This window comes from Frondihabitans sp. 4ASC-45 (assembly GCF_049472575.1).
Lineage (GTDB): Bacteria > Actinomycetota > Actinomycetes > Actinomycetales > Microbacteriaceae > Frondihabitans.
In genome coordinates, this window is sequence record NZ_JBCEBN010000001.1 from 341,250 (window position 1) to 398,325 (window position 57,076).

At 65.2% G+C, this 57,076-nt stretch carries 54 protein-coding genes and 1 pseudogene (1 of these 55 running past the window's edge); 26 read left to right on the plus strand and 29 right to left on the minus strand.

Annotation, left to right across the window (positions count from 1 at the left end):
- The 3 genes from VH571_RS01525 to VH571_RS01535 form a co-directional block, all read left to right on the plus strand.
- Window positions 1–1,370: the 3' portion of a flavin monoamine oxidase family protein gene (locus tag VH571_RS01525; RefSeq protein WP_423263371.1), read on the plus strand. 52 nt of this gene lie to the left of the window's left edge; the window shows 1,370 of its 1,422 coding nt (coding positions 53–1,422); the start codon falls outside the window, past its left edge; its stop codon occupies window positions 1,368–1,370.
- Between the two features lie 118 nt (window positions 1,371–1,488).
- The gene (locus tag VH571_RS01530) at window positions 1,489–3,060 is read left to right on the plus strand and encodes an APC family permease (RefSeq protein WP_423262990.1); all 1,572 of its coding nucleotides are present in this window, start codon (window positions 1,489–1,491) and stop codon (window positions 3,058–3,060) included.
- A 53-nt stretch (window positions 3,061–3,113) separates the two neighbouring features.
- Entirely contained in the window at window positions 3,114–3,839 is a 726-nt protein-coding gene (locus VH571_RS01535; protein WP_423262991.1) for an MBL fold metallo-hydrolase, read from the plus strand.
- A 37-nt stretch (window positions 3,840–3,876) separates the two neighbouring features.
- Here VH571_RS01535 and VH571_RS01540 read toward each other — a convergent pair whose 3' ends face one another.
- The 7 genes from VH571_RS01540 to VH571_RS01570 form a co-directional block, all read right to left on the minus strand.
- Window positions 3,877–4,485, minus strand: coding sequence for a TetR family transcriptional regulator (locus VH571_RS01540; protein WP_423262992.1), 609 nt, complete (start codon window positions 4,483–4,485; stop codon window positions 3,877–3,879).
- A 52-nt stretch (window positions 4,486–4,537) separates the two neighbouring features.
- The gene (locus VH571_RS01545; RefSeq protein WP_423262993.1) at window positions 4,538–5,428 is read right to left on the minus strand and encodes a VOC family protein; all 891 of its coding nucleotides are present in this window, start codon (window positions 5,426–5,428) and stop codon (window positions 4,538–4,540) included.
- A 117-nt stretch (window positions 5,429–5,545) separates the two neighbouring features.
- Window positions 5,546–6,097, minus strand: coding sequence for a hypothetical protein (locus VH571_RS01550; protein ID WP_423262994.1), 552 nt, complete (start codon window positions 6,095–6,097; stop codon window positions 5,546–5,548).
- Window positions 6,098–6,147: 50 nt separating this feature from the next.
- A complete protein-coding gene (locus tag VH571_RS01555) occupies window positions 6,148–7,950 on the minus strand; it encodes a DUF4012 domain-containing protein (protein WP_423262995.1) in 1,803 nt (600 codons plus the stop codon).
- Between the two features lie 51 nt (window positions 7,951–8,001).
- Window positions 8,002–8,973 (minus strand): GDP-L-fucose synthase family protein, encoded by a 972-nt coding sequence (locus VH571_RS01560; RefSeq protein ID WP_423262996.1) that lies wholly within the window; start codon window positions 8,971–8,973, stop codon window positions 8,002–8,004.
- Window positions 8,970–10,001, minus strand: a complete 1,032-nt coding sequence (gene gmd / locus VH571_RS01565) for a GDP-mannose 4,6-dehydratase (protein WP_423262997.1) — start codon at window positions 9,999–10,001, stop codon at window positions 8,970–8,972. The genes VH571_RS01560 and gmd overlap by 4 nt, the downstream gene beginning before the upstream one ends.
- A 76-nt stretch (window positions 10,002–10,077) precedes the next feature.
- A complete protein-coding gene (locus VH571_RS01570; RefSeq protein ID WP_423262998.1) occupies window positions 10,078–11,331 on the minus strand; it encodes a glycosyltransferase family 4 protein in 1,254 nt (417 codons plus the stop codon).
- 49 nt (window positions 11,332–11,380) lie between these two features.
- Between VH571_RS01570 and VH571_RS01575 the strand changes: the two genes are divergently transcribed.
- A complete protein-coding gene (locus VH571_RS01575) occupies window positions 11,381–11,971 on the plus strand; it encodes an acetyltransferase (protein ID WP_423262999.1) in 591 nt (196 codons plus the stop codon).
- 67 nt (window positions 11,972–12,038) lie between these two features.
- Entirely contained in the window at window positions 12,039–14,282 is a 2,244-nt protein-coding gene (locus VH571_RS01580; protein WP_423263000.1) for a glycosyltransferase, read from the plus strand.
- 32 nt (window positions 14,283–14,314) lie between these two features.
- Here the strand turns inward: VH571_RS01580 and VH571_RS01585 are convergent, their stop codons facing one another.
- The 11 genes and pseudogenes from VH571_RS01585 to VH571_RS01635 all read right to left on the minus strand — a co-directional run bounded on the left by VH571_RS01585 (window position 14,315) and on the right by VH571_RS01635 (window position 25,243).
- Entirely contained in the window at window positions 14,315–14,662 is a 348-nt protein-coding gene (locus VH571_RS01585) for an acyltransferase (RefSeq protein ID WP_423263001.1), read from the minus strand.
- A gap of 319 nt (window positions 14,663–14,981) precedes the next feature.
- Window positions 14,982–16,307 carry a hypothetical protein gene (locus VH571_RS01590; RefSeq protein WP_423263002.1) on the minus strand — a complete coding sequence of 442 codons (1,326 nt, stop codon included), beginning with the start codon at window positions 16,305–16,307 and terminating at the stop codon, window positions 14,982–14,984.
- 93 nt (window positions 16,308–16,400) lie between these two features.
- Window positions 16,401–17,486, minus strand: a complete 1,086-nt coding sequence (locus VH571_RS01595) for a hypothetical protein (protein WP_423263003.1) — start codon at window positions 17,484–17,486, stop codon at window positions 16,401–16,403.
- The gene (locus VH571_RS01600) at window positions 17,483–17,998 is read right to left on the minus strand and encodes a glycosyltransferase (RefSeq protein WP_423263372.1); all 516 of its coding nucleotides are present in this window, start codon (window positions 17,996–17,998) and stop codon (window positions 17,483–17,485) included. Before VH571_RS01600 ends, VH571_RS01595 begins: the two co-directional genes overlap by 4 nt.
- Window positions 17,999–18,061: 63 nt before the next feature.
- A pseudogene (locus VH571_RS01605) lies at window positions 18,062–18,502 on the minus strand (glycosyltransferase); the annotation flags it as partial.
- The gene (locus VH571_RS01610) at window positions 18,499–19,749 is read right to left on the minus strand and encodes a lipopolysaccharide biosynthesis protein (RefSeq protein ID WP_423263373.1); all 1,251 of its coding nucleotides are present in this window, start codon (window positions 19,747–19,749) and stop codon (window positions 18,499–18,501) included. The pseudogene VH571_RS01605 and the gene VH571_RS01610, both read right to left, overlap by 4 nt.
- Window positions 19,746–20,780 (minus strand): hypothetical protein, encoded by a 1,035-nt coding sequence (locus VH571_RS01615; RefSeq protein WP_423263004.1) that lies wholly within the window; start codon window positions 20,778–20,780, stop codon window positions 19,746–19,748. The genes VH571_RS01610 and VH571_RS01615 overlap by 4 nt, the downstream gene beginning before the upstream one ends.
- 29 nt (window positions 20,781–20,809) lie before the next feature.
- Entirely contained in the window at window positions 20,810–22,273 is a 1,464-nt protein-coding gene (locus VH571_RS01620; protein ID WP_423263005.1) for a sugar transferase, read from the minus strand.
- Entirely contained in the window at window positions 22,267–23,235 is a 969-nt protein-coding gene (locus tag VH571_RS01625) for a hypothetical protein (RefSeq protein WP_423263006.1), read from the minus strand. Before VH571_RS01625 ends, VH571_RS01620 begins: the two co-directional genes overlap by 7 nt.
- Window positions 23,232–23,810, minus strand: a complete 579-nt coding sequence (locus VH571_RS01630; RefSeq protein ID WP_055960196.1) for a low molecular weight phosphatase family protein — start codon at window positions 23,808–23,810, stop codon at window positions 23,232–23,234. Before VH571_RS01630 ends, VH571_RS01625 begins: the two co-directional genes overlap by 4 nt.
- Window positions 23,807–25,243 (minus strand): polysaccharide biosynthesis tyrosine autokinase, encoded by a 1,437-nt coding sequence (locus VH571_RS01635; protein WP_423263007.1) that lies wholly within the window; start codon window positions 25,241–25,243, stop codon window positions 23,807–23,809. Before VH571_RS01635 ends, VH571_RS01630 begins: the two co-directional genes overlap by 4 nt.
- A 116-nt stretch (window positions 25,244–25,359) precedes the next feature.
- Between VH571_RS01635 and VH571_RS01640 the strand changes: the two genes are divergently transcribed.
- The 5 genes from VH571_RS01640 (at window position 25,360) to VH571_RS01660 (ending at window position 31,504) form a co-directional block, all read left to right on the plus strand.
- The gene (locus tag VH571_RS01640; RefSeq protein ID WP_423263008.1) at window positions 25,360–26,094 is read left to right on the plus strand and encodes a type II CAAX prenyl endopeptidase Rce1 family protein; all 735 of its coding nucleotides are present in this window, start codon (window positions 25,360–25,362) and stop codon (window positions 26,092–26,094) included.
- Window positions 26,095–26,219: 125 nt separating this feature from the next.
- Complete coding sequence (locus tag VH571_RS01645; RefSeq protein ID WP_055960206.1) at window positions 26,220–27,086, plus strand: aldo/keto reductase; 867 nt, start codon at window positions 26,220–26,222, stop codon at window positions 27,084–27,086.
- Window positions 27,087–27,195: 109 nt separating this feature from the next.
- Window positions 27,196–27,981 (plus strand): hypothetical protein, encoded by a 786-nt coding sequence (locus VH571_RS01650; RefSeq protein WP_123941481.1) that lies wholly within the window; start codon window positions 27,196–27,198, stop codon window positions 27,979–27,981.
- 158 nt (window positions 27,982–28,139) lie between these two features.
- Window positions 28,140–28,997: an HAD family hydrolase gene (locus VH571_RS01655; RefSeq protein WP_423263009.1), complete on the plus strand. Its 858-nt coding sequence runs from the start codon at window positions 28,140–28,142 to the stop codon at window positions 28,995–28,997.
- On the plus strand, window positions 28,994–31,504 hold the full coding sequence (locus VH571_RS01660; protein ID WP_423263010.1) for a glycoside hydrolase family 65 protein: 2,511 nt from the start codon (window positions 28,994–28,996) through the stop codon (window positions 31,502–31,504). The genes VH571_RS01655 and VH571_RS01660 overlap by 4 nt, the downstream gene beginning before the upstream one ends.
- Window positions 31,505–31,651: 147 nt before the next feature.
- Here VH571_RS01660 and VH571_RS01665 read toward each other — a convergent pair whose 3' ends face one another.
- Entirely contained in the window at window positions 31,652–32,221 is a 570-nt protein-coding gene (locus VH571_RS01665; protein ID WP_423263011.1) for a TetR family transcriptional regulator, read from the minus strand.
- Window positions 32,222–32,333: 112 nt separating this feature from the next.
- Here VH571_RS01665 and VH571_RS01670 point away from each other — a divergent pair, with 112 nt between their 5' ends.
- A complete protein-coding gene (locus VH571_RS01670; protein ID WP_423263012.1) occupies window positions 32,334–33,230 on the plus strand; it encodes an SDR family oxidoreductase in 897 nt (298 codons plus the stop codon).
- Between the two features lie 205 nt (window positions 33,231–33,435).
- On the opposite strand, the gene VH571_RS01675 is transcribed toward VH571_RS01670, so the two are convergent.
- A complete protein-coding gene (locus VH571_RS01675) occupies window positions 33,436–34,689 on the minus strand; it encodes a GAF domain-containing protein (protein WP_423263013.1) in 1,254 nt (417 codons plus the stop codon).
- Window positions 34,690–34,850: 161 nt separating this feature from the next.
- Entirely contained in the window at window positions 34,851–35,147 is a 297-nt protein-coding gene (locus VH571_RS01680; RefSeq protein WP_123941471.1) for a putative quinol monooxygenase, read from the minus strand.
- Between the two features lie 86 nt (window positions 35,148–35,233).
- Between VH571_RS01680 and VH571_RS01685 the strand changes: the two genes are divergently transcribed.
- From VH571_RS01685 to VH571_RS01695, 3 genes are all read left to right on the plus strand, one after another.
- On the plus strand, window positions 35,234–35,503 hold the full coding sequence (locus VH571_RS01685) for a hypothetical protein (RefSeq protein WP_423263014.1): 270 nt from the start codon (window positions 35,234–35,236) through the stop codon (window positions 35,501–35,503).
- Window positions 35,500–35,886, plus strand: coding sequence for a type II toxin-antitoxin system VapC family toxin (locus VH571_RS01690; RefSeq protein ID WP_423263015.1), 387 nt, complete (start codon window positions 35,500–35,502; stop codon window positions 35,884–35,886). The genes VH571_RS01685 and VH571_RS01690 overlap by 4 nt, the downstream gene beginning before the upstream one ends.
- Window positions 35,887–36,071: 185 nt before the next feature.
- Window positions 36,072–36,290, plus strand: a complete 219-nt coding sequence (locus tag VH571_RS01695; protein WP_423263016.1) for a hypothetical protein — start codon at window positions 36,072–36,074, stop codon at window positions 36,288–36,290.
- Between the two features lie 105 nt (window positions 36,291–36,395).
- Here VH571_RS01695 and VH571_RS01700 read toward each other — a convergent pair whose 3' ends face one another.
- Entirely contained in the window at window positions 36,396–37,085 is a 690-nt protein-coding gene (locus VH571_RS01700; protein WP_194601605.1) for a transglycosylase family protein, read from the minus strand.
- Between the two features lie 285 nt (window positions 37,086–37,370).
- On the opposite strand from VH571_RS01700, the gene VH571_RS01705 reads away from it, so the two are divergent.
- Both VH571_RS01705 and VH571_RS01710 read left to right on the plus strand, forming a co-directional pair.
- Window positions 37,371–38,057 (plus strand): NADPH-dependent F420 reductase, encoded by a 687-nt coding sequence (locus VH571_RS01705; RefSeq protein ID WP_423263374.1) that lies wholly within the window; start codon window positions 37,371–37,373, stop codon window positions 38,055–38,057.
- A 1,230-nt stretch (window positions 38,058–39,287) separates the two neighbouring features.
- Window positions 39,288–39,959 (plus strand): hypothetical protein, encoded by a 672-nt coding sequence (locus tag VH571_RS01710; protein ID WP_423263017.1) that lies wholly within the window; start codon window positions 39,288–39,290, stop codon window positions 39,957–39,959.
- A gap of 129 nt (window positions 39,960–40,088) precedes the next feature.
- On the opposite strand, the gene VH571_RS01715 is transcribed toward VH571_RS01710, so the two are convergent.
- Complete coding sequence (locus tag VH571_RS01715; protein ID WP_423263018.1) at window positions 40,089–40,676, minus strand: DUF1349 domain-containing protein; 588 nt, start codon at window positions 40,674–40,676, stop codon at window positions 40,089–40,091.
- A gap of 141 nt (window positions 40,677–40,817) precedes the next feature.
- Here VH571_RS01715 and VH571_RS01720 point away from each other — a divergent pair, with 141 nt between their 5' ends.
- The 4 genes from VH571_RS01720 (at window position 40,818) to VH571_RS01735 (ending at window position 46,016) form a co-directional block, all read left to right on the plus strand.
- Window positions 40,818–42,659, plus strand: a complete 1,842-nt coding sequence (locus tag VH571_RS01720; protein ID WP_423263019.1) for a phosphatase PAP2 family protein — start codon at window positions 40,818–40,820, stop codon at window positions 42,657–42,659.
- Window positions 42,660–42,757: 98 nt separating this feature from the next.
- Window positions 42,758–43,453: a helix-turn-helix transcriptional regulator gene (locus VH571_RS01725; RefSeq protein WP_423263020.1), complete on the plus strand. Its 696-nt coding sequence runs from the start codon at window positions 42,758–42,760 to the stop codon at window positions 43,451–43,453.
- 96 nt (window positions 43,454–43,549) lie between these two features.
- Complete coding sequence (locus VH571_RS01730) at window positions 43,550–43,924, plus strand: VOC family protein (RefSeq protein ID WP_423263021.1); 375 nt, start codon at window positions 43,550–43,552, stop codon at window positions 43,922–43,924.
- A gap of 304 nt (window positions 43,925–44,228) precedes the next feature.
- Window positions 44,229–46,016 carry an LPXTG cell wall anchor domain-containing protein gene (locus VH571_RS01735; protein ID WP_423263022.1) on the plus strand — a complete coding sequence of 596 codons (1,788 nt, stop codon included), beginning with the start codon at window positions 44,229–44,231 and terminating at the stop codon, window positions 46,014–46,016.
- Window positions 46,017–46,133: 117 nt separating this feature from the next.
- Here VH571_RS01735 and VH571_RS01740 read toward each other — a convergent pair whose 3' ends face one another.
- Window positions 46,134–47,381, minus strand: a complete 1,248-nt coding sequence (locus tag VH571_RS01740; protein ID WP_423263023.1) for an MFS transporter — start codon at window positions 47,379–47,381, stop codon at window positions 46,134–46,136.
- 89 nt (window positions 47,382–47,470) lie between these two features.
- Window positions 47,471–48,352, minus strand: coding sequence for an endonuclease/exonuclease/phosphatase family protein (locus VH571_RS01745; protein WP_423263024.1), 882 nt, complete (start codon window positions 48,350–48,352; stop codon window positions 47,471–47,473).
- Window positions 48,353–48,991: 639 nt separating this feature from the next.
- Between VH571_RS01745 and VH571_RS01750 the strand changes: the two genes are divergently transcribed.
- A complete protein-coding gene (locus VH571_RS01750; protein WP_423263025.1) occupies window positions 48,992–49,516 on the plus strand; it encodes a DinB family protein in 525 nt (174 codons plus the stop codon).
- A gap of 133 nt (window positions 49,517–49,649) precedes the next feature.
- Here VH571_RS01750 and VH571_RS01755 read toward each other — a convergent pair whose 3' ends face one another.
- A complete protein-coding gene (locus VH571_RS01755; protein ID WP_423263026.1) occupies window positions 49,650–50,930 on the minus strand; it encodes an FAD-dependent monooxygenase in 1,281 nt (426 codons plus the stop codon).
- 76 nt (window positions 50,931–51,006) lie between these two features.
- Here VH571_RS01755 and VH571_RS01760 point away from each other — a divergent pair, with 76 nt between their 5' ends.
- The 5 genes from VH571_RS01760 to VH571_RS01780 all read left to right on the plus strand — a co-directional run bounded on the left by VH571_RS01760 (window position 51,007) and on the right by VH571_RS01780 (window position 55,133).
- Window positions 51,007–51,600, plus strand: coding sequence for a TetR family transcriptional regulator (locus VH571_RS01760; protein ID WP_423263027.1), 594 nt, complete (start codon window positions 51,007–51,009; stop codon window positions 51,598–51,600).
- 118 nt (window positions 51,601–51,718) lie between these two features.
- The gene (locus tag VH571_RS01765) at window positions 51,719–52,615 is read left to right on the plus strand and encodes an arginase family protein (protein ID WP_423263028.1); all 897 of its coding nucleotides are present in this window, start codon (window positions 51,719–51,721) and stop codon (window positions 52,613–52,615) included.
- A 552-nt stretch (window positions 52,616–53,167) separates the two neighbouring features.
- Window positions 53,168–53,665: a GNAT family N-acetyltransferase gene (locus VH571_RS01770; protein WP_423263029.1), complete on the plus strand. Its 498-nt coding sequence runs from the start codon at window positions 53,168–53,170 to the stop codon at window positions 53,663–53,665.
- 59 nt (window positions 53,666–53,724) lie between these two features.
- A complete protein-coding gene (locus VH571_RS01775) occupies window positions 53,725–54,378 on the plus strand; it encodes an RNA polymerase sigma factor (RefSeq protein ID WP_423263030.1) in 654 nt (217 codons plus the stop codon).
- Entirely contained in the window at window positions 54,375–55,133 is a 759-nt protein-coding gene (locus VH571_RS01780) for a hypothetical protein (protein ID WP_423263031.1), read from the plus strand. The genes VH571_RS01775 and VH571_RS01780 overlap by 4 nt, the downstream gene beginning before the upstream one ends.
- Before the next feature lie 71 nt (window positions 55,134–55,204).
- On the opposite strand, the gene VH571_RS01785 is transcribed toward VH571_RS01780, so the two are convergent.
- The 3 genes from VH571_RS01785 to VH571_RS01795 all read right to left on the minus strand — a co-directional run bounded on the left by VH571_RS01785 (window position 55,205) and on the right by VH571_RS01795 (window position 56,979).
- The gene (locus VH571_RS01785) at window positions 55,205–55,753 is read right to left on the minus strand and encodes a GNAT family N-acetyltransferase (protein WP_423263032.1); all 549 of its coding nucleotides are present in this window, start codon (window positions 55,751–55,753) and stop codon (window positions 55,205–55,207) included.
- 116 nt (window positions 55,754–55,869) lie between these two features.
- On the minus strand, window positions 55,870–56,400 hold the full coding sequence (locus VH571_RS01790; RefSeq protein WP_423263033.1) for a VanZ family protein: 531 nt from the start codon (window positions 56,398–56,400) through the stop codon (window positions 55,870–55,872).
- A 222-nt stretch (window positions 56,401–56,622) separates the two neighbouring features.
- A complete protein-coding gene (locus VH571_RS01795) occupies window positions 56,623–56,979 on the minus strand; it encodes a hypothetical protein (protein WP_423263034.1) in 357 nt (118 codons plus the stop codon).
- Between the last annotated feature and the right edge of the window lie 97 nt (window positions 56,980–57,076).

Below are 57,076 nucleotides of genomic sequence, written 5' to 3' on the forward strand. Positions count from 1 at the left end.
CCATCACCACCGACGTCGTCGTCATCGGCGCCGGCGCAACCGGCCTCACCGCAGCGGCCGACCTCGTCAAGGCGGGGCACTCCGTCATCGTGCTCGAGGCCCGCGACCGCGTGGGCGGACGGCTCTGGACCAACAGCATCGAAGGCCAGATGTACGAGATCGGCGGGCAATGGGTCTCACCCGACCAGACCGCGCTGATCGCCACCCTCGACGAGCTCGGCCTCGAGACGTACTCCCGCTACCGCGAGGGCGAGAGCGTCTACATCGGCCGCGATGGCGAGGCCAAGCGCTTCACCGGCGACATCTTTCCCGGGTCGGAGTCGACCGAGAGCGAGATCGTCCGACTGATCGAGCTGCTCGACCGCCTGGTGGCCGAGACCGACCCCGACGCGCCGTGGACTCACCCCGACGCCGAAGCGCTCGACCGGGTGTCGTTCAAGGAGTGGCTCGCCGCGCAGTCGACCGACGAAGAGGCCCGCGACAACATCGCGCTCTTCATCGCCGACGCCATGCTGACCAAGCCGGCCCACGCGTTCTCCACCCTGCAAGCCCTGCTCATGGCGGCGAGCGCCGGCAGCTTCTCCAACCTCGTCGACGCCGACTTCATCCTCGACAAGCGCGTCGTCGGAGGCCTGCAGAGTGTGCCCGTGGCCCTCGCCGCATCGCTCGGCGATCGCGTGCACCTGAATCAGCCGGTGCAGACGCTCGAGTGGAGCGACTCCGGCGTCGTCGCGACCACCGACGACCTCCGTGTCGAGGCCAAGCGGGCACTGGTCGCCGTGCCGCCGAACCTCTACGGTCGCATCGACTACGTGCCGGCGCTTCCCCGTCGCCGCAATCAGATGCACCAGCACCTCTCACTCGGCCTTGTCATCAAGGTGCACGCCACCTACGAGACACCGTTCTGGCGTGACGCCGACCTGTCGGGCACCGCGTTCAGCCCTTACCAGCTGGTGCACGAGGCCTACGACAACAGCAACCACGGCGAGACCCGCGGCACGCTGGTCGGGTTCGTGTCGGATGAAAAGGCGGATCGCGCGCTCGAGCTCGACCCCGAGGAGCGCCGGGCGCGGATCCTCGACTCTCTCGCCGCGTACTTCGGCCCCGAAGCCCGCAACCCGAGCGTCTACTACGAGAGCGACTGGGCGGCCGAAGAATGGACCCAGGGCGCCTACGCCACGAGCTTCGACCTCGGCGGCCTGACGCGCTACGGCGCCCATCAGCTCACCCCCGTCGGCCCGATCCGGTTCGGATCGAGCGACCTGGCCGGCCTCGGCTACCAGCACGTCGACGGGGCGATCCGGGTCGGTCACCGACTCGCGACGGAGGTCGTCAGCGACCTCGGCGCCGAAGTGGTCGCCGCCCCCTAACCCCCTTCAGCCCGCCCCACCCTCCCGAACACAACTTCATATCCGCTCCCGCACCATTCTCTGCCGCTGTACATCTCTGCCCTGCTCCATCCACTCTCTTGAAAGAGGCTCGGCACCCATGGCACTCGACTACGACACCCCCTCCCAGATAGCCCCCGCGGCCACCGAGAGCAGCAAGCTGAAACGGCACTTCGGTCGCTTCGACATCCTGTTCTTCTTGATCTGCACCATCGTCGGCGTCGACACGATCGCGGCCGTCGCCGCGTCGGGCGGCGAGGCATTCACCTGGATGGTGATCTTGGCGGTGCTGTTCTTCGTGCCGCAGGCGCTGCTCTTCTCCGAACTCGGCACCGCCTTTCCGCAGGAGGGCGGCCCCTACCTCTGGACGAGAATGGCGTTCGGCCACCTCGTGGGGGCCATCAACAACGTGCTCTACTGGACCACCAACCCGGTGTGGCTCGGCGGCACTCTCGCAGCCGTCGCGGCACTGGCGATTCAGGAGTTCTTCCTCGGCGGCGGCGGCCAGTCGACCCCGGTCTTCTACCTGATCACGATTCCCTTCATCTGGGTGGCCGTGCTCGCCGCGGTGCTGTCGTTCCGAATCGGCAAGTGGATCACGACGGTCGGCGCGTTCGCCCGCTTCGTGCTCATCGGCGGGTTCGTCGTCTCGGTGATCATCTTCGGCGTACAGAACGGCGTCCAGGGCCTCGGCGCGGGCAGCTTCGTGCCCACGGCCGGCGGCTTCGTCGCTCTGGTCGGCGTGCTGCTGTTCAACTACGTCGGTTTCGAGCTGCCGAACAGCGCCGGTGAAGAGATGAAAGACTCCACCCGCGACGTGCCGTTCGCCATCGCCCGGTCGGCGCTGTTCTCCTTCTTGCTCTACGCGGTGCCGATCCTCGGAATCTTGCTGGTGCTCCCGGTCAGTCAGGTCGGCGGCCTCGAGGGTTTCGTCGACGCGATCAAGTCGGTGTTCACCGTCTACGGCGGTCAGACCACGAGCGACGGAGTCGTGCTGTCGGGCATGGGTGCGACTCTCGGCGGCGTCGCGGGTGCCCTCGTGGTGCTCTGCGTGCTGACCTCCGGCGTGACCTGGATCATGGGATCCGACCGGGCCCTCGCCGTCTCGGGCTACGACGGCGCCGCGCCCCGGTTCCTCGGCGTGATCAACGCCAAGCTCGGCACGCCCGTGCGCGTCAACATCTTCAGCGGCATCGTCTCGACCATCGTGCTGGTGCTCGCCAACACGATCGCCGACGGCAGTGCCTCGAAGTTCTTCTTCGCTGTGCTCGGTGTGACCATCTCGACGACGCTGATCAGCTACCTGCTGATCTTCCCGGCGCTCTGGAAGCTCCGTAAAAGCCACCCCGACACCCCGCGGCCCTACCGGATGCCGTTCCACAAGCCGCTGACGGTGCTGCTCATGGTGATCCTGGCGTTCGCCGTCATCCAGCTCATGGCGCCCGGCTTTGGTTTCGACTGGTTCGGCGAGGGCTTCAGGCCCGACGGCTGGGGGCCCTCCGAGGGCGGTCTCTACCTCCTCACCGAGCTGCTCCCCGTGGTCGCCTTTATCGTGCTGGGCGTCGTCTTCTGGGCCCTCGGCACCAAGACCCGCCGCGAGAACGCCACCCTGCAGCACGAGCTCGACGACCTCTCGGCCCGTTCCACGCCGGAAGGGCCGAAGTTCCACTGACCTCCGCATCATTCGGCCCCCGCGGCGACCCGTTCATCGAGGTCGCCGCGGGGGTGCTGGTCGCCACCAGCCGCCGCGACTCGACCACCACCACCGTGGTGGTCGGGTCGAACGGCCGTGATTGCCTCCTCATCGACCCCGCCTGGGAGGTCGACGAGCTCGCCTCGATCGCCGATGCCCTCACCAGCCGGGGGCTGACCGTCACGGCCGGGTTCTCGACCCACGCGCACTTCGACCACCTCCTCTGGCACCCGGGGTTCGGCGACGCCCCGCGCTGGGCATCCGCCGAGACCGCGAGACGGGCGCGCGACGACAGACCCGCGATCCTGGCCGAGCTCGGGGCGTGGCCCACCGAACTGCTTCCGCTCGTCGGCGCGGTGACGGCAGCACCGGGCGACCGCCTGCCCTGGCGAGGCGTCGACGTGCAGCTGATCGAACACGACGCCCACGTGCCGGGGCATACCGCGGTCTGGGTGCCGAGCCGTGGGATCCTCGTCGTCGGAGACATGCTCAGCGACATCGAGCCGCCCCTGCCGTTCGAGCCCGACGCACCGACCAGCCCACCGGCCGACCCACTCGCCGACTACGCCGCAGGCCTCACCGCGCTCGAACCGTTCGCCCGGAGAGCCGCGATCGTGATCCCGGGCCACGGCACGCCCGGCAAGGATCCCACGGCTCGCCTCGACCGCGACCGTCACCACATCGAGGCGCTCCGGTCGGGCCGCGATCCTCACGCCGATCGACTGCCGCCGGCCCCGGCGACCAGCGCGCCGGCCTAGCGCACAGCCGCCCCACCGCCCCACCGGCCAGCCGCCTCTAAGCGACGCGCGCGAGCGCTCCCTCGTCGGCCCCGAGGTACACGAGCCGCTGCCGGATCGACGCCATCACGATGTCGGTGAACCGCTCGCGCTCGTCGAGGGTGTCGGTCACGTACCGCAGCCCGACGAACAGCCCGACGAGCACGGTGGCCTCGCGGTGCGTGTCGACGCCGATCGTGATCTGCCCGAGGGCGGCCGCGCGGCGAAGGTTGTCAGAAATTCGGGCGACCCAGCCGACGTAGGCGCGCGGGGCGTTCGGGTCGGTGAGCTTGTGCTCGTTGACGATGCGGAGGCTGGCTCGGGCCAGTGGGTTGGTCGCGAACTGCCGGGCGACGTACGCCGTCGACTGGACGATGTCGGCGAGGGGCCCGTCGGGCGAGGGATCGGTGCCAAAGAAGGTGCCCTGCGGAAAAGCTTCGGCGACGACACTCGCGGCGATCTCGGCCTTGGTGGCGAAGTGGTAGCTGACGAGGCTCTTCGCTACTCCAGCCCGGGTCGCGATCGAACCGTACGACGTGGCCTCGTAGCCGCGATCTTCGAACTCGGCGCCCGCGGCCTCGAGAATTCGAGCGACCGTGGCTGCGCGCTGTTCCTCCCGGATGCCCATTGCGGCATGCTAGCCGCCGCACCCCTGAAACGCACCCGGGCCGAGCCGTTGGTCAGCTTTTGGCCGACACCTGAATGCGATTGGCCCACGGGTCGTCGAAACTCAGGATCCGCCCGTCGTCTGCCGTTGCCACACCGAAGTGGGCGAGGCGCTCCCCGAGACTTCCGATCTCGTCGTCGCTCGGCACTTCGATGCGCACGAGGCCCAACCCCAGTGCCAGCTGCCGTCGACCTGCACCGGCTGACTGCCAGGTGTTCATCGCCATGTGGTGGTGGTACTTGCCGGCGCTGACGAAGAGGGCCTGCGCGCCGAACTCGGTGGTCGTCTCGAAGCCGAGCTGGTCGACGTAGAACTGCCGCGCACTGGCGACGTCACCGACGCTGAGGTGCACGTGCCCGACGGTCGCGGCCCGGGTCGGCGCTGCAGCCAGATCGTGCTCGCTGAGGTGCTCCTGCAGAAAGGCGTTCGGGTCGAGGGCGAGGGTCGCCATGTCGATCTGGCCGTGGGTCCAGCTCCAGGCCGTTCGGTCGCGATCCCAATACAGCTCGATGCCGTTGCCCTCGGGGTCGGTGAAGTAGAACGCCTTGCTGACGAGGTGGTCGGCGCTGCCGGTGAACGAGCGCGGGAAGCGGCTGGCGACCGAGTAGACGGCGGACGCGAGGTCGGCCTCGGTCTCGAAGAGGATGGCCGTGTGGAACAGCCCGGCGTCTCGGGGCCCCGCGTGCTTCAGCTCGGGTGCGTGCTCGAGGATCACGATGATCGTGGCACCGCGGCCGAGGATGCTGCGTGCAGGCGCCCCCGCCGTCGCGGGCTCTTGCGCCAGCACGCTGAGCGTCACGGCGTCGCGGTAGTAGGCGGTCATGCCGTCGAGGTCGGCCACCCGCAGAGTGACCGCGCCCATGCTGGTGTCGGGGGCGAGGAGATCAGCAGAGGTCGAGGACATGTCACCGACTCTAGCAGGCAATGGTTGTAGCGACAACTGATTCACCCACGGCACACGCCTAGCGGACACGACAAAGGCCCCGGTCGAAACCGGGGCCTTTGAAGAGCTGCTGTCGAGTTACGCGTTGGCGCGCTGACGACGAACGAGCGTGAGGACGAGCATGAGCGCGATACCGAGCATGACTGCTCCGGCGGCGGCCCAGATCATCAGCATTGAGCCGTTCGAACCGGTGAAGGCGAGGGCGCCCGTCGGGTCGGCGACGGTGGATCCGCCGGCAGCGGCAGCATCGACGGGAGCGACCGTGATGGCGGCGGTTGCGACGTTGCCCGAGGTCTGGCCGGTGGCGGTGACCGAGTAGGAGCCGGTGGCGCCGGCGGGGAGCTTCACGTTCAGCGCGGTGGCGCCCGAGGCGTCGGCCTGCTTCGTGATGCTGGCGGTGGCGGTGGCCGCGCTGAGCGTGGCGAGTCCGCTACCGGTGACCGAGAACGAGACAGTCTCGCTCGGCGTGAACGAGCCAGCGGCGAAGCCGGTGACGACGGTTCCACCCGGAGCGGCGGCGCCGCTGACCGAGATGTTGCTGGTGGGCACGTAGCCGGCAGCGTTAGCGGCGGCCGGAACTGCGAAGACGCCGACTACAACGAGCAGCGCGGCAGCAATAAGCTTTTTCAAAATAATCCCCTGATGTGATCGAAGCCGCGCGGTTGGTAAGTGCAGCATCCTCAGCTTACGAGGGAGTTACAGGTAATCAAGATTTGTTTTGTTTCCAAAACATTAACTCCGGGTGTCTGCGTGATGGACGGAATTACCGTCGCATTCTTCGGCCCGATGTACTGGAGACGCCAAGTCGTTGATTTTCCGGGCTTTACGAGGGTCTCGAACTGGCTCACGGGGTACCCGGAGTCGGCAGCGGTATGGAGCGATCGCGTCTTTCCGTCTTGTATAACACCGGTGAAGACTCCTGTTTTGGGGGCGTATATCGAGACCGTCGTTTGCACGTTTCCGGGTGCTACGCCGAAGTCCCCTCCCCCGGTGACGTATTCCGGAAGACTCGTGGCGGCGTCGGCCGGAGCGTTATTCGTCAGCGTGACGTCGACGACGTAGTTCGGGCGCCCGTCTTTGCGGCAGGTGACCTGCCCGATGCTGACCTGCGTCGAGAGGTAATAATCCATCTTCGCGCCCGTCGAATCGTTGAGGTAGATGCCGAAAGCCGGCCTTGTCTTGGATCCTCGGGGCAGTTCGCCCGACAGGGCCGTCTTCGAGATGGTCTTCTGCTGCGCTTTGTCGTCGCTCCAGACCAGGATCCGCCCCTCGTCGCCCGCCCTCGCCAGAGCCGTCAGCATCAGCTTCGGGTCGAAGTCGCCCGAGGCGACCTTTGCGAAGATCGCGCCGGCTGCGGCTTTGAAGTAGGTGTCTTGCACCGCAGGATCCGGGTACTTGGCGTACGAATCCGAGAGCAGCGAGGTGACGACGTTGCTGCTCGTGAGAATGTCGCCGTTCGGCAGCGTGACATCTCCGGTCGCCGTGAGCAGGTAGCCGAGGGCGACCGGGTCGATCGAGATGACTCCGTCGACGGTGGCGCCGTAGCGCTTCTTCCACAGCTGCTGGGCGATCTCGCCGGTGAGCGGGAAGCGGGGCGTGAGGTTGACGTCTTGCAAGAAGCGGCCGGTGATCGAGCCGTAGATGCCTTCGGTCTCGAGCGGCAGGTCGATGACGGGCTTCGCCAGCTCGGGGAAGTCTGCCGACGACGCCTGCTTCTGCAACGCGAGGCGGCCCTTCTTCGCCGTCACGAGTGCGACGGCACTCGGCACGCCGCCGGTCGACCGCAGCTCGGCGTTGTTCTGGAAGAGGAGGAGGTACTTCTTGGGCGCGCTCTGCCCCATCATGTCGGGCAACAGGGTGACGGCCTGGTCGGCGGTCTCAGCCGCGCTGCTCGCCTTGGCGAGCACCGACGTGAGCTGGTCGACTGCGGTGTCGACCTGGCCGACCGTTCCGGTGGTGTCGACGGAGCGGGCACGCTCGAGGTTCGTCTGCAGCGACGCAGTCGCGGAGGCGATCGTCGGTTGAGCCTTGACGAGCGGTTCGAGGTCGACGGCTCCGTCGACGGGCTTGAACTGGGCGACGTTGACCGTGCCGAGCACTCCGGCGATCGGTTCGATCGCGTCGGTGCTGACATCGGCGAGGATCCCGGAGACCTCTCTCACTGCCGTCAGGTTGGGGCCGACCAGAGGCACGACCTCAGCTCCCCGCCAGATCGGATCGGCGGTCAGTCGTCTCGCGTCGCTCGTCTCGGCGGCCAGCTCGGCGGCACTCGCCTGCGCGGCCTTGGCATCACCTCTCGTCACGTCGCTCTGCACCTGAGTTGCGAGCGCAACGGCCTTCTCGAGGTGGTTCTTCGCCAGCACGCCGCGCACGCCGACCCACACCACGCAGGCGACCAACAGCACCACAATCAGCAGGATCACCCAGCGGACGATGTGTCGCTGCGGTCGAACGCGAACGTCGCCGGCTTCCCCGAGTGCCATGCGCTCATTCAAACATGTGTCGTTCTCGCGAACGCGACGGTGTGTGTTTCATCACTCCCGAATCGAGTCGACGTGCTCTCGATACCAGTCGATCGTCGAGCGAAGCCCGGCCTCCAGATCGATCGCGGCCGTCCACCCCGCCTCACCGAGCTTGGAGACGTCGAGCAGCTTCTGCGGTGTTCCGTCCGGCTTGGTCGTATCCCACTCCGTCGTGCCCTCGTAGCCGACGACCGTCGCGATGGTCTCGGCGATCTCGCGAATCGTTACATCCGTGCCTGTACCAACGTTCACCTGTTCTGGCCCGTCATAGTGTTCCAGCAGGTGCAACGAGGCCGCCGCCAGATCGTCGACGTGCAGGAATTCTCGCCGGGGCCTGCCCGAGCCCCAGTTCGTGACCGAAGCAGCACCGGCTTTGGTCGCTTCGTCGTAGCGGCGAATCAGCGCGGGCAGAACGTGAGATCCCTGGGGAGAGAAGTTGTCGCCGGGACCGTAGAGGTTGGTCGGCATGGCCGAGATCCACGGGAGTCCGTACTGACGTCGTACCGCCTGGACATGCATGATGCCGGCGATTTTTGCGATGGCATACGCGTCGTTCGTGGGTTCGAGATGACCGGTCAGCAGGCTGTCTTCGGTAATGGGTTGCGGTGCGAACTTGGGGTAGATGCACGACGAGCCGAGAAAGAGAAGCCTTTCGACGCCCGCCTCCACCGCGGCGTCCATGACGTTCACCTGTATTTGGAGGTTGTCGGTCAAGAAGTCGACGGGATATGTGTTGTTGGCGAGGATCCCGCCCACCTTTGCCGCAGCCAACGCCACATAGCGTGGCTTGTTCTCGCGGAAGAACTCGAACACCGCTGTTCGATCTTTGAGGTCGAGTTCAGCCGATCGCCGACCGACGAGGTCAGTGAACCCCTGGCCCTCGAGATACCGCCAGAGTGCCGATCCGACGAGGCCGTTGTGGCCGGCGATGTAGAAGGTGGCATCTCGGTCGAGGGGGGCCGGAGCAAACGTTGAGTCGGTCATTTGGTGTTCCAGCTCTCAAGCGACACCTTGTCGATCCACGGCCGACCAGCAGACCCGAGGGCCTCGATATCGGCGTCGACCATGATTCGAGCGAGCTCCTCGGTGTCGACGGTCGCCTTCCACCCCAGGTCGCGTTCGGCCTTCGACGCGTCGCCGACAAGAGCGTCCACTTCGGTGGGCCGCAGATAGCGCTCGTCGAAGCGAACGTGGTCTTCCCAGTTGAGACCCGCATGGGTGAAGGCTGTTTCGAGGAAGTTGCGAACAGTGAAGTTGCCTCCCGTCGCTAGGACGTAGTCGTCAGGCTCGTCGACCTGCAGCATGCGCCACATGCCTTCGACGTACTCCGCGGCGTAGCCCCAGTCGCGAATGGAGTCGAGGTTGCCGAGATACAGATCGTCTTGCTGACCAGCCTTGATGGCTGCCACGGCGCGCGTGATCTTGCGCGTGACGAAGGTCTCTCCGCGTCGGGGAGACTCGTGGTTGAAGAGGATGCCGTTCACCGCGAACATCCCGTAGGCCTCGCGATAGTTCTTGGTGACCCAGTAGCTGTAGAGCTTGGCGGCACCGTAGGGCGACCGCGGGTAGAAAGGCGTCTCTTCGTTCTGCGGCGGCGGAGTCGCCCCGAACATCTCGGACGACGAGGCCTGGTAGAACTTCGTGTGAATGCCCGACATGCGGACGGCCTCGAGCATGCGCATCGAGCCAACGCCGGTCGTGTCACCGGTGTGCTCGGGCTCGTCGAACGAGACACGCACATGCGACTGGGCAGCGAGGTTGTAGACCTCGTCGGGTTTGAGGTCACCTAACAAGCTGACGAGGCGTGCTCCATCGCTGAGGTCGCCGTAGTGCAAGAACATCTTTGCGTTCGGGTCATGCGAGTCGACGTAGAGGTGGTCGATTCGCGACGTGTTGAAGGTCGACGCTCGACGAATTAGCCCGTGAACCTCGTAGCCCTTGAGCAAAAGCAGCTCCGCCAGATAGGAGCCGTCTTGGCCGGTGATACCAGTGATAAACGCGCGCTTCGTCAAGTTTTCCCCCACTTAGGCCCGAGAGTCCGGGCAAACCGAGCGGCACCGCCGTCGAGACGACACCCCTTAGTTGAGATTAGTCGTCACTTGTCGCCCGGCTGATCTTTTCTAGCCATCCACCGAACCGTGTCACAGCGCTCTTCTCATCGAGCATCTCGCGGCGGAAGGCCAGGCCGTTGCGGCCTAGGCGTTCTCCCTCATCGACATCGCGCCCGAGTTCGAGCGCCGCATCGAGAAGAGCGCGAGGATCTCCGGCTGCGACCGTGACGCCACCACCCGAGACCTCGATCTCGTTCGCCGTGACGCTCCCCGGCTCCGTTGCCGCCAGAACCGGACGACCTGTCGTGAAGTACGAGGTCAGCTTGCTCGGCACCGACATCTCCGTGACGCCGGGTTTTTCGTTCACAAGGAGAACGTCCGCGCTGCAGAGCGCCGCGTAGAAGTCCTCATCGGCGACCGGGGCCATGAACTGGACCCTGTCGATACCGGAGGACAGAGCTTCGAGTTGGGCCCGCTGATTGCCGTCGCCGAGAAGTATGAACCGAACGCCCACGCCGCGCCGGTCGGCCTCACGTGCCGCCTCGATGACATTCTCGAGCCCCTGTTTTGCACCCATGTTGCCGGCGTGCAAGACCACGATCTCGTCAGACCATCCGAGAGTGGCACGCGTGACAGCGCGATCTGCGCGATCGGTGGTCGTCGGCACCGTCATGTGAGACCAGTTCCGGATCACGGTGATCTTGGAGCGCGAGACCCCGAGACGCTCGATGGCTGTCTCTCGGAAGCGTTCGTGGATGACGCTCACACCCGAAGCCGAACGCAGAACGAATGATTCGATCGCTTTCACAACCCCGGCGACGAGCCTGCCACTCGATCCGGCCTCCGTCACCCCCAGGCTGTAGATGTCTTGAACCCACACGCCCACGGGGATTCGACGCCGTGACAGCCGGATACGAAGCGTCACAACGAGGCTGGAGAAGAGCGCAGGAGATACCAGCAGCACGACATCCGGTTTCCCCCAGGGAACGCAGGCAGTTCGCACACCAAAGCTCAATTCGGAGAGAAGACGCTTGATTGATCCGGGCGCGGACGGCACGTAATGACGCAGCCGCCGTACCGGGACGCCTCGAATCGTCTCCTTCTCCATCCATCCGCCGTATCCCTCGCGGATGCGCCATTCCGGATAGTGGGGCGGACCGGTGATGACCTGGACGGCTCGTCCCTGAGCGACCAGTCCCGCGGCGAGGGCCGTGGTGTACGGCGCGTTCCCGGTGGCCTCCGGCGTGAAGTGCAATCCGATGATTAGTATTTTCGGAGGCGGAACGTTCATGGTGCGACTGTACCTGCGGCCAGCCAACCTGATCTGCGGGGAGATCTGAGTGGACGAACACACGTCGGAGACAGCATCCATCGACGATCTCCGGGTCATCAGCCTCGCGAAAGCGCCCGGCGAGCAAGCCGCGTGGGATCGCCCCCGCTGGGTCGTTTACGCCTGGTCGATTGCCGAGCTGCTGTTCGTGACAAACCCCTGGCAGATCAGCTCGCGCCTAAGAGTGGCAGTCCTTCGCGCTTTCGGAGCTGACATCGAGGACGGAGTCATCTTCCGGCCCCGTACTCGAATTCGGTTTCCCTGGAAACTACACATCGGCCGCGACAGCTGGATCGGCGAAGGCGTGTGGTTTCACAATCAAGATCACATCTACGTCGGGCACGACGTCGTGATCTCGCAGGAGACCTTCCTGACAACGGGAAGTCACGCTCACCGGCTCGATATGGCGCTCATCACCCGGCCGATTCACATCGAACCTGGCGTGTGGATCACGTCACGTTGCGTCATTCTCGGTGGTGCTCACATCGGTCGCTCGGCACTCGTTAAGCCGATGACAGTCGTCGGCACCGAAGTCAAGCCCAACACGATCGTTCAGGGTTCGCCTTGGGCTGTTGTCGGACGACGGTTCGAAGCCAAATGATTTATAGCCGACGTTTGCAGGCCCTGCTCGGGATCAACCTGCCGCCCGGTAGCCGGGCTTGACGCACATGCGAATCGTTCACGTGCTGCCCCTCGTATCGGCCACCGGATCTTATGGAGGGCCGACGACAGTGGGCCTTCAACAAGCCCGAGCCCTGCAGGACGCGGGTCACGACGTGACAGTCATTGCCCCCGGAGAAGGTTACGGAGCCGTCCGTTCATTGCGTATCGAGGGCGTCGCAGTTCTTCTATTTCCGCTGACGAGGATTCCCACTCTTGGATTTGCCGGCTTGTTATCACCCCGCCTGCTCGTCTGGATCCGAAAACACGCCAAAGAAATCGACGTGCTCCACGTCCATCTTGCTCGTGACCTGGTCACGTTGCCAGCGGCGACGCTTTCGCGACTGCTCACCATTCCCCTCGTCGTGCAGACCCACGGGATGATCGATCCGTCTCGTCACCCACTAGCGCGCCCCATGGACACCCTGATGACCAGGCCCGCCCTGCTTTCGGCATCAGCTGTCTTCCACCTCAACGACGTCGAGCGGGCCGATCTTCTAAGCGTTGCGCCGCGGCTCCGAAACCTGACACATCTTCCAAACGGAATATCGCCGAATCCGGCTGAACGTCCGTCCCGAGACACCTCCGGCCAAGAAGTCCTGTTCTTGTCGCGCCTTCACCGGCGGAAGCGACCAATGGAATTCGCAAAGGCGGGTGTGCAGTTGTCGTCGGACTACCCCGATGCAACCTTCACCCTCGTCGGTCCCGATGAAGGCGAGTCTGAAGCAATCCAGGCGCTCCTCCGAGAGCATCCTGCCGCCCGCGTTGCCCTGGAGGGGCCCGTCGAACCGACCAAGGCCCGGCAAAGAACGGCAATGGCCGACATCTTTGTTCTCCCGTCGACAAACGAACCTTTCGGGATGGCCGCTCTCGAAGCAATGTCTGCCGGCGTTCCCGTCATCGTCACGGAGTCGTGTGGGCTTGCAGGCACGGTGCGAGACCACAATGCGGGCCTCGTCATATCTGATGCCCCGGATGCTCTGGCTCCCGCTATTCGCTACCTCTTGGACAATCCCGACAAGCGAGACCTCATGGGAGCACAGGCCCGGGAGGTCGCAGACGGCCTTTTCGGCCTCGACCGCATTGTCGAAGTTCTCGAGCGGGAGTACGGACAGGCAGCGGCCCTCCCTGGCCGGACACCGGCAATGAGAACTCCACGCGTTCTGTGGCTTACGAATGTCGCCTCCCCATATCGTCGCCCGCTCTGGGCGGCTCTATCGACGAAAACCGACCTGCGCGTCGCCCTCCTGCAAAATAACCGCATGCTTTCGCGGCAGGGGCGGCGCGGAAAGGACTGGGAATCGAGAGGGAGTTCGTTCATCACCGTGGAGAGCGTTTCTGCAGCGGAGGTGCCCTACGGCGAAAACCCTCTCTACATTCTTGTCCGCGGGCTGCGACTGCTTCGCCAACGACCAGATGCGATTCTTCTGGGCGGTTGGGAGTCGCCGGCTTACCTGCAAACGCTTTTAATGGCCAAGTTTCTCCGCATCCGCACAGTCGGCTTCTACGAATCGACTCTAGAAACCAACGGGCATAAGACCGGCCCCATTGCTGCCGCACGACGGCTTTTCTTCCGTTCACTCGACGCCGTCGTCGTGCCTGGAGCCGCTGCTAGAGAGGCAATCGAGTCCTTTGGGGTCTCACGTGTAAGGATCTTCGAGGGCTTCAACGCGGTAGATGTCGACTTCTTCCATTCCGAAGCTCAGGCGCACCATTCCCATGAGGATTCAGCTGCCGAGGGGCACAGGTTTATCTACGTCGGCCAGCTCATCGAGCGAAAGAACGTGGGGGTGCTTCTCGGCGCATTCGCCGCCATGAGAGCTAAGACCGATCGGCTCACCATCCTCGGGACCGGTGTTCTCAGCGATGGCCTACGTCGACAGGTGAAGGAGCTATCCCTGCAGGACGCTGTCGACTTCATACCGTCACTACCGAACTCTGAGATGCCCTCTCTCCTGGCCGGACAACACACCCTCGTTCTGCCATCTCACGAAGAGGTGTGGGGACTAGTTGTAAACGAGGCTCTCGCGGCTGGGCTCAACGTCGTGGTCTCCGAAAACTGCGGCGTTTCCAGATCCGTTGGCACAATGCAGGGCGTCTTTATGACGACCACTCACGAAGTGGACGTTGCGACGGCCATGGCAAATTCAAGGGCTGAGTGGCGGGGCCCACGTTCGAATCCAGAGATTCTCGCCTACACGCCGGAGCGATTCGCGGGAGTGTTCTTCTCCGCCTTGTCTAAAACGGCGTAGCCACTGGCTCGGTTGGCGACGGATAGAGCCGGTTAGTCCCAGTTCACACCACTTCGAATAACCTGGGCAGGGTTGCCTGCGATCAGCGTGTTGGGCTCCAGAAAACTACGAGTGACCACCGCGCCTCCAGCAACCACACAGCCCCGGGCGATCTCGACGCCGCGGTAGATCAACGCATGGCTGCCCACCCATACGTGATCCCCCAGGACTATCTCCTTTGGCGTGCGGGTCAGGGACGCGCCGATTGCACCGAATCCGTGGAAGTTGTCATCTAGGAACTGGACGTCCCACCCAATCGCGCAGTCGGAGCCGAGGGACAACCCCTTTGAGATAACCACGCGAACATTCGGCGACAAGTACGTGCCACGACCGATGGTCAAAGTCGCCTCAGGGCCGATGTCGATTCGACTCCCGACACCAATCGCCACTTTTCCGGCAATGAGCGCTCGGCCTCGATTTCGAAACGCCCCCCTGGACCGAGGGTCTGCAAAACCATACGGTCGAATACCAAGGGCCAAGAGCGACCCCGAGTCGGCGAAGCTTATGCCCCTGGCGCCTCTGACGTGGAAGCCTCGGCCCACGAGAATCGGCCTCCGGCGCACGTAGCTCAACACGGTCCGCGGTATGGAAATGCGGAATCGACCTAACAAAACCTCTAGGGCGCGCACGAACACTCCCGAAAAGAACAAAAGTTCCGGTTCACTTCGCGACAACCTTTTCGCTCTTACTGGTGCCCCACTCATGCCAAACCTTGCGTGGTTTGCTTCGAGAAGCGATTGCGCCGCGGCTAATTGGCAACGACGCTGCAATTGCCAGTGCAATTAGTGCCCATGCCCCGAACTGCGACTGAGATGGCTCAAGGATGATGGCAGTCGCTGCAAACGTACCGAAGGAAAAGAGTCCTGTGGCCGTCTTGACAGCGACTGGAACCAGAAGCGCGAGTGCAACACAGATAAAGAGCCCGAGAAGCAGATCCGTTCTCAATGCGACGATCAAGTTGATGTCGCCGCCGGCCGCCGACGTTGCTGTGCTCACGTCGGCAATCCCCCGGTCTGTGATCGAGGCCGCGCCGTTCAGGAGTCGGAAGGAATAGACAACACGCGCCAGAAGCACGACGCCAACACCACCTACACCCAGGACGGCTAGGGCAAGGAATCTTGATTCAGCCTTCCAGAGAGCTACAACTGCGCTCAAACCTAGCGCGATAGCGAAAATAATGATTAGACCGGCTGACTGGCTGAACGCGACGGCAGCCACGATTCCAATTAGCCCAAGGATCTTCGTCCTGGACGACGTGTGTGTGAGGAAGAACACCAGGGCCGGAATGATGAAGTAGATGTTCAGACCAGGCTCGCCGACCGCGAGCACCATTCGGAAAGTTCCGCTAAAGAGTTGGGTACCTCCGACCGTGACGGTTAGTGGTGCATAGATGCTTCCGTTGCGACCGTTTCCAAGCTCCCAGTGGGAGAGCTGGACTTGAAACTGAAGCAGCCAAGACACCGCGAACGAGATCGCGGAGAGAATGACGAAAATGGCAAAGGCCTTGAGAATTGCCCGAAGTAGGCCTCTACGTTCAATGAGAGCTGCAGTTGTCACGGCCAGCAGCAGACAAAGGGCGTTGACGTAAATGAGACTTGGATAAACGATCGCGAGTCCAACTCCCACGAGCAAGACGGGACCGACTAGGGCCAGCCGGGTCGAGAAGGGCGCGGTGCTATCCCGTTTGACGGACAGGACCAAAACGCATATTCCGGCGGCACACACCACTGACACGCGAAAGCTGTCTTCACCGAGAACGCCGGGTGAGATGCCTAGGAAGCCTAGAAAAACGAGCGTTGCTCGAGGTCCGGACTGATGCAGAAACAAGGCTGCCAGGAGGATCACACAACCTGCCCCAAGGCCCACAGAAATGTCGGCTAAAGCAGTTCCGAGAGCTGCGCCCAACCCGACCGCGATCAGCGTCACACCGACGAGAGACGGTGCCAGTCTTCGAGGTTCCACTCGATTTGGCTGGACGCTATCCATTGCGGGTTCCTCTGGGATATGCCGTCTGCGTTCGTGGATTAAGTCCGGTGCTCAGAATCGGCACCGCGAGCACTTGCACTCGCCCAGTCCCTTTCACTCCGAACGACCAGTCGACGTGGATCGGAGTCGAATGCGCCGCGGCCGAGGGCGCGGGAGGAGGCTCAGATTGACTTCCAGATAGCTCGACTGTCGAGCGCGTCCGTAGTGGTCTGACAAAGCACGAAATCGTTTGGCGTCCTCCTCAGTCCTTACGACGCGTGTTGATCCAGCCTCGAGCGGGGATGAAAATTGGATCGGCAGGTGTCCTGCTCGCCAGCGAAATACGCCCCATGCCCGCAGCGCCAAGTCGTGGTCATCGTCGCCAAGGAAAAAGCTGTTGACGTCAAGGCCACCTAGGTCATGGAAACGAGACTTCTCGAAGGCCAACGGCCCACGCATGACTGTCTCGTGGAGGTAAACGACACCCTCGTCTCTATGCGCCAGGGGGCTCTCGATAAAGTTGCCCACGCGACCGATCTCATCGGAAAGTAGCCACTCGCCAGGCAGAACAGAGTGCTCGCGCTGCAACCCGTGAATGATGCCGTATCCGCGTCTAAATACTCGCTTCGCGAACGAAATTAGAGCCGCAGCGCCCCGCGGGGCCATCCCCGCAAATGAATGTGCGCCCCGGCCGCTAACTAGGGCAAGCTCTGGCACCGTCTCAAGTGCTGCGACGAGAGCACTGTCAAAGGCCTTCTGCTCGATGTGCATGTCCGCCTGCACCTCAACGATGTATCTCCCCGCTGCAATTGCGACACCAATGCTGTCGCAGATGGTCTCGAATAGATCGGACTGAGACGCAAGAACCGTCACTCGCGAGAGAAGCGATCGCGACGCCTCGACCATCACCCACGCCATCACTGCGTCTTGAGAGCCGTCCCGACAGCCGTCAAGTATGACTACGAGTTCATGGCTTTCGGCCGCATTGCTGGTAATACTTGTCAGGTTCGCGGCGATGCGGCCTTCCTGGTTGTGAACCGGCACGACAAACGTGACTTTCGGCGGAGGGCTAGCAGCGTCATCGTGAGCAAAAATGCTTTTGGTCAGGCTCGTCTCGGGGTCGAACGCACCCCAAGCAGAAATGAGATCAGAAAGCTGAACAGTAGAGTCCGACTGCATGGACCATGATTTGTTTGTCACTGGCGTGCTCCTGTTACTTCACTAAGCAAGTTCTCGTATGCATCCGTGGTCCGGCTAATTGAGAAGTCCTTGCGCACGACGGGCGCTGCCAGCCGCGCGTCTTCGCACCTGTCTGGGTAATGCGCCAGCACAGCTAGAAGGGCTGTGGCCGCAGACTCGGCATCTCCCCCAGCAAACGTCGTCCGGGGGACACTCGCCGGCAGGGTCTCGGATACTCGGAGAGAGCACACAATAGGGATTCCGATACTTGCAGCCTCCAAGAGGCCGATGCTCTGCGCTTCAGAGACTGCGCTGTGGAACAGCACATCGGCGGCTTCAAGGACCTCGCCGGGCGACTTAGACGACCCAGCGAACTGGATGTCACTTGACAGCGACCCCTGAATCTCATCCAGCTCGAAGCCATCCGCCGCTGGTCCCCACCACGTAAACCGGATTCGGTCGTCGTGCGTTCGAATGATCTCCGCGGCCCGAACCCAAGTCTTCGGGTCTTTCTGATGGGCCACCCTGGCCATGGCCACGACGTTCGTAGCAGCGACGCTGTAAGTCGCTTTCCGGGGAAGATCGTCACGCACTCCATTCGGAATGACGACAACCCGCGACGAGCGAGGGAAATGTGCTCTGTATACGGCTGCCTGAATCGGACTTACGGCAACCATGGCCGGCGCCCGACGCTGTAGGAGTCGTTCCATTAGACGAAGGGGGCCTGCGGCATAGTCGTCACCTGCACTGTGCAGTACCGGAACACATCGTCGCTTAGCGTTGGCCTGCAATCGGGCATAGACCGACGGAAGAGCAGAATGCGCGAGCACCAAATCAGGCTTGAAGCGCCGGGTGGCTGAAGCAAGACGTACCCACCGGCCCACCACGCGCCCGAATCTCGACCGGCCTTGTTTGTCGTCGTCCAAGTAGACGGTGAGGGTTTCATGGCCGCGAGACGCGAATTCGTCTTCAAGTGACGCCACTAAGGTCTCCGCTCCACCAACTCGCGGGCTCAGGAGCACTTGGAGAATTCTCACGTCACCCTCGATTCCGTGCGTCCATGGGCCCGAAGCCGGAGGGCCAAACCCACCAGTCCAATGAAGGCGATGAGCTGGCTGCCGGAGGAAGCCAGTGCGCCCCCAAATGCACCCAGATCAGCGACCAGGAGAGCCACGAGTACGAGCTGCGCCACGGCGGAAAGCAGGAGGATGAATGAGACTGGCCGGTCGCTTCCTCGGGCTTGGAGGAAGACCGCGAGGATCTGGTTCGCGACTCCAGGGATTGTGCCGAGGGCAAGCAGCTGCAGCACGCCGACGGAGCCCGTGTAGTCATCGCCTAGGAGAACAGGCACCAGCAGAGGTGCCAGGACCGCGCCGAGAAGACCGCCAGCCATGGCGGCCAAAGGCAGCCAGAAGGCGTGGCGAATCTGGCTCCAGGCCACCTTCCACGAGCTTGCTGCGGCGACAAATGGTTCGGACGCTCCCGCGAATGCGCTCGACAGAAGCCCGAGAGGCTGCGTCCATTTGTTCACGGCACCAAAGAGGCCCGCCGCTGCGGGCCCACCGACGAGGGCGATCGCCTGTAATTCCAGCGACTGAATGGATCCGGCGACACCGGAGAGGCCGTAGTAGCCCGAACCGCGCCACGGGTTGATGAGAAGGCCTGATCCCAGCCGTAAGCGGCTGCCTGCAGGAGTCAGCACCCAGCACGCGATAGCACCTGCGGCTGATCCGGCGACGATCGCGAGCCACAGCGACCACGTCGCGTTCACGCGGAGCCCAAACAGGAGTACGAGAAGGACTGCAATACCGACGGTGCGATCGACGAGAACTGTCGCGGCGACCAGGTCGACCCGGCCTAGGCGCCGCAACCCCATCTGCGAGGTCTGGGCGACCAGGGAAGCAAGGGCGATCGGCCCAGATACCCAAAGGAAAGCCGCACCGAAGTGGCCCACGATGAGAACGGCCGTCCACGCGCCGAGGATGAAGGTGCTCAGAATGACCTTGGAAAGTGCGCGAGCCCCGAGCTGCTCAGCGTCGAGACGGCCGCTTGCACCCTCCCTGATCCAGAACATGTTCGAGCCGAAATCGAGGAATGTTGAGAACGTCATGCCGAGAGCAATGGCCGCGATGATGAACCCGTAAGAAGCTGGTCCGATCTCCCTTGCGACCAAAACGTACATCACTGCCAGGAGCAACTGAGAAAATCCCGTGGCACCGGCGAGGAGGATCGACTGTCTCCCTACGCTGCGTCGACCACTTACCGACAGAAGAGACGCACTCATCGAAGTATCACCTGAGCGAACGTGGAAGCCTCCGAAACCGTTGCAGTCGGAATAGGCGCCTTCTGGCTGGCGATGAACTTCATAGTGCGAGCTATCGAGTCTGCATCCAAAGGTGACCAAAACTGGTTGCGCCCGAGCCGACGAAGGTCGGCCCGGAGCGAGACCGCCCCCGCCCCCAGCACGTGGACCCCTGCCGCAGCAGCCTTCGCGAAGATGCCGCTCGGGCCGTTGTTCGAGTGAGCCAAGACGACGCAGTCGGCCGACGCGATGATCGTGTCCAGTTCGTTGTCGCTGAGCAGCTGATCAAAGATTCGGACACGTGGACCGGCGGCGTCAGCCAACGCGAGGACGCGTTCGGCTATTGCTGTTTCCAATTCACCCGCGACGACCAGCCGACTGTCGGGGACGTCGGCCGCCACAAAGCCGTTGATGACGAGCGGGATATTCTTGCGCTCGGTTAGTGCCCCGACGACGGCAAACGTGTACCGCGGTTCCGTCAGCCCGAATCTCGCGAGCACATCCGGGGTTGAAATCTCATCCAGCCTGAGGCGAACGGGGTCGAGAACCGTTGCGAAAGCGCTTCGCCCTGACCATCCAGAGGATTTGAGAACTGCGACGTTGACGTTTCGGCGACGACTCGCAACCAGGAACGTGCAGAACTTCACGATGTTCTCGACCACTCGTCTCAATGTCTTGAGGGACTGAGAATGCTCGCGCATCACAAGGGCTGAAACAACTCCGTGCCCCGTCCAGGGCTTGAATGCGAGAGCTTGGACATACGAGTCACCGTTGGGGATGACGAAGACGTCGGACGAATACGTCCGAGAGAGTTCAGCGGCTGCGCTCATGGAGAAATCGTCAGCCTCTATGACGTCGATAAGCCCCCGAAGCCCCCGAAGATGGAGATCAAATTCGGGAGAGTCCGTTACGCCGCGTTCCAGAACAACGGTGACTCGACTGTTCTGATCCACCGCCTCCGCCGCTAGAAGTGCAACGTAGAAGAGGCGGTGGCCGGTCTTACTCGGCTCCATGATCACGACTCGGTGTTGGGGGCGAACCATCAAGTCGCCTCACTCTGCGATGGAGCCAACACAGCCCGCATCGTCCGCCACAGGATCACGACATCGCCCATCACCGACCAGTTCTCGACGTAGAAGAGGTCGAGGCGGATGGCGTCCTCCCAGTCGAGCGAGGAGCGCCCGCCGACCTGCCAGAGGCCGCTCATGCCGGGCTTGAGCAGGAGGCGGCGGCGCGCGGCCTCGTCGTAGAGTGCGACTTCGCCGTCGCGCTGCGGGCGAGGGCCGACGAGACTCATCGAGCCCAGGAAGACGTTGAAGAGCTGCGGAAACTCGTCGAGCGAGTGGCGGCGCAGAACGCGGCCGATCGGCGTGACGCGCGGGTCGTCCTGCACCTTGAACAGCGGCCGGTCGCTGCTGCCCTGCTCGGCGAGGAGCGCAGCCAGCTCGGCGTCGGCGCCGACGCGCATCGACCGGAACTTCAGCATGTGGAAGTGGTCGCCGTTGAGGCCGACACGCTCCTGCTGGTAGAGCACCGGGCCGCGGCTCGACGTCTTGACGAGAAGTGCCACGACCAGCAGCACGGGTGAGAACAGGGCGATGAGCAGCGTCGATCCGACGATGTCGAAGGCCCGCTTCGCGAACTGCTTGCCGCCGACGTAGCGCGGAGTCTCGACGTGAATGAGCGGGAGGCCGGCGACGGGGCGGGTGTGGATCCGGGGGCCGCCGATGTCAGTGAGGCTCGGGGCCACGATCAGGTGCTGCTGGCCGGCCTCGAGACCCCAGCCCAACTCGCGGATGCTCTGCGGGCCGAGCTCCTCGGATCCTGTGATGACGACCGTGTCGGCGCCGATCTCGTCGAGCACGCTCAGCGCGTCGGTGATGCGGCCGATCACGGGCACGCCGGTGTCGAGCAGGGTCGTGCCCGGGGCACCGGCGGGAATGCAGGCTCCGACGACGCGGTAGCCCTCCTCGGGGTGTCGAGCGAGCTCGCGGGCGATGTGCCGGGCGGTCTCGGCCGAGCCGACGAGCAGCACGCGCGCCGAGTAGTCACCGCGGTTGCGCTTGACCGACAGCCACTGCCGCCACATCCACCGCGAGAACACCAGCACGACGACGCCGAGGGGCAGGGCGATCAGGATGTAGCCGCGGGCGAGGTCGATCTTGAAGAGGAAGGCGACGATCGCCAGGAGTCCGAAGAGTCGGACGCTGCCGTCGACGATCTGGCGGTACTCCGCCGAGCCGCCGCCGATCACCCGGTAGTCGCGGGTGGCGTAAACGGCGAGCATGATCATCCACGCGACGATCACGACGATCGAGACCGCCGTGTAGTTGATCGCGAGATCGTTGACGTTGCCCCTGCCCGAGAGCTTCTGGCTGTCGAAGCCGAACCAGGCGATCTGCACGCCGAAGACGACCCAGACCAGCACGAGCAGATCGGTGATGCGGAGGCGCCTCGCGTAGTCGAGGCTCCAGTCGGAGTGGGTGGCCGGCCGATCGGCTACCACGACGCGCCGCCGTCGGCCGAAACCGAGACCCGAGAGCCGGCCCAGAGCCAGACGTTCGCACCGACCCGCGACAGCGCGACCGTCGACGGGTCGAGCGTGCCGGCGGCGGACGCAACCGGAGCGCAGCCGACCGGTGTCGGAACCGAGTCGGGAGTCAGGTCAGCCGTGAGCGACTCGATCGCGACGCCGTCGCAGTCGTCGGAGGACGAGTCGACGGCGAGCAGGTAGCTGGTCGCGGTGCCCGTACCCGTCGCCGTGAAACCGAGCAATCCGTCGACGGTGACCGTCTGCCAGGCGGCGTCGGCGTTCTTCACCGCGAAGGCATCGTCGCACGAGACGGCGGCGGCGCTGCCCGACTGCACGGCGCCGAGCGGTGTGGCGCAGGGCCCCGCGACGACACCGGAGGCGAGGTGCACGCGATTCGTCCCGCGCACCACGAAAGCGAGATCAGCGACGTCGGTCGTCGACGCCGCCCAGAACTTGCCCTCGGTGAAGGTCGCCATCGCCTTCGTCTTGGTGCAGGAGCCCATGAGGTGACCTGCGAGAGCCGTGCGGTCGGATCCTGCGTTCAGGGCCACCGCGTCGGCGACGCCGGTCGACCCCAGGTCCACAACGGCCCAGGTGTCACCGCCGTCGGTCGAGCGCTCGACCTTCGGGGCCGCTCCCCCGCAGAGCCCCGGAGTCGTGCGCCAGGCCTCGGCGGCGCTCACGGCCGACAGCAACCGCACCTCGCCCGAGGGCTCGTCGATTGCGGCGGAGGCACTCGCGGTGGCGGTCGGCTGCGGCGAGCTCGTGTAGGTGGGGATCGGCCCCGGGGTTCCCGGATCGACCGGAGCCGTCGCGCGAAGAGCCGCAGCGACCAGCAGCACGTCGACCACGACGAAGGCCACGATCACGGCGATGACGGCGATGCGCCCCGCCAGCGACGAGAAGAACCCCGACCCCGCGACCCGCGACTTCATCGACCGGTGCCCCCCGCGAGCGCGAACGAGCCGACGATGCTCGACACGAGGTCGTCGATTCGGGTCGCGACCCGCTCGTGGGTGGCTCGGCTCCGGCCGTAGGGATCCTCGATATCGTCATCGGCCGGATCGCCGGGCGGCGGGGCGATCCCGCGCGAGGCGGCTGCCGCCTGGACGACGAGACGAGGATCCGACGCGACCAGTTCGCCGCTCTCCCCCGCGTATGCCGCCAGTCGCGCGAATTCGGCCAGTGTGAACGTGTACCGGGAGGCGCGGGGCAGCATCGACACCGCTGCCGCCCGATGCTCGCGCGTGGCGGTGAGGATCAGATCGGCGGCCCGGATCATGTCGACGTCGAGGTCGCGCGCCCGGTGCAGCTCGGGAACGCCGCCGTACTGGCGCGACAGCTCGGCCGACAGGGGCTCCATCGGGCTGGACGTCTCGGCGAAGGTGCCGGCGCTCGACAGGAGGAACGACCGGTCGAGGCGCGCGGCGAGAAGCTGCTCAGCGAGCGGCGACCGGCAGATGTTGCCCGTGCAGACGACGAGCACCGACAGCGGCAGCGCAGTCGTCATCGAGTCGCCTGCCGAGACGGGCCGCGACGGAACAGGCCGCCGCGAGCAGGAGCGACCGCCTCATCGCTCGTGCCGTAGCCGTAGTTGCCGTACCCGTAGCGGCCGTAGCCGTAGGCGTTTGGCCCCTTCAGAGGCATCATCGTCAGCACGAAGCCGGCGATGGGCGCACCGACGTTCTCGAGGGTCGCGACCGCTCCACTGAGCTGGTTCTTGTGCGTCTGACCGGCGGCCACCGCGACGATGGCGCCGCTCGCCCGCTTCGCAAGGATCGCGGCATCGGTCACCGGCAGCAACGGCGGGGCGTCGAACAGGATGTAGTCGTAGCTCGCCTCGAGGGTGGAGAGGAGATCCTGCATGCGGCGCGAGCCGAGGAGCTCGCTCGGGTTCGGGGGGATCTGGCCGGCCGGCAGCACGTGCAGGTTGCCCGAGCCCCAGGGCTGGACGGCGTCCGACAGATCGAAGCGGCCGATCAGCACGTCGGTCAGACCGACCGCGCCCTCGAGGCCCATGTAGTCGGCGATCTTCGGGCGGCGCAGGTCGGCGTCGATGAGGACGACACGGTAGCCGGCAGTCTCGAGCGCGATGGCGAGGTTGGCAACCGTCGTGCTCTTGCCCTCGCTCTGCACCGAGGAGGTCATGACGAAGGTGCGCGCCTTGCCCTCCAGCTCCAAGAACTGGAGGTTGGTGCGGAGGGTGCGGAACGATTCGGCGCGCGGGCTGCGGGGGTCGGCGTGCACGATGAGGGGGCGACTCGACGTCTTCGCGTCGTAGGCGATGCCGCCGATGATCGGCCCGGAGTGGATCTTCTCGACGTCGCCCTCGTTGCGGATGCGGTTGTCGAGGGTCTCGCGGAGCACCGACAGCCCGACGCCGACAGCGAGCCCGATCAGCAGGCCAAGAATCACGTTGAGGGGCACCTTGGGGCTGATCGGCGAGGTCGGCACCTGGGCCTCCTGCACGCGCGTCAGCTTCACCGTCGACGCGTCGTCTTTGCCGGTCGCCTCGATGTTCTGCACCACGTTCGTCAGGCTCTGCGAGGTCGCGTTCACGATCTCGGCCGCCTGCACCCCACTCGTCGACGTCGCCGTGATCTGAATCAGCGTCGTATTGAGAGGCGCGTCGGCGCTGACGATCTGCGCCAGCTCCTCGGCCGTCATGTCGAGCTTCAGCGACGCTACGACCGGCTGCAGCACGATCGGCGTCGTCACGAGGTTGGCGTACGTCGTCACCCGCTGCTGCGTGAACGTGCTCCCCTGTACGAGGTCGCTCACGCTGCCGCTCGACTGGGTCGAGACGAACACCTGCGCCGTCGCCGAGAACACCGGCTTCTTGACGAGCGAGTAGGTCGCGGCCAAAGCCACTCCGACCAGTGCCAGCACGAGGATGAGAATCCATCCCTTGCGCAGCACCGTGATGTAATCGCGAAGCTCCACAGCTCGCCTTCCCCTAGCGCGCAGCGGTCCCCTGACTTTCAACCGTGCTTCGACATATTCTCACACCGCCGAGCGGCGACACGGCATGACCGCACCCGTCGTCTACTTTGGGGGTCATGCAGACCACGAGCGGTTCCCGGCGAATTCTCGTCGCGGTACTCGCCGCGCTGGCCGTCGCGGCCCTCGCCGGGCGGGCGTTCACCTCGTCTGCGACACCGTTCGGGCTCACGGGTGGCGCGCTCGAGGCCTGGCTCGCCTACGGCGTCGTGTGGGTGCCGCTGGCCGCCGGGATCCTCGTCGCCGTCGTTCTCGCACGGCGCAGCCCGGGGCCGCCAAGCCTCCTCCGGCGCTGGGGTCTGCGGTTCGGCCTCTTCGACGTCTTCTGGGGCATCGCCGTCGGGTGTCTCGCACGCGCCGTCGACGCCTCGATCAACCTCTCGGTCTATCGCGACACGGGGTTGCACGCGCCGGTGATCCTCGGCGACGGGCCGACCCGGGCGATCCTCGTCGTCGGGCTCGTCGCCCCGATCGTCGTCGCCCCGCTGCTCGAAGAGGTTTTCTTTCGCGGCGTGCTTCAGCACACCCTCGCCGAGCAGGGGCGGCCGGGGACGCGCGTGAACCGGGTGCTCGTGCAGGTGATGGCGGTCGTCGTCACCGCACTGTTGTTCGCGCTATTGCACGTCGCGGCCGGCAGCACCGACGGGACGGCCGCCGCAGTCACGTTCGCCAGCACCCTCGTGTTCGGGCTGCTGGCCGGCGGGCTCGCCGCCGCGACCGGCCGTGTCGGAGGCGCCCTCGTCGCACACATCGTCTTTAACGGCATCGCGGTCTGGCTGACCTGGCCTGTATAGGGGTCGGTTGCGCCCGAGCCTGTACCCCCATCTGGGAATGCAGGATCCTCGGGAGCGTTTACTACCCCTGTCGCCCTGACCGGCGATACGTCGCCCCACCCGGGCGATTTGTGAAAGGAGTCTCTATGACCACGCAGAACCTTCCCGCCCAGGCTGCGGGCACATTCGACCTCGGCGGAGACCTCACCGTCAACCGCCTCGGCTACGGGAGCATGCAGCTCACCGGCCCCGGCGTCTGGGGCCCGCCGAAAGACGAAGACGAGGCCCTGCGCGTGCTGCGCCGTGCCGTCGAACTCGGCGTCAACTTCATCGACACCGCCGACTCGTACGGCCCCGCCGTCGCCGAGCCGCTCATCGCCAAGGCGCTGAAGCCCTACTCCGACGACCTCGTCATCGCCACCAAGGGCGGTCTGACCCGCACCGGCCCGAACGAATGGCCGCCCGTCGGTCGCCCCGAGTACCTGCGCCAGGAGGCCGAGATGAGCCTCCGCTGGCTCGGCCTCGAGCGCATCGACCTCTACCAGCTGCACCGCATCGACCCCCAGGTGCCGCTCGAAGACCAGGTCGGCGAGCTCAAGAAGCTGCAGGACGAGGGCAAGATCCGTCACATCGGCCTCAGCGAGGTCACCATCGACCAGGTGAAGGCCGCACAGAAGGTCGCCGAGATCGTCTCGGTGCAGAACCTGTTCAACCTCACCGACCGCTCGGCCGAAGACCTGCTCGACTGGTCGACCGAGCAGAACATCGCGTTCATCCCGTGGTTCCCGCTCGCGACCGGCTCGCTCGCCGGCAAGGGCGGCGTGCTCGACGAGATCGCCGAGAAGAAGGGCGCGACGCCGTCGCAGCTCGCTCTCGCCTGGCTGCTCAAGCGCTCGCCCGTCATGCTGCCGATCCCCGGCACGTCGACCGTCTCGCACCTCGACGACAACATGCACGGCGCCGAGATCGAGCTGACCGACGACGAGTTCGCCGAGCTGTCAGCCATCGCCTGATCTGGCACATCTCTGGCTCACTCGCGTGAGCTGACCCCTCCCCTGGGGAGCACGGGCCTCCGGTCGCTCGGTGTCGGCTAGTCTCGACACCGAGCGATTGGAACCACCCGTGACAGACATGAGTCTTCGACTTCCCACCACGCGGTTCCAGGCCGTGCTGAACCTGGGGCCGAAGACGGCCGCGGCGATCGCGCCGCCCGCCACTCTCGGTCGCCCCGAGATCTTCGGCGACTGGGACGAAGAGACAGGCCAGTCGAGCATCGCCGTGGAGTTCGCCAGCGGGCAGATCCACCTCGACACCGTCGACGGTGGCATCGACTACCACTTCCACCGCGGCAACGGCTCCGACATCGACCGCAGCCCCTGGCCCGACACGCTCGGCGGGCCCATCCTCAACTGGGCGTCGGTTCTTCTCACCGAGTTCCACCAGCGCATGCCCGACCTGCTCGAAGACCTCGAAGAAGCGGCCGCCTGGAACGACGAGGGCTACACGCTCTTCATCTGCGAGGTCGAAGAGCCGACCCAGCTCGACCTCATCACCGTCGACATCGAGGGCGAGCTGCTCACGCTGCCGTGGCTCGGGAGCGGCCGGGTCGACCACGACCACATCGACGGCGACAATCACCCGATCGCGCTGATGTGGTATGCCACCGAGGGGGCACCCGAGGTCGCCATCGCCGAGGCGCGCCTCGATCCCGACACCGAGCTGCCCGTCACGCGTGCGCTGCCCGGCATCGACTGGGAGGCCGTCGGCATGCCCGCCGACGAGGTGCTCTCCTGGCTCGAGGGCATCTACCTCAACCACCACGTGCTGCCCGACGCCGTCGGCACACTGCTGACGGCAGCTCTCGAGCGCATGGGCGGCGTCGACGGGGTCGCGGTGCACGAGCTCTAGACAGCGCTCCTCATCCACGGGCGACGCCACTAGGCCGAGCCCGTCGCCCGTGCCAGACTTGTCGCACGACGAGCCCGCACCGGGTGAAGACCGAAGCCGTTCCCGTCGCCGTCTCCTCCGCCGCCCGGCGAACCGCTCGAAGGGATCCCCCCGGCTCCGTGTCCTCCTCCCCTGCCCGCGACGCGTCGCGTCTGCCCGCCCTCCCCGGCATCCTGTTCGACCTCGACGGGGTGCTGACGCCCACGGCCGAAGTGCACATGCGCGCCTGGTCGACTCTCTTCACCGACTACCTCACCGAGCACGCACCCGATGTCGCCCCCTACGCCGAGGGCGACTACTTCGAATATGTCGACGGCAAGCCTCGCTACGACGGCGTGCGATCGCTGCTCGCCAGCCGCAACATCACTCTGCCCGAGGGCACCCCCGACGATTCCCCCGACCTCGACACCGTCTGCGGACTCGGCAATCGCAAGAACGCGGTCTTCGCAGCCGAGCTGCGCGAGAACGGCGTCACCCCCTACGAAGGATCCGTGGCGTTCCTCGACGCGGCCATCGCAGCCGGGCATCGGGTCGCGGTCGTCTCGAGTTCGCGCAATGCCGTCCCCGTGCTCGCGGCCGCCGGTCTCAGCGACCGCTTCGACGTCGTTGTCGACGGACTCGTCGCCGCTGACGACAAGCTCGCCGGCAAGCCCGCGCCCGACACCTACCTCGACGGCGCCGAGCGTCTCGGCCTGACCGCAGGGCAGTGCGTCGTCGTCGAAGATGCACAGTCGGGGGTCGAGGCCGGTCGGGCCGGATCCTTCGGTCTCGTCGTCGGAGTCGACCGCGGTGTCGGCGCCGAAGCCCTGCTCGCGTACGGTGCCGACTTCGTGGTCGGCGATCTGGCCGAGCTCGTCGACGCCGTCTCTGCTCCTGCTGCTGCTGCTGGCGCTCCCGCCGCGCCCTCCGCTCCTGCTGCTGCTCCGTCCGCTCCCTCCGCTCCGGAGGAGCGCGACATGAAAGCCACCGACGCATGACGACGATCACCGAAGACCCCCTCGACCGCAACCGCTTTCCCGTCGACGAGTGGGCTCTCGTCGAAACCGAGTTCGCGCCCGACGACCAGGGTGTCGCCGAGACGATGTTCAACGTCGGCAACGGCTACCTGGGGCTCCGCGGCAACATGGACGAGGGGCGTGGTGGGCACTCGTACGGCACGTTCATCAACGGGTTCCACGAGACCTGGCCGATCAGGCACGCCGAAGAGGCGTTCGGGTTCGCCCGCGTCGGCCAGACGATCGTCAACGTGCCCGACGCCAAGGTCGTGCGGCTGTACGTCGACGACGAGCCGTTCGTGCTCGCCGAATCCGACATCCTGAAGTACACCCGTCGCCTCGACTTCCACGACGGCGTGCTGGTGCGCGAGATCGAGTGGCGCACCCCGTCGGGCAAGCGCGTGCTGGTCACGAGCCGACGCCTGGTGTCGTTCACCGACCGCCACCTCGTCGTGATCGACTACGAGGTCACGGTGCTCGACGCCGATGCGTCGCTGCTGCTGTCGAGCCAGATCCTCAACCGCCAAGACCTCGGTGACGAGTACCACACGGGCATGCGCGCGTCAGCCGGCTTCGATCCCCGCAAGGCCGAGAGCTTCGCCGACCGCGTGCTGCAGCCGGAGTGGAAGCGCAACGTCGACACCCGCTACGTGCTCGGCTACCAGACCACCAACTCGGGCATGACGGTGGCCGTCGGCGCCGAGCACGCGCTCGAGACCGAGAACGAGTGGTCGCAGTCGTCGCAGATCGACGACGACATCGCGAAGCACGTCTACCGCATCAAGGCCAAGGCGGGCCGACCGGTGCGCATGACCAAGACCATTGTCTACCACTCGTCGCGCGGCGTGCCCCCGCGCGAGCTGGCCGACCGCTGCGACCGCACGCTCGACCGCGCGCGCGAGACGCCCGTCGACGAGTTCTTCACCGATCAGCGCGACTGGCTGACCGACTTCTGGATCCGCAGCGACGTCGAGCTGCCGGGCCACCCGATCCTGCAGCAGGCCATCCGCTGGAACATCTTCCAGCTGGCCCAGGCGACCGCCCGCACCGACGGCCAGGGCGTCGCCGCGAAGGGCGTCTCGGGCTCGGGCTACGGCGGCCACTACTTCTGGGACACCGAGATCTACGTGATGCCGTTCCTCTCGTACACGGCGCCGAACGTGGCCCGCAACGTGATCCGGTTCAGGCAGGGCATGCTCGACGCCGCCCGGGATCGCGCGACCGAGCTCAACCAGCGGGGCGCCCTGTTCCCGTGGCGCACCATCAACGGCCTCGAGTCGAGCGCCTACTATGCCGCCGGCACCGCGCAGTATCACATCGACGCCGACATCGTGCATGCGCTCATGCAGTACGTCGCGGCCACCGGCGACGACGACTTCTTCGCCCGCGGCGCCATCGACATCCTCGTCGAGACGGCCCGCCTGTGGTCTGACCTCGGCTTCTGGCGCTCCAACGGCGACGAGAAATTCCACATCGACGGCGTCACCGGTCCCGACGAATACACGACAGTCGTCGACGACAACCTCTACACGAACGTCATGGCGCGGGCGAACCTCTGGTCGGCCGTCCGCATCTGCGAAGAGCTGATGGCGAACGACCCCGTCGCCTACGAGCGCATGGTGCGCCGCGTCGGTCTCGAGGAGCACGAGATCCGTGGCTGGCGCGCGGCCGCGGATGCGATGGAGATCCCCTTCGATCCGCACCGCGGAATCCACCCGCAAGACGCGCAGTTCCTCGACAAAGAGCTCTGGGATCTCGACTCGACACCGGCATCGAAGCGCCCCCTGCTGCTGCACTACCACCCCCTGGTCATCTACCGCTTCCAGGTGCTCAAGCAGGCCGACGTCGTGCTCGCGCTGTTCCTGCAGGGCGACGAGTTCACCCCCGCCGAGAAGCGCCGCAACTTCGAGTACTACGACGCGCTGACGACGGGCGACTCGACCCTCTCGGCCGTCGTGCAGTCGATCATCGCCGCGGAGGTGGGCCACCACAAGCTGGCCCACAGCTACTTCCTCTCGGCCCTGTTCGTCGACCTCGCCGACCTGCACCACAACACCTCCGACGGCGTGCACGTGGCGTCCGCCGGCGGCATCTGGAGTGCCATGGCGTTCGGATTCGGCGGCATGCGCGACCACAGCGGCCGCCTGACGTTCAACCCGCGCCTCCCCGCCGACTGGGAGCACCTGACCTTCCGCATGACGGTGCGCGGCTCACGCCTCCGCGTCGACGTGCGCCAGGCCGACATCACCTTCACCATCGAGGAGGGCACCGAGGTGACGGTGCACGTGCATCACGAGCGAGTCGACGTGGTGAACGGGTCGCCGGTCACGGTCGCGCTGCCGAACCAGGGGCCGCGCATCGAGACGCCGCCGCCGACCACGAGCGACCTCCGCGGCATGCTGCGCCCCGACGGGTCGATCGTCACAGCGTCGATCCCGACCATCTCGGTGGATCGCGGCGAGGTCGAGGCCGAGGTGTCGAGCAGCTAGCTCTGTTCCTCTTCTGCTCCCCCGAATTTGAAGGAAAAACCCGCCTCGCCCGACGCATTCATCGCGATCGGGCGGGGTCGAGCGGCAGTTTCTCCTTCAAATTCGGTAGCGGGCACACACAGCACCTGAGATCAAAGAACCGGGAACTCAGGATCCGGCGACCACGGCCCCGAGCTCGACGAACATGGCGCGCTCGATCTCGGCCAGCGGGCGGTGCTCATCCGGCGCCAGCCAGCGCTCGAACGCCAGCCGGAACACCGTGATCCCCGACTCGGCCGCGAGCGTCGCGGCCGGCTCGGGAACACCGCGGTCGCGCAGCACGGCGCCGATCCCCGAGGCGATGGCCGCCATCTTCAGCAGCTCGCGCTCCTGCAGGGCCGGGTTCTCGCCGAGGATGCGCCAGCGCTTCCGCGAGTAGTCGCGGGCCTCGTCGGGAAAGAACCGCGCCGCCTTGGCAAGGCCGCTCGCGACGACGCCGAGGGGTGACGGGCCCACAGGGGCGTCGGCGACGGCAGCGATCATCTCGCGCTGGAACTCCTCCGAGCCTCCGAAGAGCACTTCTTTCTTGTCGCCGAAGTGCCGGAAGAACGTGCGCTCGCTGAGCCCGACCCGCTGCGCGATCTCGCCAGCGGTCGTCTCGTCGAACCCCTGCTCGAGGAACAGCTCCAACGCCGCCTCGCGCAGGCGACTGCTGCCGCCCGGCTCCCATCTGCCCATGGGTCGATGATACGGGATTGGACAGAGTGATGACAGTCACCGACATCAGGCGTATGGTGATGTCTGTCGCTGACATCAAGTCGTCGGCACAACTCTCACGAAAGGTCATCCCATGCGCGTATTTATCACCGGCGCCTCCGGCTGGATCGGCTCCGCCGCCGTCGACGAACTCCTCGCCCACGACTACGAGGTCGTCGGCCTCGCCCGCTCCGAAGCCTCGGCCGAGTCGCTGAGTGCCAAGGGCGCGACCGCCCTCCGCGGCGACCTCGACGACCTCGACTCGCTCCGCCGCGGAGCACGCGACGCCGATGCCGTGCTCCACCTCGCTAACAAGCACGACTGGGCCAACCCGGCCGAGTCGAACCGGGCCGAGCGCGCCGCGGTCGAGACTCTCGGAGACGCCCTCGCAGGATCCGGCACACCGTTCCTCGTTGCCTCCGGTGTCGCGGGCCTGGCCCAGGGCCGCCCCTCCACCGAGCTCGACCCGTCGCCCTTCAGCGGCCCCGACGCCCCTCGCGGCGGCACCGAGAACCTCGCGCTCGACTACATAAACAAGGGCGTGAAGTCGATGAGCCTGCGCTTCTCGCCGACCGTGCACGGCATCGACGACCACGGCTTCATCTCGTACATCGTGGCGGCGGCTCGCGAGAAGGGCGTGTCGGGCTATGTCGGCGACGGCTCCAACGGGTGGGCCGCAGTGCATCGCGGGGATGCGGCCCGCATGATTCGTCTGGGGCTTGAAAAGGCTCCGGCCGGATCCTTGTTGCACGCCGTCGGCGAAGGGAGCGTCTCGACGAAGGCCATCGCCGAAGCCATCGGCGCCGGGCTCGGACTGCCGGTGACCTCGATCGATCCGGGCGACGCGCAGGCGCACTTCGGGTTCATCGGCACGTTCTTCGCGATGAACATGGCGTCGTCGAGCACGCTGACGCAGGAGCTGCTCGACTGGACCCCGACCGGCCCGACGCTGCTCGACGACATCGCCGCGGGCGCCTACTTCGCCGTGTGAGGCCCCGCCCTTGCAAATTTGAAGGAGAAACCTCGCGGCGCTGACGGAAACATGCCGATCGGGGACTGTCGTCGCGGGTTTTTCCTTCGAATTTGCAAGCGGGCCGCGCCGACGGGCCGCGCCGACGGGCCCGGCGCAGGTGCGCAGTGCAGGCACGAGCTCAGCGCTCGAGCAGCCCGGCCACCCAAGCCGACACCGCCCCGACTCAGGCGCGCACGGGCTCCAACTCGCGCTGGATCGCCAGCGCGAGGTCGCGAAGGAGCGCGACGTCAACGCTGTCGGCAGATCGGGGCTGCTCGTCGAAGACGCACAGCGCGCCGATGCGGGTACCGTCTACTGCCTCAACCGGGTAGCCCGCGTAGAAGCGCATGGCGGCGTCGGCGCCGGGAACTCGCTCGTCGTTCCAGGCATCGGCGACGACGAGCGCGGTCGACGATCCGATCGTGGCGCGGCAGAACGATTCCTCGATCGGTACCTCGCGGGCACCTGCACCGGCGACGGCTTTGTTCCACTGCCGAGTGTCGTCGATGACGCTGAAGGCTGCGCCGGCCGCCCCGAACAAGGACTGCGCATGCCGCACGATGTCGTCGAATCGACTCTCGGCCGGAGAGTCGAGAAGGCGCATCTCCCAGAGGACGGCCCGGCGACGCGCCGCCGCCTGCGGCTGGTTGCGAAATCGCCTTGCCGGATTGTCGGAGGCACTTTGCCCATCGAGCAGCGGGGCGAGGACATCGGCGGGGGCTGCGGCCCATTCGTGGAACCACGCCGACGTTCGCCGGGCGTGCCCGCCATGCTGCGAGGCCTGTGCGTCTAGCGGCGAAACGAGCCCGAGTGTCAACGGATCAGAGTGCTCGAGGAGCCCCTCCCGCATGACCGGAGCCTCGACGAAGTGCACGGTCGACTTCTCGGAGCAGATCTCGGCGGTCAGCGCGTTCAGGCGAGCGGCACGATGGTCGCCGAGACCGCCGAGGCGCTCCCGGAACTCCGGAACCGCCGAGGGCGACGTGATTCCCATCACGATCACACCGGTACCCACCGAGAGCTCGCGGTCGAGGATCTCGAGCAGGCGCCGAACACCTGCCTCCCAGCGCCGCGCGGGCAGCAGCCGGAAGGCGTCGCTGAATCCGACGGTGACCACGACCGCGTCATAGCCCCCGAGGTCGCGACCAGCAAGAGCATCGGCGGCCGATTCGATGTCGAGTCGATCGTCGGCGATCACGTCGACGTCGGCGCCACGACCCGTGCGGGCGCTGACCGCGCGGGCGAGCTGGCCCGGAACCGCCAGTTCGTGGCTGGCAACGCCGCGGCCGGTCGCGACTCCGTTGCCGAAGAGCAGGATCCGATCGGGATCGGCGCCGTGCGCGTGGCCCTGCGGGGCGTCACGGGGCCGGCAGACCGCCGGTGAGGAACTCAGCATTCGGTAGCGCTGAATGCGAAGGGGTCGAGAAAAGACAGACATGTGCGACTCCGAGTGGTGGGTTCGGCTCACCGTCGCCGCGTCTGGTTGTGCCGCCCTGATCCGTTGACGACCGCGTCGATGGTGAGTGCGTGGTTCGGACCAGACTAATTGTCTCGTCCGCATTAAGCCCCACCCAGTGCGGGGGCCAGCCCGCCCGCCCTTCAGGCGAGCGGCACGGTGCTCTCGAAGGTACGGAAGACCGGCGGGGTGGCCATAACGTCGCCGAGTCGGTTAGCCCCCTCGGGAGACGCACGCCAAGCCACATAGGCGTTCCGCGCCTCGACGCTCGCCCACTTCTCGATGACGACCCACTTCAGCGGATCGGCGTCGTCGACGAGAACCTCGAGGCTCTCGATGCCCTCACGAGCGCCGGTCTGCGCCAGCACCTCGCGGGCGATCTCGGCGGCGTCGTCTGCGTCGGGGCGGACGGTCATTTCTAAGAACACGGTGAAAGTCATGACCCCATGATGCTCTCCCCCACTGACATTGAGGGACAGCTCATAACCCGGTGCGACACCGAAGGATCCGGTGCTACACTCCTGCCATGCCGACGACACTGCACCGGTTCACCATCACTGAAACCCCCGCCGTCGCCCAGGCCATCGACATCGCTGCGACGACCTGGCCCGAGATCCAGAACGACCGGGCGGCATTGCTACGCCGCATCGTCGAGTTCGGCTCGGACGAGCTGCAGAAGCACCGAGTCGACGCGATCGAGAAGCGGCGGGCACTCATTCGCGCGGGGGCTGGCTCCATGACCGGAGTCTTCCCTCCAAACGCCGCCCAGCTCCTCAAGGAGGAGTGGCCAGAGTGATCGTCCTCGACGCCTGCGTCGTGATCGCTTTTCTCAATCCTGATGACATCCACCACACCGACGCAGTTGAAATATTCGATGCTGCGAATTTCGGCGAGCTGTCGATCAGCTCGATAACGCTCGCCGAAACGCTGGTCTGGCCCTCACAAAGCGGACGAGCCGACGAGGCGTCCTCAATTTTGCGCGGCTTAGGAGTACGCGTCATCTCCGTTGGAGAAGAATCAGCTCTCCCACTCGCGGAACTCCGTTGGAAATCACGTCTCAAGCTCCCCGACTCCCTTGTGCTCTTGACCGCGTTGACGAACCAGGCCACGCTCGCCACCTTTGACACGGCCCTGGCTCACGAGGCCCGCACCCGAGGGCTCGAGGTCATCGGGACATGAAACCGCGGCGTCCGTCCCCTGCAGTCGCGGCAGACGTACGATAAAAGCATCACCGACAGTGAAGTCGGCGATGGGGGCCGAGCCCCTGGAGGGCCTAGGCCTACTAGGGCTCAGGCCTACTAGGGCTCAGGCCCACTAGGGCTCAGGCCCACTAGGTACACGGCGCAGAGAGGCGACGAAGTCCCATGGATCGAGACACAAAGCGGTTCGTCCGCGAAGCGAAGCGCGAGACACGACTGCTGATCGAGCAGTGCTCGTACATCACCCCCGACGGGCCCACAACCGCTGAGGGCAGCGGGGCCGAGACCTTCGACCGCGAGACCGAGGTGATAATCCGGTCGTCGATGGGAGGGAGTGCCAATCTCGGCTTCTTCCTGCCGTACCTCTGGAAGCACAGGCGCTAGCCGCACGGGCTGAAAGTCTCGCTGCAACGCGAGATGGCCCGAACGCCCGGATCCTTGTGCGGTTCCGGTTGTTCGGGCCATCTCGTGAAGCGGGGTCGGCGAGACCTACTTCTTGGGCGTGTGCAGCTTCTGCCCGGGCACGATGAGGTCGGGGTTCGACCGGGTCGCTTTGTTCGCGCCGGCGAGCTTGATCCAGCCGCCCTTGACGTCGAGCTTCTTGGCGATCTTCGCCAGTGAGTCGCCCGACTTCACGGTGTAGACGCGCTTGCTGGCCTTGACCGCCGGGATCGACGGCGTCGCGGGTGCGGCGACAGCGGTTGACGTGCTCGAGCTCGAGCCGCTGGTGCTCGGTGTGGTGGTGGGTGCGGCCTGGGTCGACGGCGCTGCAGGGGCGGCAGGAGCCGCGGGTGCTGCAGTGGCGGCCGGAGCCGGTGCAGCCGCAGCGGAAGAGGTGCCCGAGAGCCCCAGCTTCGCCGAGCAGGCCGGCCAGGCGCCCCAGCCCTGCGAGGCCAGGATGCGCTCGGCGACCTGAATCTGCGTGGCCTTGCTAGCGGCGGCCGGCGAACCGGTTCCGCCGTTGGCAGCCCAGGTGCTCTGCGAGAACTGCAGGCCGCCCGAGTAGCCGTTACCGGTGTTGATAGCCCAGTTTCCGCCCGACTCGCAGGACGCGAGGGCGTCCCAGGTCGAGGTGGAGGCCGCGTTTGCGGGTGCTGCGGCGATCCCGACGCCTCCGGCGGTCAGCGCGATCAGCGCAGCGGTGCCGAGGAGGGTACGGGGACGAGTGATTTTGCTCATTGCGATGAATGCTCCGTGGGAACGCCAAGAGGGATCCCCGAAGGATCCGAGCCCCCGTCCGTCATGGATCGGGGTCGACTGCCCATCCCTGCCGATAGAGGTCAGGTGGCGGCGGCTGCAGGCTGGGCAGCCCGAGTGGCGTAGTGCAGCGCCGTGCATGCTCTCCGAGCCGAGAATCGGCCGGAGTCGTCGTCCGCTCCGGGACGACTCGAGCCAACCTAGGCGTCAAGGTCGCGGGGAGCAAGCCGAGGCGCTGGGAATCCCCTGGGTCGACAGTCTCAGCGAATTCCCACATCCGCAAGGACTAAAGCACGCCGGGAGGCGGTTAGGTTGCGCATGACAACAATCGGAATCATCGGAGCAGGTTTTATCGGCAGCCAGGTCGCGCGAGCGGCGATCACTGCGGGATATGACGTCGTGATCAGCAATTCCCGCGGACCGGAGACCCTCAGCGACCTCGTCGCCGAGCTCGGCCCGAAGGCCACCGCCGCCACCTCAAAGGAGGCCGGTGCAGCTGGCGACTTCGTCGTCGTCACCGTTCCCCTCAAGGCCTACGAGGCCGTTCCCGTCGAGGAGCTGGCCGGAAAAATCGTCATCGACACGAACAACTACTACTTCGAGCGCGACGGTCACATCGCAGCTCTCGACGAGGGCAAAGACACCGTCAGTGAGATGCTGCAGCGCCACCTTCCGACCAGCCGCGTCGCCAAGGGCTTCAACCACATCAAGGCCGACGACATCACGACCGACGGCAAGCCCGCCGGCACGCCCGACCGCCGAGCACTCGCCACGTCGAGCGACTTCGACGACGCGAGCGCCCTGGTCGAGAAGCTCTACGACGAGATCGGCTTCGACACCGTCAACGTCGGCCCGCTGAAAGACAGCTGGCGTGTCGAGCGCGACCAGCCCGCCTACGTGATCGCTCAGACCAAGCAGGAGCTCATCGACAACCTGGCCAAGGCCACCCGCTAACCCCGAGCACCACCAAGGATCCGCGGAATCCCGATCGAGCCACCGTTCACGGCGGCCCGGTCGCGATTCCACTTGGGCGAGTAGCGTCCAGCGAGTCGAAGGCGTTAATCGACGTCTTCATTGGCCGGTGTTGCTTGCATCCCTGCCCGTGAAGCTTTGTGCAACAACATCGGCATCTCTAGAGGGGCACGGGAGCGGAGAAATCCGCACCCGTGCCCCTCTTCATCTCCGGTCTTCGTTCAGGCGACGCCGACTTCACGCGCCGGCAGCGCGAGGAAATCGGTATAAGTGAAATCCGCTTGAGGCGACGAGACAGAATGCGCACCGAGAGGGGCGTCGAGGCTTGCCGGGGCAGTCGTGTCTAGGGAGTGGCGGCGACGTTTGGGGTAGGCCGCAATTCGAATCGGCGTAGCTCCAGGATGAGCGAGATAGAGACTCATAGCGAGACAGCCCGCGCGATTCGGATACCCGCCCTCAATGAGCGGGCGGTGCCGACCGTCGAGACGGCGAATGAAACTCGTGCGTGCGTGCGCCCCCTGTGGCCAAGGGCATGGAGACATGACATCGTTCATCTCGATTCCGGCGGCCTGCACCACCTGAGGGAACATTTACTCGTGGGCTCTGCCGTGAATCAGGGCCCTGGCGCCACCGTGAATTGGCGCCTAGTGAGCATTATTGGGCCACCCTCCGACAACGCCCAAAAAACCCCGGGGAGACTGCGCTTTTTGACTTGCCGCGCTCACCGCAGCTCTGCTGGCGCGGATGTGAGTGCGGGCCTCCTCGCCCGGGCGAGGAGACCCGCGGCCATCCCCGAGAAGAAACCGGATCAGTGGAATCTCCCGAGCCGTGGCCTTCGCCGGTTACCAACCAGCACGCCCATGGTTGCTCCTCGAAGGCGTTCAGGAGCATGACTGCGCATTCTGTCCCTGTCGGTGCTCATCTCTTCGATCTGAAATTCCTTCGGAATCAACACACATGCGGGCAAGGAAACCCGGGCCGGTCTACATTTATCGCCACTCCGGTCGAGTACTCCTCCTGGAGCGGGTTGTACCCCTTTCGGGCAACTCACGACGGGGTGGCACCGGTTCGGGTCCGTGCCACCCCGTCATCACGCTTCGGCACGCGTCAGCTTCGCTTCGCGCAAGGGAGCACTAACAGTCGGCTCACGCGACCGCCCAGATTGTGTCAGACAGCCGCTGTCTCAACCTGGCGACGCCGCACAATGGTCGTGTGGATCCTCTCGAAACGCTCGAACATTTCCGTCTGAACCCTGAGCCCAACAAGGTCGACGCCTTCTACGACAAAGAGCTCGCCTCTGCGCTCCATAAAGCGGGAGCGCGCCTCAGCCGCGATCACCTTGACGAGGTACTGCACCTGGTCGCACGAGACCGGCCCTTCGTGATCCCAGAAATCTTTCGCAAGAAAGACCTACCCGTCGCGCACACGCCGCTCTTAAACGGGTTAGACCGCGAAAATTACCTCGCCTGGACCCCGTATTTTCTTCGCGAAGCCCTTCGTCGTCACCGCGTTGTTGAAGCTAGCTCGATCTACAACGACATCGCCCGCTACACCAGCGTTCCCGGTGCTCTCAAGCGGTTATCCGACATTGTGAGCAGGCACGTGGTCGATGCAGCCCTCTTGGAAGCCATCCAGCTGTCCATCGAACGCCCTGGCCGCCTGCCACAGTGGCCCGAGGGCGGTGTGCACTACCCGATCATGTGTGTCTGGCTTGCGATCGACGGGTCTCCGCGGTCACTGGAGTCGCTGCGCAGTTACCGTGCGATCCTCGCAGCATCCGACAGCGCCGTGGCTGGGCGCGTCTCCGAGATCGTGAATGAGTACGCTGCGAACGACGCGACCCGGACCGTTGCGCACGAATTCACTCTTGGAAAGCGCGAGTAGAAGCGAAATCGCCATCGAAGCCGCTGACCTCGTCGCCGGAGACGATCGGCTAGCGGATGGCGCGATGGGGCTTGCCTGGATTGCCGCCGCGGCAATCCAAAAGAGCAGCCCCCAGCCAGCTTCCGCCGGTCAGTCGCCCGGGTGCAGGCTCGTGTCTGCGGGCCCGGTCCGCCAAGACGTGAAGTGGACGGTGAGGTCATCCCGCGACGGGGCGCAGCACATCGGACCTGCCGTGACCAAAGCGTCGGGGTCGAGGGGTGCGACCCGCACGAGGCGCCAGTGCTCGTCGTCGACCCGGGCACGGATGGTCACTGCGTCTCCGGAGCGGCTGGCGCGAATGGTGACGACGCGACCGTGCCAGCCGGGGACGGGCGCGAGCGACCAATCCGAGACGCCGCGCGTGACCACGGCGCCGAGGTTGTCTTCACCGTCGCTTCGTTCCACGCCCGCTTTGATCCAGGTGCTGTCGTCGACCTTGACGAAGATGCCTGCCTGGTCGAACTGCGCCGAGAAATCGAGACGGAACGACACTTCCATTGCGGTGCCGGGAGCGAACGGCTCCAGGAGGGCGTGCTCGGTGTCGTGCACGAAGCCGTACGAAGTGATGCGCCAGGCGTCGCTCTCTTCGATAGCGGTGACGTGCATCCCGTCGTCCGCGACGACGACGCGTGCGGGCGAGTTCGTCCAGGTGCCGGAGTTCCAGTCGATGTCGGTCATGACGTCAACGTAGCGGCTGTCTCGGTAGCGGACAGGGCGACAGCGGTTCACGCGTGTGCCACTTCCGGTTCACGAGCCTCGGCCACGCTTTCGCTGCGTGTCGCCGCACCGGGTGACCGCGCTTCGAATGGAGAGAAAGCCATGCGCCCCTTCCCGATCGCTGTTCCACGACGTCGAGCCCGAACGATGCTGGGCGTCCTGGCAGTGGCGTGCACCGCGTCCTTGATCGCTCCCGTGGGAGCCTCCGCGGCGACACCGCGGACCGCGCCGCGGCCAGGCGCCTATGGGTACTTCGTCGACACCTACAAGACCAACACCCCTGCCGCCACCACACCGGAGACGAATGCTGCGATCGGGGTGCTGTCGCCGTTCGGGAACCTGTGGCGTCCGGGGCCCACATGGGACAGCGGGGTCGCTGTCGACGCCGCCGGGCAACGGATCCTTGACTCGAACATCGCGCAGGCAGCAAAGATCACGCAGACCCGCACGGATGCGCAGGGGCGCGAGGCGTACCTCATCGACCGACGCAACCAGAGCTACTCGGCCATCGCCGGTTTCGGTGACCTGTCTGGCGCCGTGACGACCGCGACGAACGCGGGCACCACGATACCCGACGATATCCCGGCGGACGCAACGACCAAGCAGTACGTCGACGAGGGCAATGCCAACGGCTCGTGGGCTGACGTCGACTCGGAGCTCGGTGACGTCGTGCAGCTGGTGAACACACTGCGGGGTGACTACTCCTCTGCGAGCAACGCGAAGAAGTACTACCAGTACCCGCGGCCGTATCGGCAGAGCTCCGATGTAAAGGTCCTCTGCCAGCTCGTGCCCGAAGAATCCCCGACACCCGCCACCGACGGAGGGTTCCCCAGCGGGCACACCAACGCCGGCTACCTGGCGACGCTGGCCTTCGCGTACGCGTACCCGCAGAAGTACACCGAGCTCCTTACCAACGGCTCGGAGATCGGCAACAGTCGTATCGTCGCAGGGATGCACTCGCCGCTGGACGTCATGGGAGGGCGGGTCCTTTCGACCGCGCTGGCTGCGGCGATCCTGAACGACCCGGCCAACACGGATCTCGAGCAGCAGGCACACCAGCAGGCGGAGAAGGTGCTCGCCGCCGCCACTCCGACCGCGGTCGATAAGTACTCCGACTACGCAGCGGACAAGGCGGACTACCGCAAGCGTTTGACGTACGGGTTCACGCAGTCCGGCAAGAAGACGATCCCCGCCACGGTGCCGAAGGGCGCCGAGGCGCTGCTGCGCACCCGCCTGCCGTACCTCAGCGACAAGCAGATTCGGGAAGTGCTCCGAACGACCGCACTGCCGTCGGGCTACCCGCTCCTCGACGACGCGGAAGGGTGGGGACGACTCGACCTCTTCTCGGCCGCTTCCGGCTACGGAGCCTTCGACGGCGCGGTAACGGTCTCGATGGACGCCGCCGAGAAGGGCCTGAACGCCGCCGACACCTGGCGCAACAACATCGGCGGAACCGGGTCGCTCACCAAGCGGGGCACCGGCACCCTCGCCCTCGCCGGCACGAACCGCTACACCGGTAGCACCACCGTCCGCGGTGGAACCTTGGCTGCGGACGCCGCTGACTCGCTCGGCAAAGGTTCTGTGACGACCGTCTCCGGCACGCTCGCAGACGCCAGCACGAAGACGATTCACATCGGCGGCAACCTCACGCAGCGCTCGGACGCCACACTCTCGCTGGGCGTCGACGGGCCGAAGCCAGCCCTGCGCGTCGCCGGGACCGCCTCGCTCGGGGGGAAGCTGGTGGTGCATATGACCAAGGGCAAGGCCGTAGCGAACGACATCGTCTTGATCGCGGCCGACCGGATCGCGAAGGGAACGAGCTTCCGCACGGTCCGCGTCACCGGCCTGCCCGCCGGGTACAAGCCCGTGCTGGAACGCCACGGCAAGGTACTTCACCTGGTCAACGCCAACGCGAAGAAACACGGTCACGGCCACCGAGCCTGAAGCGGAAGGGGTCGCGCGCCCCTGATCGAGAGAACCGCGCGCCTACGCGCGGAACCATTCGACGTGGGAGAGAAAGAGATCTGTCGGATGATGGGTCAATGAATCGGACTGATCGTCTGTACGGCATCGTGGAGGAGTTGCGGGCGTTCTCACCGCGGCCGCGAAGTGCGCGTCGCCTTGCGGAACGGTTCGAGGTATCGGTCCGCACTATTGAGCGAGACCTCTCCGCGCTGCAGCAATCGGGTCTTCCGATCTGGGCGGAACCTGGCCGGACTGGTGGGTTCGTCATCGACGCGTCAGCGACGCTCGGCCCCGCCGGGTTCACGTTGGATGAGGCCCTTGCGGTGATGGTCGGGCTCGCGACGCTCGGTCACAGTCCGTTTCGGCAAGCTGCCCACACTGCTGCCCGAAAAATGCTGGCGGTCATGCCGAAAGAGGACGCGTCACGTGCCAGAAGACTCGCTTCACGGGTGCATTTCCTGGAGAGCGAGAACGACGCGGTTGTACCGGCTGAGTTTGCGGCGGCCCTTCGCAGCGACCGTGTTGTGAAGCTTCGATACCAGGCCGCCAGCGGTGCGGATTCCACCCGAAGCGTTGAACCGTTGGGGGCGATCGAAAAGGACGGGCAGTGGTACTTGATTGCCTGGTGCCGACTTCGCGAGGGCGTGCGAGCGTTTCGGGGAGACCGGATGCTCTTGATCGAGGTGACCGACGAGCGGCCCCCGCGGCGCACCCTTCGATCCGAGGACCTTTCGATAGCTTACGGACGGCTACGGCCCGTCATGGACGACTGATCCGAGGCGCAAGACGTTCGGAAACACCGACAGGACGGTGTCGCGAAGACCGGTGAAGCTGAAGCCTTCACCTCATCAACACCTCTGAAGGAACCTATGCCGTTCGCATCCATCCGCATCATCACCGACAACCTCGACGACCTCGTTGCTTTCTACGAGCAGGTCACCGGCCAACGGGCGGAGCGTCCCGCACCAGTGTTCGCGCAGTTCAGCGGCCCGGCTGCGAACCTCGCGATTGCCGGTGCCGCCACCGTCGCGATGCTCGACGGAGCACTGACCCCTGCGACGAACCGATCCGTGTTCATCGAGTTCGAAGTTGCGGACGTCGACGTCGACTTCGCCGCCCTCCAGCTCAAGGCCGAGGACGTAGTCCTTGAACCGACAACGATGCCGTGGGGCAACCGCTCCGCGCTGGTTCGCGACCCCGACGGAAACGTCGTCAACCTGTTCAGCAAGCCCGTCGGGCAGTGAGGGGCGCCCGGTAGCCGATCGGCTACCGGTCAACGTGGACGAGGTGGTGGTGCTCTGGTGGTGACTCATCGACCCGGCGGCGGCGGTCGACGGCGGGCTAACACGTGATTGGGTTCGAGGCCCTGCTCTTCGGCGAGGAGCCCCGCGCCGCGGTGGTCATGGGCCGGCATCTTTCGTGGTGTCTCAGACTCGTTGCCGCGCCCGGTAGCACCGCTCGGTCAACCCCAGGTCAAGTGCTGTTCACCCGCTGCCGCTAACTCTGCTTGTCGGATCGCCGCCCGAGAGTCCCGATATCGGAGTACCCATGAACACTCGCACCGTACTGACCTGCGTTGCCGTCACTGCCCTCGCCTCGCTGATGCTCGCGGTACCGGCACACGCCGACGAGGCCCCCTTCTACAGCAGCAAGCAGCCCTACATCGCCCCCAGCCAGTCGGACATCGACGCCTACTCGCCTGCACCGACAGGCTACGCACCCGTCGCTACGGAGTCCGTCGCCCGACACGGATCTCGGGGGCTCTCCGCATACAAGTACGACGCGCTGCTGCACCGTCTCGCTGTGACCGCGCAAGCCGAGAACGGGTTCCTGACGCCGGAGATCGGGAGAAAGTTCTCCGCGAACCTGGATGCCATCACAGCGGCGAACGTCGCGAACGGCTACGGCATGCTCACCGGTCAGGGCGCTGCCCAGCACCGAGGCATCGGAGCGCGAGCCGCGCAGCGCAACGCGCCGCTGTTCGCAGATGCGGCGAAGTCGGGCGGGCGTGTTGTCGCCGAGACATCGGTCGAGCCTCGCGCCACGGAGTCAGGCGAAAACTTCTTGAAGGGATTCGGGATCGCGGGTGTCAAGCTCGAACCGCGCCCTGATCTGCTCTACTTCCACGAGGTCGAGAACCCGGACGGCACCGACAAGGCCGAGGGGTCACCCGAGCGCGAGCGCGCCCAGGCGTACGAGGACTACATCGCCGATCAGACCGGCGACGGCGGCACGATCGCAGCGGCCTTGCAGTACATCGAGGCAAGGCCGCGATCGGTCGAGGCGGCGGACGACTTGCTCTCCGGCATCTTCACGCCCCAGTTCATCGCCGCGATCGGCACGGACAAGGCACACATCTGGTACAACACCGCCGACGGTACCAAGGGCGGCGAGGTGACGTGCGCGCCCGGCGCCGACACGAAGGCCGATCCCGATGCCTGCGGTGATCCGAAGAAGTCCATCAAGAGCACCGTCGATGCGGCGATGGCGTTGTACAACCTCGACATCATCGCGGCCGACATGCACGAGGAGAACGTCGCTCCCCACGAGTTCGACTTCACGCAGTACTTCGCAGGGCGGCCGGCCGATGCCGAGTGGTTCGCCTACTTGCTCGACGCCGAGGACTTCTATGAGAAGGGCCCGAGCCTTGCCGGGCATGACGAGACGTACTCGGTCGCCAAGCCCCTGCTCGACGACTTCTTCGCGACGATCGACGCCCGCGTCGCTGGCGGCGACGTGGTCGCGACCTTCCGCTTCGCGCACGCCGAGACGATCATCCCGTTCGCTGCGCTGCTGCGTCTTCCAGGATCCACCGTTGCCGCGCCCGACAACGCTGCTCCGGCATCGGACACCGACGTGTTCGAGTACGCCACCAACCCGTGGCGAGGCTCCCAGGTGACGCCGATGGCTGCGAACGTGCAGTGGGACGTCGTGTCGCGAGCGGGCATCGACCCCGCCACCGGAGCGGCCTACACGCCGCTCGTCCGCATGCTCTACAACGAGCGAGAGATCGCGTTCGCCGCCGGATGCCGTGCGGTCGCCGCAGGGTCGAACTGGGTCAAGGAGACCGAGCTAAAGCACTGCCTCACCGGCACGGCGATGACCGAGAGCCCGCTGATTGCTGCAGCCACGCCAGGACCGACCGCGACGCCATCCCCGACCCCGACCGTGACACCAGCGACTCAGGGCGCCGGCACACCGACGACCCCGGCAACTAGCATGCTGGCCGCGACCGGAGCGCAGTCGCCGTTTGGACCGGCATTGCTCGCGACACTGCTCCTCCTTGCCGGTACCGGAACTCTGGTGCTGCGTCGCCGGCGTCGTCACACCGAGTGACCCCGATGCGGAGGAGCGGCCTCTCGATGCCGCCCCTCCGCCTCTTCGCGCTGGCCTGATACAGCCATCGGCCAACCGACCAACAACGATAAAAAACGGCGGTGGATAGGGAATTCTCTAGAGAACAGCGTTCGTCCTGAGGGGTGAGCAGATCGCCACGACGACGGCGACAGCGAACACGAGGGTCACCGCGAGCAGCGCGACGCCATCCCCAGCGACGGTCATCAGAGCGCCGCCACTCACTGCTCCCGCAGCCGCAAGAGTTCTGTTCGCGCTACGCATCGTGCCGTTCATCCGGCCGAGAAGCGCATCGGGTGTGACGGTCTGACGGAGGCTCATTTCGTTCGCGTTCTCACAGCCCGCAGCAGCGCCGTGCACAGCGAACGCGACAAACAAGGCCACGACAGTCGCCAGCGATGCTGCGACGCCGAGGGTAACGGTCGTGAGCGTTATGGCCGCCCACGCGATCGGGTACGCGGCTCGAGCGGCGATGATCGTCCGGCCTGCACCGAAGCGGGCTCCGAGGCGCGGCGCCGCCGTGGCGCCGAGGAGCATCGCGACGCCGCTGACGGCGAGGATGCCCCCGTACACGGCCGCTGGGAGCGCGAGAGTGCGGAGCGCGAGTGTCGCGAAGATCGTCATTCCGGCGGCATTGGCGAAGAACCAAAAATGTGTCGACAGCGCCAGTGGTGCGAGCACCGCATGACCGTACGTCCACCGCAGACCATCAGCGATATCGCTCCGCAGCCGCGCACCCGCCACACGTGCTGCCTTCTGCTCAACAACGTGGACCCGGGCAAGAAGGACAGCGTCAACGAAGTAGCTCACCGCGTCGAACGCTATAGCCACTGGAGCAGTCACCACGCCGACCAGGACACCTCCGAGAGCTGGGCCCACCGTCTGCGCTGCCGCATCACTCTGATCCACCCGCGCATTGGCTGCCAGGAGGAGCGAGCGGGGCACGATCCGAGGAAGGAGGGACTGCGTCGCGGCAAAACCCACAACGGACAAGATGCCGAAGACGAACAACACCGCCGCCGTCACCCAAAGGTTCAAGAGCCCGGTCAACCAAAGCACCGGAATCGCGCCCAGACACACGCCACGACCGACACTCGCCCAAATCAGCAGTGGCTTTCGTCGGAATCGATCGACGTAGGCGCCGACGATCAGACCGAACAATGCATACGGCAGGAACTGGGCAGCGTTCACCAACCCCACCTCGAACGGGCTAGCGTGCAGCACCGTCACCACGAGAACCGGCACGGCCACCGCGCTCACCGCCGATCCGAACGACGAGACGGTCGCGGCAGACCAGTACGGGCGGAACCCGGGCACTCGACTCAGCGTGATCTCGTCGTCGCCCATGCGCCAACGCTGGCAAACCGCGACGCTGCGAGCAAGACAGGTCGCACCCGGCCTCCTTGTCTCGGTAGCCGATCGGCTATTAAGACGATTTACGAGCCCTTGGGATCGAGTACGGCGACGATGGGCCGGTGGTCAGAACCCTTGGCTGCCTGACTGTCGAGCACCGCAAAGGCGACGGGCTCCCAGTCAGCCCCGACGAAGGTGTGGTCGATGGCTGCACCGAGAGAAGCAGGCAGCGCTGCCGGCCAGGTTCCCGTTGACTGGATCCCCAGGGAGGACGCGGCGTCCTGACAGTGGCCGAGCCGGTCTCCGTCTAGATTCGCGACGGTGGCGTTGAAGTCACCGACGGCAACGATGTTGCGCCGGTCGGTGCACTCTTGTTTCACCCAAGCAAGGTGATCCTGCCAGGCGCTCGAATCGAGCAGTGATGGTCGCTGCAGATGCGCCACCAACATGGCCGGGGCAGCGGGATCATCGGACGTCGCGACAAACCCCGCCCAAGCGGGCGTCCTTTCCTTATCAACGACGGAGTAGCTGCCTAAGCGGCTGGAGATCAGCAACGTTGCCGAAGAGGAATCGGTCCCGACGATCTGCATGTTGTGCCGCTGAGCGAGCTCGGCCAGCGTCCCCTCCGCGATGCCGGTGAAGTACTCGGGCAGGGCGACCACGTTAGCCTGCTCCGAGTCCATGAGCTCGCCCAGATGTTGCGCCGTCACGTCTTGCTGGTTCGTATTCCACGACAGGATTCGAAGCTGACCTGCCTTCGTGGAAGCACTCGCTGCTGTTGTAGCCGGCGCCTGCCTGTCGGCAGTCGAACCGATGCCGAGTCCGGCGCTGACCATCAGCACGATAAGCCCCGCGGCCGTGACGATCCGGAGGTGAGCTCTGGCCACGAGGACGACCACCGCGGCCGAGACGAGGGCGACCCCGAAAAACGCAAGCTGCGGGAACGCGGCTATGACGAACAGCAACGGGACCGTGGACCCGGTCCGCGACGCCACCAGAACGGCACCCGTGACTACGGCAGCAACAGCCACCACTACCCACGCCAGCACCCGCCGCACACTGCCCCCGTCGTCACCGAGAGCATGGCACACAGCAGACATCTCAAAAAAGGGGCACCAGCCCGACTGGCGAGGGGCATGAGAATCGATCGCGACATCACACCCTTGGCATCGCCCGGCTGAGCACTGATCGTCTGATCGGGTGGACGTGGCTCTCCGTCGCAGCGGTCTGGTTCTTCACAATCGTGCAAGCTGTCGTCGCGATACAACTCGTCGAACATCACATCGTCCCCCCGTTCTTGATCAACGGCACGGTCCACCTAAGCCACTTATGACCACCCGCACGCGTCGCGCACTTGCGTCCGGTTCGAACGATCGTGTGCGTCGAGCCCATCCCCGTAGCTGCGCGAGTGGAGACGTCTCGGTAGGTCGGGTCAGTACGGAATGAATGTCGGTCGGGGATCGGCCACCGGGCGCTAAACACGCTTCCGCGCGGGCTCGCCGGCACCATCCCGGCGTGCTCGCCACTAGGCCCCATCTGATTTTGTTTGGAACAGCGGTGGTTTGCGGATTGCGATTTACGAGCAATCCGCAGAGTCTGGGGCGATGACCGATCTGCTTAACAGCCTGCTGTCAACCCTGGATGAGCAGCGCCGTCGTGTCCTGCAGACACTCGATGGACTACCCGACGAAGCAATGACAGGATCCATGGTTCCCTCGGGTTGGGCACCACTTGGTGTGATCCGTCATCTGACCATCGACGTCGAACAATTCTGGTTCCAGGGGGTCGTCGCCGGTGAAGCACTCGACCTGCCCACTGACGACGATGTGTGGCACCCGACGCCGTGGCCCGCCCGACAACTCGTCGTCAACGAGTACCAAGTAGCGGCCGCACGCTCCGATGACATCATCCGTGCCACGCCGCTCGACACACTCCCCCCGACGCAAGCACTTTCCGCCTACCCATGGGCCCCCAGGCGGAGCGTGTTGGCGACGGTACTGCACGTCATCACGGAGACGGCCGCGCATGCCGGCCACCTCGACATTGCACGCGAGCTCATCGATGGCCGTCAAAACCTCGTCCTCACGGAGTTCACGTGGCCTGACACCCAAGGGCTGGATCGGAGCTAACTAGGCGCAGTACCCCGGTGGCGCCGGCTCTCACCTAGTCGGGATTCGGATTCTGATCGTCGTGCAGGTAACCATCGCGATGGTTGCCCTGTTCCTCCGCCAAGCCGTTGACGACGTCTCACCAGGCGGTCGGCTACCGGGCGAGGTCTGCAGGACTGTGTTGCGCCGACGGTTCAGCCGATGCTTGCTCATAGCCCGGCAGAGCCCACGCACCACCTCGATCCGTCGTGGCTCGTGCCGCAATGCGTTCGGGGATGCGGAGGGCGCAGGCCACGGAGAACGCCGCCTGGAGCGCAGCGACAGCGATTCTCCGTCGCGGGAACCCGAACGCCAGCAGACGAGGTTTTACGGCAGCCTGGATCTCGTCGACGAAGGGGCGAAGCGTCGAGTCGTACCGACCGAGGGCCGCTTCCAAGTCATCGGGTGTGGCGTTAATCTCACCCGCGAGGACGTACGCCCCGACGAGCCCACCGGAGATGCCCATACCGCTATAGGGCGAGGCGCAGTGCGCAGCATCCCCGAGCAGTACAACGCGACCCTTCGACCAGGTGCCGGTGCGGACCTGCAACACCTCCTGCGAGTAAAAAAATGGCGCCTCTTTCATACCGTCGATGAACCGCTGCGTCTGCCAACCGGCATTCCGGAAGCGGTCGCCCCAGAACCGCTGTTGGTCCTCGATCGGCGCGCGGTGGATCGCGGAGGCCTCAGTCGATGAGTCGCGGACGATGAAATACGCCTGCGTCTCGGCCGCGTTGTGGCTGCGCCGCATGATCTGCCGGCCACCCGACGCGGCGTAGGTCTCTCTCATGTCGCTGTCGGAAGCGACTCGGGGCACGAACCAGTACGCCATGTGCAGACCGGTCCGCCAATAAACGTCCGCTCCCTCAGGGAGGATGGCCCGTCGGATCCTGGATCCTTGACCGTCAGCTCCCACGAGCAAATCAAAGGTCTCCTCGGAGCCATCGGAGAAATGGGCGGTGACTTTGTCCTGTTTCTGGTCGAACGCGTCGACCGTCAGCCCGAACCGGTACTCGACGTCCTCTCGCGTAGCGTCGTAGAGGATACGGACGAGGTCGCCGCGCATGATCTCGAACTCGGAAGTGAGCGTCTGCTTGCCCTGACCCGACGTGTTCGCCATGATCGCCCCGAGCCGTCGTCCCGACCTGCTCACGAACGCGACCCCCGGCTCGGCCACCAGGTGAGCCTTGACCTCTTCGAGCAGGCCCATGGCGGTGATCGACTCAATGCCCTGCCCTCGCAGGTCGACCTGCGCACCCGTCGCCCGAAGCGCCGGGAACCGCTCCGCCACCGTGACCCGGTGACCAGCTCGCGCCAACCAGAACGCCAGCGCAGGACCGGCGACTCCGCCGCCTGCGATGAGTACCTTCAACGACTTCTTCTTTTCCGCGACCATGACGCTGCTTCCATTTCTCTATCAGTGATAGTTACCGTTCTCGGAGTGTGCGCCTATCGGTGATAGATTGTCAAGCATGGCGAAGATCGATCGAGCTGCAGTGGTTTGGGAAGCGTTGGAGCTGCTCGATGAAGTGGGTCTGGATGGGGTCAGTACCCGTGCCGTTGCTCGGCGACTCGGGGTGGAGCAGCCGTCCCTGTACTGGCACTTCAAGAACAAGCAGGAGCTCCTGGCAGCCATGGCGGCGGCGGCGCTGCAGCGGCACGACGAGCTTCCGTTGCCGCAGGTGGGCGACGACTGGAAGTCGTGGTTCCTGGAGAACTACCGGAGTTTCCGCGGCGCCCTCCTGGCACATCGCGACGGGGCACGCCTCCATGCCGGCTCCGTCCCTGATGGCGCTTCCAGGGAACGGCTTTTACAGAAGTTCGCGTTCCTCATCGAGGCTGGCGTGGCCGAGCAGGATGCAATCACGGGGATGCTCGCTGCAAGCAGGTTCACCGTTGGCAGCGCCCTTGAGCAACAGGCGGACCCTGACGCGGACGAGGCCTCACCAGAAGTGGTCGAGCAGCCCGTTGCCCCAACACACGAACAAGCCTTTGAGGCGGGCCTCCTAATGCTGCTCACCGGTCTCGAAGGCTTTCCCGCTACCGCTACAACTAAACGACTCTGACGCACCTCAGCTCACCGGGAACACCGGCACCACTCGCCACTTGTAGTTCAGTGTCTCGATGGCCGATCCCCATTCAGGACGGCAACCGTGATGCTACGGGCTCTGCCACGCTGAGTATGTGATCGCGATCCTTTCCGCCCCAAGCAATCTCGGGCTTCGCCCGCCCGAGCCCGGCAGCACACCAGGCGCCTCTAAGGCACCCGAGGCACTTCGTGAGGCCGGGCTGATGGCGGAGCTGACAGGGGCAGGCGCGCTAGACGCCGGCGTCGTGCTCGCCGGCCGCTACGTCGACGACGACCTGACCCGACCCTCCGGCGTCGTCCGCAACCAGGAGGCGATGATCGACCACTCTCGTCGCCTCGCGAGACGCATCACCGCCCTGCTCGACACAGGCGACATCCCTCTCGTCCTCGGCGGGGACTGCAGCGTCCTTCTCGGCATCGGCCTGGCGACGTCTCCGCGAGACGGCATCGGTCTCGTCCACCTCGACGGTCACACCGACTTCCGTCACCCCGGTAACAGCCACGAATGCGCCAGCGTCGCCGGTGAGGACCTCGCGGCTGCGGTCGGACTGCACTGGTCCGCGATCGCCGACATCGACAACGCCGGTCCGTACTTCGACCCTCAGCACACCGTGCACGTCGGCCACCGTCAAGACGACGAGGAGGCAGCAGAGGCCGCCCGCCTCCTCGGCCTCGTGGTCTCAGCCAAGGAGGCGCAGGCCAGGACACCAGGACAGCTTGCTTCAGATGTCCGCGCAGTCGCCGGCACCCGCTACTGGCTGCAGGTCGATGTCGACATTCTGGACCCGAGCGTGATGCCGGCGGTCGACAGCCCCGATCCCGGCGGCCTCACCGCGGCAGAATTGACAGCCCTTTTGCATCACCTTGCACCTCACGCGATCGGGATCTCGATCACTGTCTTCGACCCCGATCTCGACCCGGCCGGCGACTACGCCAGGACTTTGACCGACATCCTCACTACCGGTCTCGACCAGCTCACCCGGAACGCTTGACCGAGTCCGCCGGACGATCGCTAAATGGGATGGTTCGGCTTCGTCGTACCCTCGGCGTCATGGAGAACTTCGTGCGGTACCAAAGCGCCGTGCCTAACCGGCACGGTCGCTACCCTGGGGTGTTCGCACTTGCCAATGGGCTGCGTGACCACGCCATATTGACCGCAGAGGACGCGGAGTGGCACCAGGAAGCGAATCTTCGCGCAACCACGGAGTACATCGATCCGTCGAGCGTTGACCCTGACTGCTACGACCAGAGCCGCAACCCCGGGGCACGGGCTTGGTTCTCCGTCGATGCCGTCGATGCCCTCGCCATGACCATCCCGTACCTCGACCTCCTGGACCGGTACGACGTCCCCTGGGTGCAGCTCATCTCGCGGACCCCTGGCCGGATCATTTATAGCGATGCCGTTCAGGTCGTGGCAGTGCCTCATTCGTACTGTGACGACTGGCCCTTCCCAACGCCTCGATATCTAATCCCAACGGAAACAGCGAGCCGAGTGCCATCAGCTATGCGACCCGTCTCGCCGCGTGGATCGGTACAGTCAGAACATGGGCGTGCGTGATTCAGCTACCGCCGTGATCCGGTCAGCAACCATCGAAGACGCGGCAAGCATTGCCCGCGTGCACGCTACCTCCTGGCGTGAAACCTATGGGCGGTTGGTAGACGACCCAGATACCAGCCCGTGGTTCGACGTCGGCAGGCGCGTCAGCATGTGGTCCTCGAACCTTGAGGACCAGACCCTCAGGACTGCGGTAGCCGTGACAGGAGCCGGTGTGATCGGCTTCGCCGCGGTCCGGACCACCATGAAAGAACCGGATGCCGTCCGGCCAGAGGAGCTGAGCATGCTCTACGTGCTCGAGTGCGCGCACGGAAGTGGCACAGGACAAGCGTTACTGGATGCTGTGCTTGGTCAACGTCCGGCGTCGCTGTGGGTCGCGGCTGCCAACCCGCGCGCCCACTCGTTCTACCGACGAAACGGCTTCGCTGCCGACGGTGCTACCTCGAGCTTCGGCCCGATCGGAACGACGGTCCGACTGATCCGCTGAAAGATGGCCTGTCGGACAGAATCTGGACGGTCCTGGAGGCCGATTGTTAGTGCGCCGTATTGCATGACGCGGAGGTGCAACACGGCGGGGGGTTCGCGACACTTCTGGGTATGGGAGTAAAAAGCACGGACGATTCGCTGTGGCAGCGGAGTCTCAACGGTGACAGCGACGCCTTCGGGTCGCTGTTCATCGAACATCGTGACCGTGTCTACCGCCACGCCTACCGATTGACGAGTGCCGTTCAAGATGCGGAAGATGTCACCGCGACGGCGTTCCTTGAGCTTTGGCGTCGCCGGGAGTCGGTCCGAACCGTCAATGGGTCGGTCCTCGCCTGGCTTCTCGTGACGGCGACGAACACCGCTCGTAACGTCACCCGGAAAACCGCGCGGCATGACCAGCTCCTTCGCACGCTCCCGCGAACTGAACCAGCGCCGGGTGCCGATCGTCAGCACGAAGACGCCAGCCTCGTCGCCTCACTGGATCCGGCCTTGCTCGCGGAAATGCGCAACCTGCCTCCCCAGGACCTCACGCTGCTCACACTCGTGACGTACGAGGGACTGACCGTGGCCGCGGCAGCAAGAGAGCTCGGGCTCACTGAGACCGGTGCCCGAACGCGGCTGCATCGCGCGCGCGTCCGCCTCAGACGCCATCCGAGCCTGAACCCCACACTCACCGCTGCTGCCGCCAGCAACATCGAAGGGACTACCCCTTGACTCCCACGCTCGACCCAGTTTTCGCCGATGCGGTGGAAGCTGCCCTCCGCAACGAAGTGGATGCGGCCCGCGGGGCGCCTCGCCCGTGGTGGCGACGGCATCGCAAGCTCGCGATCGCACTTCCCCTTGCCGCTCTAGCTCTCGGCGGGGCATCCGCGGCCACAGCTGCAGTCCTCGGCGCACCGGGGAGTGTCGTCATCACGACGCACGGCACACCGATCATCGAAACGCATGCGGGGTCAGCAACGGTCACCCTCGACGCCTTACCCCGAGGGGCTTCAACAGTGGAGGTGGAGATTGGTTGCCTCAGCCGAGGCACAGTCACCGTAGTAGGGCTGACGACCATCACCTGCGACCAATCGCTCGTTGATGCTGCCCGCACGCACGGGGCTACCGAAGGCGGCAACATGGCGGCCGACCGAACGCACCTCGACGTGATTGCCACACCGGGCACACAGTGGGAGATCAGGATCGCCGCCACCGACGAGAACACGGTCCCGTGGGCGACGAACTCCCATGGCAAGACCTACGGCCTCCCCAACGAGCACGGCAGGCCAGACCTCATCGCCACAACCGGCACCGACCCACAAGGTAATGCGATCACCGGCTACACGCGTCGCGCAGACACACCGCAAGCCGCCCCCTCGCCATCCGCGGGAGCTCAGTCACCCTCGTCAACGACACAGGACATTCCCCTGTACGCCGTCGACGGGACCACACGGATCGGAACAGCCCACACAGCCGGGCAGAGCTAGCACGCGATAGCCGATCCTTCGCCCAATGACGAGTCTGCTCACTCAACTGGTTCGTCTTTTGGTAGCACCAGTCATTTGACGAGGTCTTCCCAGACAAACGTGGTCGTCTGACCTGTCTCCCAATCACGGCGGATGATCGCGTAGGCGACTGCTGCAAGCGGCTCCGCCCCTTCCACCGGCCACCCCTCGCGGTAGTGTGCCTCCTTCACCCAGCCTTCCCGAAGGAAAGTCTTCCGCATTGGAACATTGTCCTCACGCGTTTGACCCTCAAACCTGCGCACCTCCGGCATCGTAGAGAAGACATAATCTGCAGCGGCCCGAAGCGTCATAGCCGCAAGGCCTCGACCGCGGAAGGCCCCGTCCAAACGCAAGTCGAAGATCGGAACGGGCTCGGTGAGGTCTTCGAGGCGGAGGAATCCAATCCGGCCGAGCTCTGCGTGGTCGACCCAGAACGAGTCGTTGTCCTCGTCACGGTACTTCCCATCAGCGATCGCCTTCTCAACGGCCTCCCGCGTCAAGCGGGACAGAACATGAAAGGGGAACTCATTACTCGTCATGAAATTTACGAGCGCCTCACGGTCGGTGACGAACGGATCGAGGCGAGTAAGAGCAATAGACATGTCTTCACCGTAAAGGCCGCGCCCGCAGCCCGCAGTTCGTGCCAACACTCCCTGACAACCCGGTGCCGAGTCCGCTGACACGGGCGTCCGCTCCTAACGCATCCGGCACTTGCGGGCTACTTGAGAGGAACGGCAGTGACGTGACCTCCAGCGGATCCTCGAAAGCGACGCCGACGGCGGTCGGCGAAGACGATTACAGCAGCGACTAAAGCGGCCAGGACGGCTCCCACCGTGTTCATGAACCAGTCGTTCGTGTCGCACGCCCTCCCCAGGTTAGGCAGCAGCGACTGGATCAGCTCTAGTACCGCGGAGAAAGCCGACGCTGCCAACACAACCCTCGCGGGTCGCTTAATCAGGACTGCTAAGAAAAGAGTGGATGGAAATAAGAGTGCGACGTTGGCGAGAGTATCGATTCCCTGGAAGGGGATCGATAACTGAACCGTGCAGAAGGTCCCGTTACCACCGTCTCCAGACGGCGTCATCGTCAGGACCAAGACCCCCGCAAGACTGATTACCGAAAGCGCCACGAGAGCCCGCCGTGCCTGGAGGCGATGGCCAAGCCAACCAACAACTGACAGGAGGGCCAGAGCGACCCAGAAAAGCACACGAACCGCTGACGCATGGTTGACGAGAAATGTGGTTATCACTGAAGAATCTTCGCATCGTCGAGCCTCCCCAAAGCGGCACCCAGCAAGTGACTCCCTCCCATAAGCGAGGGGCTGCCGGACAACTTTTTACTCCGTATCCACACCGCGATTGACCAGAGCTCGGTGAGCAAAATCGTCGTTTCCCGTCCGATGCGCTCGCTTTGATGTTTGTGCGCCGCACCGCGCGTCGCAGGAAGCGGTGAATGAGTTCGAGCCGATCTGTCAACTCGCGATTAGAGCGATGACCAGCGACACAAATACAAGACATGACGTCAACACGGTTGCAACGATCGTCGTCGAACGTGACCGGTCCCGCGCACGCGTGCGCCGCCACGCTGTCACCGTGCACGCCACTGCAACCACGGCCAACGGTACGACGACATAGAAGCCACCGATCCGGGCGATCTCCCTGAACAGGTGCCCGTGACCGGCCGCCCCCTGGCTGGCGGCATAGATGAGCCCGCTGCCCAGCAGCGCGGCCACCCCCAGCACCGCGCCGATCAATGCTGCCGTAAGCCCCGTCGCGGCGACGACGATGCCTGATACTGCCCATGCAGAGCCGCGGCGTCGAGTCGACAAAGCCGACTGCTCACCCCATGCCGGGACCCGGCTCTCGCTCCCCCACGCCTGCATGACGCAACACTGCCATACCTCGAGCTCCCGACGGATTGGTTCC

What these genes read in the sequence shown, in the direction of transcription:
- VH571_RS01530 (WP_423262990.1), top strand. Translation starts at nt 1,489, where the DNA reads ATGGCACTCGACTACGACACCCCCTCCCAGATAGCCCCCGCGGCCACC.
- VH571_RS01540 (WP_423262992.1), bottom strand. Translation starts at nt 4,485, where the DNA reads ATGGGCATCCGGGAGGAACAGCGCGCAGCCACGGTCGCTCGAATTCTC.
- VH571_RS01545 (WP_423262993.1), bottom strand. Translation starts at nt 5,428, where the DNA reads ATGTCCTCGACCTCTGCTGATCTCCTCGCCCCCGACACCAGCATGGGC.
- VH571_RS01555 (WP_423262995.1), bottom strand. Translation starts at nt 7,950, where the DNA reads ATGGCACTCGGGGAAGCCGGCGACGTTCGCGTTCGACCGCAGCGACAC.
- VH571_RS01560 (WP_423262996.1), bottom strand. Translation starts at nt 8,973, where the DNA reads ATGACCGACTCAACGTTTGCTCCGGCCCCCCTCGACCGAGATGCCACC.
- VH571_RS01570 (WP_423262998.1), bottom strand. Translation starts at nt 11,331, where the DNA reads ATGAACGTTCCGCCTCCGAAAATACTAATCATCGGATTGCACTTCACG.
- VH571_RS01580 (WP_423263000.1), top strand. Translation starts at nt 12,039, where the DNA reads ATGCGAATCGTTCACGTGCTGCCCCTCGTATCGGCCACCGGATCTTAT.
- VH571_RS01590 (WP_423263002.1), bottom strand. Translation starts at nt 16,307, where the DNA reads ATGGATAGCGTCCAGCCAAATCGAGTGGAACCTCGAAGACTGGCACCG.
- VH571_RS01600 (WP_423263372.1), bottom strand. Translation starts at nt 17,998, where the DNA reads ATGGCCAGGGTGGCCCATCAGAAAGACCCGAAGACTTGGGTTCGGGCC.
- VH571_RS01610 (WP_423263373.1), bottom strand. Translation starts at nt 19,749, where the DNA reads ATGAGTGCGTCTCTTCTGTCGGTAAGTGGTCGACGCAGCGTAGGGAGA.
- VH571_RS01615 (WP_423263004.1), bottom strand. Translation starts at nt 20,780, where the DNA reads ATGGAGCCGAGTAAGACCGGCCACCGCCTCTTCTACGTTGCACTTCTA.
- VH571_RS01625 (WP_423263006.1), bottom strand. Translation starts at nt 23,235, where the DNA reads ATGAAGTCGCGGGTCGCGGGGTCGGGGTTCTTCTCGTCGCTGGCGGGG.
- VH571_RS01630 (WP_055960196.1), bottom strand. Translation starts at nt 23,810, where the DNA reads ATGACGACTGCGCTGCCGCTGTCGGTGCTCGTCGTCTGCACGGGCAAC.
- VH571_RS01640 (WP_423263008.1), top strand. Translation starts at nt 25,360, where the DNA reads ATGCAGACCACGAGCGGTTCCCGGCGAATTCTCGTCGCGGTACTCGCC.
- VH571_RS01645 (WP_055960206.1), top strand. Translation starts at nt 26,220, where the DNA reads ATGACCACGCAGAACCTTCCCGCCCAGGCTGCGGGCACATTCGACCTC.
- VH571_RS01660 (WP_423263010.1), top strand. Translation starts at nt 28,994, where the DNA reads ATGACGACGATCACCGAAGACCCCCTCGACCGCAACCGCTTTCCCGTC.
- VH571_RS01665 (WP_423263011.1), bottom strand. Translation starts at nt 32,221, where the DNA reads ATGGGCAGATGGGAGCCGGGCGGCAGCAGTCGCCTGCGCGAGGCGGCG.
- VH571_RS01670 (WP_423263012.1), top strand. Translation starts at nt 32,334, where the DNA reads ATGCGCGTATTTATCACCGGCGCCTCCGGCTGGATCGGCTCCGCCGCC.
- VH571_RS01675 (WP_423263013.1), bottom strand. Translation starts at nt 34,689, where the DNA reads ATGTCTGTCTTTTCTCGACCCCTTCGCATTCAGCGCTACCGAATGCTG.
- VH571_RS01680 (WP_123941471.1), bottom strand. Translation starts at nt 35,147, where the DNA reads ATGACTTTCACCGTGTTCTTAGAAATGACCGTCCGCCCCGACGCAGAC.
- VH571_RS01685 (WP_423263014.1), top strand. Translation starts at nt 35,234, where the DNA reads ATGCCGACGACACTGCACCGGTTCACCATCACTGAAACCCCCGCCGTC.
- VH571_RS01695 (WP_423263016.1), top strand. Translation starts at nt 36,072, where the DNA reads ATGGATCGAGACACAAAGCGGTTCGTCCGCGAAGCGAAGCGCGAGACA.
- VH571_RS01700 (WP_194601605.1), bottom strand. Translation starts at nt 37,085, where the DNA reads ATGAGCAAAATCACTCGTCCCCGTACCCTCCTCGGCACCGCTGCGCTG.
- VH571_RS01715 (WP_423263018.1), bottom strand. Translation starts at nt 40,676, where the DNA reads ATGACCGACATCGACTGGAACTCCGGCACCTGGACGAACTCGCCCGCA.
- VH571_RS01720 (WP_423263019.1), top strand. Translation starts at nt 40,818, where the DNA reads ATGCGCCCCTTCCCGATCGCTGTTCCACGACGTCGAGCCCGAACGATG.
- VH571_RS01725 (WP_423263020.1), top strand. Translation starts at nt 42,758, where the DNA reads ATGAATCGGACTGATCGTCTGTACGGCATCGTGGAGGAGTTGCGGGCG.
- VH571_RS01730 (WP_423263021.1), top strand. Translation starts at nt 43,550, where the DNA reads ATGCCGTTCGCATCCATCCGCATCATCACCGACAACCTCGACGACCTC.
- VH571_RS01735 (WP_423263022.1), top strand. Translation starts at nt 44,229, where the DNA reads ATGAACACTCGCACCGTACTGACCTGCGTTGCCGTCACTGCCCTCGCC.
- VH571_RS01740 (WP_423263023.1), bottom strand. Translation starts at nt 47,381, where the DNA reads ATGGGCGACGACGAGATCACGCTGAGTCGAGTGCCCGGGTTCCGCCCG.
- VH571_RS01750 (WP_423263025.1), top strand. Translation starts at nt 48,992, where the DNA reads ATGACCGATCTGCTTAACAGCCTGCTGTCAACCCTGGATGAGCAGCGC.
- VH571_RS01755 (WP_423263026.1), bottom strand. Translation starts at nt 50,930, where the DNA reads ATGGTCGCGGAAAAGAAGAAGTCGTTGAAGGTACTCATCGCAGGCGGC.
- VH571_RS01760 (WP_423263027.1), top strand. Translation starts at nt 51,007, where the DNA reads ATGGCGAAGATCGATCGAGCTGCAGTGGTTTGGGAAGCGTTGGAGCTG.
- VH571_RS01770 (WP_423263029.1), top strand. Translation starts at nt 53,168, where the DNA reads ATGGGCGTGCGTGATTCAGCTACCGCCGTGATCCGGTCAGCAACCATC.
- VH571_RS01785 (WP_423263032.1), bottom strand. Translation starts at nt 55,753, where the DNA reads ATGTCTATTGCTCTTACTCGCCTCGATCCGTTCGTCACCGACCGTGAG.